The organism is Roseivirga seohaensis subsp. aquiponti (genome assembly GCF_001267955.1).
GTDB lineage: Bacteria > Bacteroidota > Bacteroidia > Cytophagales > Cyclobacteriaceae > Roseivirga > Roseivirga seohaensis.
In genome coordinates this window covers 1-57,671 of the sequence record NZ_JSVA01000013.1, presented here as the reverse complement: position 1 = coordinate 57,671, position 57,671 = coordinate 1, and the positions used below count along the sequence as shown (strand labels likewise).

Below are 57,671 nucleotides of genomic sequence, written 5' to 3'. Positions count from 1 at the left end.
CACCTGAGAACTCAAGCGAGTTCTTAAACTCGGGTTGAAGAAAATCAAACCGATTCTTTTGCCTTCGGCCAATTTGGTTTGAAAAGGATTTGCCTTTAACGACAAAGCCTTTTCAACCAGTGCATTTATATTTTGTACGTCTTTTACTGAAGTGAAATTTTTCATTCTTTTTTATTCGTTGCGGAAATGAATTCAATCATTCCTACATTTTGAGATCGTAATTCTGACCTCTTATTTGTTTAACTCTATACTTAATGCGGCTAAAAACTGATCCAGTTCGGCCTTGCTAATGTTCAGCGGTGGTAATAAACGAATCGTGTTTTTATTTGAAGCCGAACCAGTGAAAATGCCATGTTCAAAAATCAAGGCTTTACGCAAAGCGGCCACATCAAAATCAAATTCAGCACCGATCATTAAGCCCTTTCCTCGGACTTCCTTCACTTGTTCAATTTTCTTCAATTCGGTTTCAAGGTAAGTGCCCATTTCGGTAGCATTCTTGAGTAAGTGTTCTTCCTCTATCACTTCCAAAACTGCAAGCGAAGCAGCACAAGCCAAATGATTTCCTCCGAAAGTAGTACCCAACATGCCATGCCAAGGCTCAATTTCTGGTGAAATCAAAACACAACCCACTGGAAAGCCATTACCCATTCCTTTTGCCATGGTAATAATATCGGGGCGAACTACAGAATGCTGATGAGCGAAGAACTTACCTGTTCTTCCAGCCCCCGACTGTACTTCGTCCAGAATTAATACGGCTTCATACTTATCGCAGAGTTCGCGAGCTCTGGCTAAAAAGGCATCGTTTGGCGAATACAGCCCAGCAACTCCTTGAATGCCTTCAATAATTACACCTGCTACTTCATCATCAAAAGCTGAAGTTAAAGCCTCCAAATCATTCAAAGGCACAAAAACCACCTCGTGACCACTGTTGAATGGCGCTACGATTTTAGGATTGTCTGTTGCAGCAACTGCTCCAGAAGTTCTGCCATGAAAAGCATTTTCAACCGCAATAATTTTGCGTTTTCCAGTATGAAAAGAGGCCAGTTTTAATGCGTTTTCATTGGCTTCGGCACCAGAGCTACACATAAAAAACTGGTAATCGTAGTAGCCAGAAATTCGGCCCATCGCTTCGGCCAATTGATCTTGCAATGAATTTTGAACCGCATTGGAATAGAAACCAATTTTAGATAATTGATCTGTAATTCGTTTCACGTAATGCGGATGGGTATGCCCTATTGAAATAACCGCATGACCACCATATAAATCCAAATACTCTTTCCCTTCTTTATCCCAAAGTTTGGCTCCAAGCGCACGCACAGGCTCAATTGGGTAAAGCGGATAAACATCAAATAATTTCATAGTTATTAATTAAAAAGCACTTGGTTTCAGGTTCAAGCCTAGTTTTTCAGGCAAACCAAACATCAAATTCATGTTTTGTACGGCCTGACCGCTAGCACCTTTGAGTAGGTTATCAATGGCAGAATGGATCACCAAATAGCTGCCGTGTTTTTCAAGATGAAGCACACACTTATTAGTATTCACCACTTGTTTCACATCAATGGCCGCATCGCTTACCCAAGTAAAGGGATGGTCTTCATAATATTCCTTATACACCTGAATGGCTTCTTCCAAAGGCCACTCGCAATGCTGATAGGCCGTCACAAAAATGCCTCTAGTGAAGTTTCCTCTGTAAGGCACAAAGTTGATGGGCTTATCGAACCAAGGCTGAAGCTGTTGAAGGCTTTTCCCAGTCTCATCCATGTGTTGGTGGGTGAAAACTTTATAAGCCGAAACATTACTGTCGCGCCAGCTAAAATGGGTACTGGCCGAAGGTTGAACTCCAGCACCTGTTGAGCCCGTCATGCCAGAAAGGTGTACTTCTCTCAACATTCCGTTATAGGCCAAAGGCAGCAAAGCCAACTGAATGGCCGTGGCAAAACAACCAGGATTGGCCAAGAAACGGGCATTTTTAATTTCGTCACGATTGAGTTCTGGCAAGCCATAAACGGCTTCATTACTCATTCTGAAATCATGGCTTAAGTCAATAATCTTGACCGTATCTGGCACTTGATTCTCCTTCATAAATTCTGAAGAAGCACCATGTCCCATGCAAAGGAAAAGCAGATCAATATCGAAATGGATCTGATCCGTAAAGCAAAGTTCGCTATCTCCCAAAAGGTCGGTGTGCACATTATGAATAGGTAAACCTACCTGACTTCGGCTGTGGGCAAAACTGACCTCCACCTGAGGGTGATGAATCAGTAAACGCAGCAACTCACCTCCTGTATAGCCTGCTGCTCCAACTATTCCTGCTCTAATCATTTTCTTGATTTACTTGGTGATAAATGGCACTTTGGTTACCGAAAATCTTTGCAAATCCTTTTACGTCATCACCCGTCCAAGCATTGTTCATTTCTCCGTAGTTGCCAAATTTGGCCGACATCAAATCATGCTCAGATTCAATTCCAATCAGTTGATAACGGTAAGGCAAAAGTTTGAAAAATGCTTTCCCAGTTACAAATTTCTGACTGCTTTCCATCATGCTTTCTAAATCGCGCATTACAGGATCCATAAACTGTCCTTCGTGCAGCCAATTGCCATAAAATGCCGCCACTTGGTCTTTCCAGTAAATCTGCCATTTGGTGAGAATATGTTTTTCCAAAGCCTGATGTGCTTTGATGGTAAGGATGGCCGCTGAAGCCTCAAAACCCACCCTTCCTTTAATTCCAATAATGGTATCACCCACATGGATATCGCGACCAATGCCAAAAGGTGCTGCTATTTTCTCTAAAGCCTGAATGGCTTCAAATGGATGCTCAAACTCCTTCCCATTTATGGATTTCAACTCACCTTTTACAAAGCCCAATTCTAAATCCTCTTCCACTGTTTTGGTTACTTGAGTGGGCCAAGCTTCTTCAGGTAAATAACCTTTAGAAGTCAATGTTTCTTTTCCTCCAACCGATGTTCCCCAAAGGCCTTTGTTAATAGAATAAGCCGATTTCGAAAAGTCCATATCTACACCTTTCGATTTCAGGTAAGCGATTTCTTCTTCTCTCGAAAGTCGCATATCTCGAATGGGCGTGATGATTTCCGCATCGGGTAAATAGGTTTGGAAAATCATATCGAAACGGACTTGGTCGTTTCCAGCACCAGTGCTTCCGTGTGCTATATATTCTGGGTTAAGTGTTTTGGCATATTTGGCAATTGCCATGGCTTGACTCACCCTTTCGGCACTTACAGAAAGTGGATAAGTACTGTTTTTCAATATGTTACCAAAAATCAAATACTTGATTACACTTGAGTAATAGTTAGAAGTTTCTTCTATAGTTTTATGACTAGTCACACCCATTGCATAGGCGCGCTTTTCTACTTCGTCTAGTTCTTGCTGAGAAAAACCACCCGTATTTACCAATACCGAATGGATTTCTAAACCGCGTTCTTCGCTTAAATATTTCACACAATAAGAGGTGTCTAGTCCTCCGCTATAGGCTAAAACTACTTTTTTCTTATTCATCATTTTTCTTTCTTTTGGCTTCTGCCTTCAACAAAATATTTTTCTTAAAATTCACCCAGCGCTTGAACAAGTTAAAGTCTTTATCCAACTCGCGTTCTACCCATTGGGTTCTTTTAGGTTTTACGTTTTTCTCCCATTCCGGATTGTACAACATGGCTGTACAAATGCAGTTTGACCTGTTTTTGGCTTTTAATATCTCGTAATTGACACAGCTTTGACAGCCCTTCCAGAAATCCTCGTCTTGGGTCAATTCAGAATATACTACGGGTTTATAACCCAATTCTGAGTTGATTTTTAGCACCGCAGCACCTGTGGTGAGCCCGAAGATTTTTGCTGTTGGATACTTTTTCCTAGATAACCTGAACACGGCTGCCTTAATACGTTTTGACAAACCTAAGCCACGAAATTTATGAGATACAATGAGCCCAGAGTTGGCTACAAACTTTTCATGACTCCATACCTCAATGTAGCAGAAACCTGCCCACTCGCCTGCTTCGGTTACCGCCACTACGGCTTTGCCTTCACGCATTTTTAGCGATACGTATTCTGGGGTTCTTCGCGCAATTCCAGTGCCTCTAATTTTGGCAGAGTTGGCAATTTCTTCAATAATATCTTCTGTAAAGCGGGTGTCTTCTTCTGTGGCTACCCTTATTATGAATTTTGTTGATTCCATTCTCACTATAATTCTGGATTATGAAAACGACTCAATGTTTTCAGAAATCCTAAAAGGAAATATGATTAAAAATTTGAAAAAGAATATAGGTAATATTGGGGACTTGACTACCGCATAGGTAGTCTATGTATATGAGGCGACTAGCGCCTAAAAAACTTAGGTGTATATACAGCAAACTCAGACACAGGAAGTGTCAAGTTTACGGCTGATGATATGTTCGCTTCGTTCTTCATTCTGAAATGAGGGACAAAGGAAATGAAAAGTTTGGAATGGACAACGGTTTTATACAGGAATTTTAAAAACCCAATAAAAATGGTTCAAAACGCAGTATTTACGCACTCAATTTACGATAACCTGCTGGTGGCCTGCGATATGCATAATAACTCATCACCACTTCAATTGCTTGACGAATTGCCTGATTAATAGGCATCATCTTAGTACCTAGTTCGGTGTCAATACTTCGAAGTCTAAAGTAATAATCACTCATCATTGGTGCGGGAATACCTGCCTCCATATCTGCTTCAATCTTTGAAATAGTATCTGCTTGGCCTGCTTTCATGATTTTACAGGTAATGAATTTTGGCTTGCCGTTTTTATCGCGTGTAGCTGAATAACCAAAAAGCCGACAAATTAAACCTCGATATGCGTACTGAGAGCAACCTCCTTTGTCTAAGGAATCCTTCACTGGATTAAATAGCGTACACATGAAGCTTTCATTCGCCAGCAGGCCTTGATAAACTTCGTCAATTCGCTTGGTCAGGAAGAGGTGAAGGGCATAAGGAAGAAACTCTAAAGGAGTAGCCTCAATATTGGCCTTGAAGCAGCATTTTCCACAGCCCGAAACACAATGAAGACCACTTCTATCGCGAAGTGAATTCATTTCTTGGTCTAAAGCGGCAAAAATCTTTTCTACCGATTTTACTTTTCTGACGATTGACATAAGGGCTGCGAAGGTAGTGGAGAAAACCTTTGCTTTAACATTAGCTCAAATATTTACTTTTGGTAATTTAAACTCTTAAAACCAATGATTTAGAGTGTGTTCAACTGAAGGTCATTGTGTAAGAAACAGTGCAAAGATTAAGTAGATTTCAAATCCATCTTGATAATCATTAGTTTGTCTTTATAATTTCTTCATCTAGCTGTCCAGATATCAAGTATTTATTCGAATCCAGTTTTACTACATCTCTTATAGCATCCAATACATTCATGAATGATTCAAAAGGCCCAAACTCTATGCCGCTTAGGTTATCTGGTTCAACACTCGAATAATCATAAATACTCTCTAGGCCTTCCCCCGAATCATCAAACAACTCAAAAAGGAGCCCATAATAGCCAGTCTTATTCATTCCAAATGACACATATCTTAAGCATCTAAAATCTTCATGATAATACACACCAAGGTATTGTTCAATTATCTTTCCAGCATGTAAATATGGTAGTAATTCAGACTCTCCCAATTATCTCATAAATTTCTTTAATTGAGGTTATAACTTAGTGAAAACAACCTGTGACCTCACAGGTAGGGCACCTTCTTCTAGGCTTAAAAATGAAATACCTGTAAGCATATTCCCATTACTTTTTTCTACATAGATAATTCCAAAACCAGCGGTAAGTACTTCGGAAGAAAACTCGATGGCCATGTATTTTCCTAAAGTATGGGTGTAGAATTCTCGTTTTTCATGTTGGCCGTTTTCCCAAATAAAAAGCTCTCCTTTGGGTCTAAATTCAAAGGTTTTATTCTGAAAAAACCCCGAACTACCATTGGTACTCCATGAACTGTTTGTCAGCTCAAATGGAGCAACTTCTGGAGAAAAAGCAACAAAAAAATAGTCTGTTGGGCTTTCATCAATGGTTGATTTTAACACAAGCATACCTTCGGTATTAAATCCTCCGTAGAGTGTATCTTCTAACGATTCGAAGCGCACCTGTTTTCCATCTTGAATCACTTTCCACTCTTCTTTCACATCGGCATAGAAGCTTTCTGCCTTATTGCCCGGCAACACTGACAACAGCATAAGCCCAGGTTCTATGAAGCTCTGTTCATCGTCATAACCACCCTCATTATACTCCAACACTGCCCCGTCTTCTCCCATTACCATTTCGGGCGGAGAAGCCTTAATGTAAGCTAATAGCCAATTTCCATTAAGGCTTTGAGCACTAAGAGAGGTAGAAAAAACAATTAGAATTGATAATAATAAAACACGCATGTCCGAATATACGGTAAAAAGGCATTATCGATCGAGCCACTTTTTAAAATCTTGCACTTTGTCTCTGCTTACAATCGCATCGGTTTCGTCTGTATGAATTAAAATAAGTCGGAGACGAGAGTTTGAATAGGTGATAATATCCTTTACCGCCTCTAGCGAAACCAAGTATTTACGATTAATGCGGAAGAATTTTTGAGGATCTACCAACTGTTCCACTTGTTCCATGGTGTAGTCAATAATGTATCGGTTCTTCTCTTTAGTTTGAAGGTAAGTGGCCTTTTCTTGGCTAAAAAAGTATGCTGTTTCTGAAGTTGCAATGGTGTGAATATGCTCCCCAATTTTGACAACAAAGCGCTCCTTGTATTGCTTTGTCAGCATTTGCATGGCTTGCTGAATCAGCATCATATCCATACCTGAGTTTCGCTCAGGTGCGCTGGGCTTAAATCTGGCTTCATACTTTTCTAAAGCACTTTCTAAATCTGCTGGATCAATGGGTTTGAGCAAATAATCAATGCTATTTACCTTAAACGCCTGAATGGCATACTCATCAAAAGCAGTAGTGAATATGATGGGGGAAGAAACTTCTACCTGCTCCAAAATCTCGAAACTGAGTCCATCTGCCAACTGAATATCGAAGAACAGAAGATCGGGCTGAGGATTTTCTTTTAACCAATTCACCGTTCGTTTTACCGAATCGAGTTTGGCCAGTATTTCAATTTCTGGATTAATTTTTTCTAGTAAGCTAGCCAGCCTCTTGGCCGCCATCGACTCATCTTCAACAATCAGTACTTTCATTTCTCAAAGGCTAATAATGGAAGTTTCACAATAAATTCGCTCGGCCCATCAACCACCTCCACGGGTATTGGGCTTAAGAATTCATACCTAGATTTTATGTTTGAAAGCCCCATACCTGAACTTTCATCTACTGGAATATTCTTCTTCTGAAGGTTATTTCGAACCACCAGTTTTTCCCCATTTTCAATTTCAACATGAATAGTAAGTGGTTCTTCTTCAGCAATTACATTATGCTTAATGGCATTTTCTAAAAGCATTTGAATGGCCATAGGTGGAAGCATTTTTTGTTCAAAATCTTCAATATTTATTATCAACTGAAGCTTTTCGTCAAACCTTATTTTTTGTAGAAAGAGGTAAGAGTTAACAAATTCCATTTCGGTTTTCAGGCTTACTACCTCTTGGGCACGAGTATCTAAAACATACCGATACACTTTTGAAAGCTCACGAATAAACTTGGCCGCTTGGTCTTGATCTTCATACACCAAATTGGTTAGCGCATTCAAGCTATTAAATAGAAAATGTGGATTGACCTGATTTTTGAGTGTTTCATATTTGGCCTCCATCTGTTCTTTTTTTAGCCTTTCTGCATCCAAACTGGCTTTCTTCCAGTTCTTAAGAAACTCAACCGAATTCAAGAAAAAAGAAATAACGAAGGTAATTCCGACAGAGATTAATAAGGTCCATTTAATATCACCCAAATCAATGTCGAAGCCATATTTCAGCACTACATATAGTGAGTAAACAGCTGTAGGAGTATATGCAATTACGCCTATTACTCCCCAAATAAATCGCTTACTTGGGTTTTCTAACCAAGGGATTCTATAGGAAAGATAATTGGAAACATGTGCATTGCCTTGCCAGAGTAAAATCCACTGAATGGCAGAAATGGCCGTTGCTGCAAGGGCTACATTCCAAGCACTAAAGCAGGTACTACACCAGAAATAGGCAGAGGGGCCTCCAAACAATGCGATAAGCGCAGTTTCCTTAATCTCCTTTTTCCAGTTCAGTGTTTTGAGGTATCCCATTTAGGCTAAAGTACTGATTTTATACTTTCAATGTGTTGGCATATTTACCAACGCCAAATTGTTTTCTGTAACGGTTGGCATGATAAGCAATTAATGGCGAACCTATGGCAGCAGGCAAAACCCAAAGTAACCACCCCACATTTCCTAAGGCCTGAAAAAGGGCTCCATTTTGAACTAAAAAAGCTGTAACGCTAGCGATAAATGCACCTCCCATTAAATTCATATGGGCAAACCACCACCACATTTTATCGGGTTTGGTATTTCTAAACCCTTTGATGTTGAGCCACGCGGTATTGGCAGTGAAAAACCCGAAAATGATGGACAGATAACCAAAGCTTGATGAAAAATTGCTCAAGACTAAATACCTAATTCCCGCCCCAAAAAGAGTTAAGCCAAAAGCAATGGCAATAAAAGCCGCGATCCAATCGATAAGCAATGGTTGAAGCGTTTTTTTGAGCTTCAATACCCGTTGGCCTGCGAATGTCATATAGAAACTAAATACAGCTATGATGGTAAGAAAGAAGTTAAACCTAACGAAGCTTACAATTAAAATTGCGCTAATGAAGATCCAAACCATAGACCAAAAGAAAACCTTTCCGGCAGCGCGGTGAATCTTACCTCCTTTTCTACCAAAAAAAGCAGCCAAAATTCCTGAAAGCAAAGCAGTAACGCCTGCAGTTACGTGAGATAAGATGAGTACTTTTTCCATGATTGAATCTTTTAAGGAAGAAGAAAAATGAGGTGCTACCGACTTTCGATAGCACCATTGTTTTTACTTTCCGCAACTAGTCATTAACTGTTCAGCTACTTCAATTCCCCAAGTAGGATCAAAGCTTTTTCCTTTTTCTTCAGCATTAAAGAGAGGAATACTTTTCTGCGCCAAACCACAGGCGCCTGCTGTAGAAGAACCGAAGAACTGTGCTGTACCATATTGCATTTGAGCCATTAAAGCCATTGCTCTAGGATTTTCAGGGTTTAATTTCATGGCATAACCAAAAGTTTGTGTTGCCAAGCCCGATAATGACTGTCCTCTTGAGTTTGGATCGGCCGCCAATTGCGCCATGAAATAAAAGCCTTCTAAAGCCACTACTTCGCTGTTGTTAGGCACAAGCTCTTTCGCTTTTTCAACAAATGGCTTAGCCTTATCTAAAAGTTGGTCTTTGGCTTTTACACCCTCTGCCAATAATGAAGCATTAATATAACTAAGGGCAGCGTAATATTGAGGGTGCCACTGGTCGCTTGCATTGGAGGCTATACGTTCAAATTGACCGGCTGAAGCTTGTAGGTTTTCTAAATTTCGCTCAGCCCCCATCGACTGTAAGCCCTTTACCATGGCATTCATATAAGCCTCTTGGTTTTGAGCATTTAAGGTGAAACTTGTGATAAAAAGTGCGAGTAAAATTGTAAGCTTTTTCATGTTATGTTTTTTTTAAGTTTTGAGTTCGTTTTTTAATGATGACACTAAGGTGCAGCGAAATAATGCGGCTAGAAAAAAAGTGTTACCGAACCGTAGAATCTTCAGGATGAACCGTAATGAAGTAAAATTTCAAAGGGTCAAAACTCAAATTTCAAAAGGATTTCATCTAATGTCTAAATACTAACTACTACAAGTTATCCAGCTGATTCTCTTGCCCATCTTTTGTTAAGGTGATGAACAGGGCAAGAAAAATGAAACGCTTGGCGCCTTGCCCTATCTCCTGTCGTTCATAAATACCTTGAGCATTCGCTTGACCTGCATATTGGTAACCAAACACATTATCGCGCCCGAAGATGTTGGATGAAGACATGTACAGGATGATATTCGGTTTTATAAGGAAAGCAGCATTCAAACTCAAGTCGTGAAAAGTTGGTGTTTTATCATTCTGAAAACCAGACTTGTTCGGGTTGTGAAATGGCCTGCTCGAAGCAAAATTATATGTAGCTCCAAATTGAGTTCTTAACGGCACAACAAAATGTTTGGCCACAAAAGAGAAGTTGTGATTAGACACAAATGAAGGCGTAGCTAAACTCGAAAAATCTCGATAATCTCTTTTTGAATCCACGTAGGAGTAAGAAATCCAGTAGTCAGTATTTTCAAAGGTCTTACTATCTCTCCAAAACACATCCACCCCTTTGGCCTCACCAAAGCCAGCATTTGAGTAATTATTAGGGTTGAAATCATTCTCGTCAATGAACTTCACCAAGTCGTCATATTTTTTAAAATAGGTTTCTACCCTGAAAACACGATCATTATGAATGTATTGATAGTTCAGAATGTAATGCGCTGCCTTCTCTGGTTTTAAATTCTGATTTACCAAAGCATAGTCGTTTTGAGCAGATTGCAAATACTGCCCATAGGCCAGCGAAAACTGCCCTTTTTCTGTCAGCTTATACGACATCGCTAATCTCGGATTCACCCACGTTTGGCTCAATAATGAAGAGTGTTCTAAACGCAATCCCGTGCGCACTACAAACTTATTCGAAGCGAAATAATCCGTTTCAACAAAAGTGCTCGTAATGTTTTCTTTAAAATCGAAGGCATCATTTGGTCCATTTATTATGTTGAATTTATTGGTGTATTTCTTAGCGAAAAACTCGGCCCCCATATTTACGCTCACCTTTTCGGCTGCTTCCCAGTTAAAAGCGAGCTTAGCGTGAACGCCTTTTTCGTCCTCCTCAATCTCATCAGTATTGAAGTCAATTTCCTCTTGGTTCAAAGTGGTAGAAACCCCAGCCCGAACCGACCAACGATCAGCAATAATGTCTTTGTAGCTCGTATTCAAATAGAAGTAATCATTACCAATCGAAACGGTGTCTTTCGCTCCACCATTATTGATGTTGGGTTGGCGAATGCTCAGGTTCGAAATGTCCATATTGGTGTATACTTTCAATAAACCAGTTCCATTTATTTTTTGTCGGAAAACCAATTCGGCTACTTTCCCATTAGGCGCCTCTTTCCAGTCAAAATCCTGTTTGATCATATCTTGATAAGGGCGTAAATCGGTGTATTGAACCTTGCCTGAAATACTGGAGTTCTCCCATTTTTTGGTGTAGGCCAAATCGCCTCCAACCGTCATTACCGAAATATCAGCTTGGGTTTTCTCGGCAATATCGTTGGAGTTTAAAACCAAGGCCGAAGAAAGCGCTTGGCCATATTCAGCCGAATATCCTCCCGTACTAAATATGGTTCCTTTAAACAAAAAAGGACTAAATCGTCCTCTAGTGGGCACATTTGGAGCCGTAGCACCAAATGCATTTCTCACCTCAAGTCCATCAATAAAAACCTTGGTTTCGTAGCCTTCGCCTCCACGAACGAATAACCTTCCTGATTCGCCAACAGTGGCGGTACCAGGCAGAGTGTTTATTGCGCCCATAATATCACCAGCCGCACTGGCTGTTGTTACAATATCGAGAGGTTTGAGTACTGTTACTTTTTTGATGTCGCTGGCTTCAAATGCCCCAGCTGTAATCGTAACGCCATCAATTTTATTGATTTGCTCTTCTAAAATGGCATCGACCTGAATTGGTTGACCATTCAACTCAAGTGTTTTCTCGAAGGTTTTAAAGCCAATAAAGCTTACCATTAGGGTTCGCTGTCCTGTCTCGCTTGTTTGGAAACTGAAGGAACCGTCATTTTTAGAGTTTGCACCATCAAATGATCCTTTAATGTACACATTGGCAAAAGGGATTGCTGCTCCTTGATTGTCTGTTACTTTTCCTGAAATAACAGTTTGTGCCTTGGCATTGGAAGCAATGGCCAACACAAAAAGAATAATAAATTTGAAACACTGCATTGTTGTTGTTTTTTGAGTTTCAGCCCCAAGGGCTCGTTGTTGACTCAAATGTGCAATACACCGTTTCCGAATTGAAATTAGTCTTACCGAATCGTAGAATTGGACGGATGAGTTGTGAGTTCTAAAAGGAAGTGACTAAGGTCAGCACATCGTAATCCAAAATTATTATGTTTTTAGAATCACTTATTCAATGCTATCATAAGCATCATTAATGGTTTTTCAACACAAGCCATTATCTTAGCTAACAAATCAAAACCTTATGAAAACCAAGACCTTATTTTTCCTCTCGCTCTTACTTGTCTGTTTAATACAAAGCTGTGGATCAGGAACCACTCAAGAAACCACAAATGTTGAATATGGCAACCCTCCAGCTGAAGGCTTTAACCTAGAAGGTTCTGACCCAAAAGCCATTGAAGTAGCCGATCAAGTAATGGAAGCCATGGGGGGACGTAAAGCATGGGACAACACCCGACATATTGCATGGAATTTCTTTGGCGCTCGTGATTTAGTTTGGGACAAATGGACAGGTGATGTACGCATTGATATGCGCAATACTACTTTCCTAATCAACATTAATGATAATACTGGAAAAGCATTTATAGACGGAAGAGAAATCACCGATTCTGACACATTAAACAATCTAATTGGCAGAGGTAAAAGTGCTTGGATCAACGACTCCTATTGGTTGCTTATGCCTTTCAAATTAAAAGACTCGGGCGTTACATTAAAGTATTTGGGGGAAGAAAAAACCAATGAAGATGTATTGGCAGATAAGCTTGAATTGACATTCGATAAAGTAGGAAACACTCCAAATAACCGCTATTGGGTATGGGTAGATAAAACAGACCATTTGGTTAAGCAATGGGCTTATTATCGTAATGCGGCTGACACTACCCAAGGCTTCAATGTTCCTTTTAGAAATTACCAAAAGATGGGCAACATCTTAATTTCAGGAGACCGAGGCGAACGCCAACTCACCAATATTATGGTATTTGATGAATTACCTTCTTCTGTTTATAAATCGCAAGAAAAGCCAGATTTGGCTGCCTTGAAAAACCAGTAAAAACCCCATGAAGAAATTAATATACTTATTTCCAATCCTCTTCTTACTAGGCTGTGGAAGTTCAGAGAAAAAAGAAGAAGAAAGCAAAACACAAATCCCTTATTGGCAAGCACAAACGTCTGGTTCAAAAGCTAGTTTACGAGGTCTAAATGCCGTAACAGAAAATGTAGCCTGGGCCAGCGGCACCAAAGGAACTGTGCTCAGAACAATTGACGGAGGAGAAACTTGGGAAGACGTAAGTGTTCCAGCATCCGACACTATCGACTTTAGAGATATTCAAGGCTTTGATGAGAATACGGCCATTGTATTGAGTGCAGGCCTACCAGCGGTGATTTACAAAACCACTGATGGCGGTCAAAGTTGGCAACAGAAATACTTTTCTATGAAGGAAGGCACTTTCTACGATGCTATGGATTTTTGGGACGATCAAAACGGAATCATTTTTGGCGATGCGGTAGATAGCCGATTGCTAATTCTGAAAACCAAAGATGGTGGTGAAACCTGGCAAGAACTTCCTTTCGAACAAAGACCGATTGCTAAAGATGGACAGGGTGGTTTTGCGGCTAGTGGCACTTGCTTAATTACGAATGGAAATTCAGATGTTTATATAGGTTTAGGCGGAGAAGAAGCTAGTCTTTTTTATTCTTACGATAGAGGTGAAACTTGGGAGAAAACCATTACACCGCTTCAATCAGGTGAATCCACTGCTGGAATTTTTTCCATTGCCTTTAAAAATGAAAACGAAGGTCTTATGGTCGGGGGTGATTATCGTGGAGATTCGCTTACCCGAATCAATAGCGCTTACACCTTAGACCGTGGAAAATCGTGGTTTCCTGTAATGGCTGCTTTAAAACCACAAGGTTACAGGTCTGGAGTTGCTATTTTCAATGATTTGGTTTTGGCCGTAGGCAGAGAAAGTTGCGATTACTTTAGAGAAGGAATGGAAGGTTATGCTCCAATGGAAGGTAAATATTATGCTGTAAGCGTATCCAAAGACAAAAAGGCAGCCTATGCTTCGGGCCCTGGAGGCTCGGTGGCAAAATTAGCCTTCAAGGAATAAGATTGCTCACAGAATTTGTAATCAAATAAACGACTGAGGTTTATTTGATTACAATTTTTGTTTTTGGCTTTTTATTGAAGTCTTCTTTAATAAAGAGCCTATATTCCCAACTAGCCACTTTTTTGTCGTCCGAAATTACATATTCCTTATTTGAAACTGATTTAATCTTATTATCAAATTCAATAGTCTGCTTATAAGAAGCATCACCGAACAACATTGCAGCCATTTCTAAATCAAGTTCTTCTTCTCCATCTTCCTGAAGTCCTTTTTTAAAATTATCGACTATTCCATTGTTTTCAGTTCTTTCAAAAGTATTGCCCTTTTGGATAAAAAAGGTTGTCAGCTTAGTTGAGCCCACTTCTGTGGAGTCACGGTAAAACTCACTCATTCCCGCATTCAAGGCATCTACATTTGCAAAGTCAAAAAGCACCTCATACTTTAGGTTCTCTCGGTCAAACTCGTTCCGCCAATTAGATACTCCGTTGATTGCCTCCATTCGAGCCACCTTCTCCTCAAAACTCACCTCCATCTCATCCATGCTCTTAATGAACTCGTCATCTGCTCCGCCTAAAGACTTCATCATTTCAGCCATTTCACTCATATCAACGGCCATAGAATATGTACCACTACCATCATTTTTGAAAATGAATTTCTCTATGATCTTAACACATGAAGTAAGACATATTGAGAGACTGAGAATACAGATTATCGAAAGGAATTTTTTAGTGGTTTTCATAAGATGTAGGAATTTGAAATAAATATAAGCGATTAGCCTAAATCTGATTACAGATTAATAGAAATAAATTTTGATGATATTCTACTAAACCTCAAAAATGACTTCGCTATTTGGCACTCTAAATCGCTCTGAATAAACACCCCCTTCTGCTGCCGGACCGCAACCAATCACCATAGTTACTTCTGCTTTTCGCGGAAGCTTAAGAAACTTTTTAATCCGAAGTGAGTCCATACCTTCCATTGGGCAAGTATCGTAACCTTCAGATTTCATGCTCAGCATAAAGGTTTGGGCAGCCAATGCAGCACTTTTATGTACACTAATACGAACATCAGTAGCATTTCCGTGACGCACCATTGGCCTGTTTAGACCTACAAAAAAGTAGATGCACTTTTTAATAAAACCCCAAACGCCAAAAGGGTCGTTGTAGTAATATTTAGGAATTAGGCTTTCGTAATAGTTAAGTGCCCTCTTGGCTGCCTTGGTTTTAGGTTCGCCATAAACCCTTTTCATTTCTTTTACCAAAGCTTTTTGCCTTGTTCGCCAAAGATCTTTTCGAGCTACAAATACCACCAATTCTCTAGCAGTTTTCGCAGCCTTCTGATTCATACACATCCAGCTTACCTTTTCAAGGGCTTCTTCGGAACGAATTCTATAAAATTCCCAAAGTTGCATGTTGCTGCTATTGGGTGAAAGAATAGCCCTTTCCAAACTTCGCTTAACAGCATCTGGGTCAAAATCTGCTTTATCGTCATAAATCCGCACTGACCTTCTTTCTTCAACAATCTTATCAAATACTATTGCGCTTTCTTTCATGTTATCCATACACTAAGGGAATCAAGGTTTCTGATAAAACAGCTAAAAGAAGAATAGCTACAACATTAAGAATAAATCCAGCCCTAATCATTTGCTTCATGGGGATCATTCCAGAAGAAAACACTATTGCATTTGGCGGAGTAGAAATGGGCATCATAAAGGCATAGCTTGCCGCCAAAGTAACCGGCAACGAAAGGTACATTGGGTTAATATTTAGACTAATGGAAATTCCTAAAACTACCGGCACAAAGATAACGGCAAGGGCTACATTACTCATAATCTCGGTCATAAACAGCATAAATGCACTTAAACCTAAAACCAATAGTAACTTACTGACATTGCCTTGTTGGGCTATTGTTTCGCCTACAATCTGAACAATTTCAGTAGTTTCCATGGCCTTGGCCAACGTGAGACCACCTCCAAAAAGTAATAGAATTCCCCAAGGTAACTTTTTGGTATATTCCCAATCCAATAAAAATTCTCCTTTCTTCAAACTAACCGGAGTAGCAAACATAAAAATGGCACCTACCATGCCTATTAAGGTGTCGTTTAGCAAGTTGGTATTAAACCAAGTATTTAAGTTTCCTCTGAGAATCCAGGCAACTGCAGTAAGGACAAATATAATTGCTACCAACTTTTCTGCTCGGCTAATCTTTCCCAGCAATTTGATTTGGTCGTCAATAATTTGAGAGGAATCAGTCAGGTTCTTGATTCTACTAGGGAAAAGTACTTTAGTAAGCAAAAGGTAAGTAATGGTGAGCATGATAAAACATGTAGGTATACCCACTTTCAAATATTGAGAGAAACTCACCTCATAATTCATCATTTCACTCATAAAACCCACCCATGCCACGTTAGGCGGAGTTCCAATAATGGTGGCAGTACCTCCGATGTTAGCGGCATAAGCAATGCCTAACATGAGCACTAATGAAAACCTCTTTTTCCCTTTGTCTTCTGTCCGATCCAATTCTAGCAAACTGGTAATAGATAGTGCAATTGGCAGCATCATCACCGTTGTAGCTGTATTGCTAATCCACATAGAAAGAAAGGCAGTGGTAAGCATAAAACCCAAAATAATTCCATTTGGATTGGTGCCTGTTAGACGGATTAAGTTCAATGCGATTCGTTTGTGCAGATTGTGCTTTTCCATTCCTAAACCCAAAATAAAACCTGCCATAAACAGAAATATAATAGGGTTTGCATAAGGTGCAGTAGCTTCGTTTGCATCGAAAACACCCGTAAGTTGAAACAAGACAATGGGAAGTAAAGCAGTAACAGGAATGGGAGCAGCTTCGGTAATCCACCAAATAATCATCCAAGCAGCAATACCAACCACCTTCCATGCTTCAGGAGATATCCAGAAATCGGGAGAAAAGGTTAGGATGAGAAAAAATACTAGGGGTCCAGCAAATAGGCCAAAAATTTTTGCGCCTTTGAAATCAGGTGTGCTCATTTTATTTTTTGGATGACCTACTAAGATAGTATTTTAATAGAGTGTTGTTAAGCCTAGGCGATTCAAATTCCTATTTTTCTAACAGGCCTAAAAAAAGAAAAGAGCCCCAACCTCGAGCTCTTTTTCTTAATCAACCTTAAAATACTAAAAACTAACTATGTATAATCAACCTTAATCTATATTCTTACCTGATAAGTGTTGTTTATCAATTCTTCTTTCTAAACACTTATGGGTAGGTATACCGACAATCGATAAAAATTGTTTCAGTTTTCAGAATAAAATTTCGTTAAAAAAGGTTAACAGTTTTTTCGTTCACAAAAGCTTGGGTTGTAATTCAGCCAAACGGAACATCTCAAGCAATTAATCCTTTGGCTTAGCCATTTATTATTCTATTTTTGCCACAAATTTAAACCCGCTGTAATGAGTGTTTTAGTCAATAAAGATTCTAAAATTATAGTTCAAGGATTTACCGGTTCTGAAGGTACTTTCCATGCTGAACAAATGATTGAATATGGTACAAATGTAGTTGGTGGTGTTACTCCAAATAAAGGAGGTCAGCTACACCTAGGCAAACCTGTTTTTAATACTGTTGAAGACGCAGTGACTTCAACAGGTGCAGATGTTTCCATTATTTTTGTTCCACCTGCTTTTGCGGCTGATGCCATTATGGAAGCGGCTGATGCTGGAATATCTGTAATCATCGCTATTACCGAAGGAATTCCTGTAAAGGATATGGTAATGGCTAAAGAATATATCAAAAACAAAAATGTTACTTTGATTGGCCCTAACTGCCCAGGTGTAATTACTCCTGGCGAAGCTAAAGTTGGTATCATGCCTGGCTTTATTTTCAAAAAAGGTAGAATTGGTTTAGTATCTAAATCAGGTACATTAACTTACGAAGCTGCTGACCAGTTGGTGAAAGCCGGTTTGGGTATTTCTACTGCAATTGGTATTGGTGGCGACCCAATTATTGGAACTCCTACTAAAGAAGCCGTAGAGCTTTTAATGAACGATCCAGAAACGGACGCTATCGTTATGATCGGTGAAATTGGCGGTAACTACGAAGCCCTTGCTGCTGAGTACATTAAATCAACAGGAAACAAAAAACCTGTAGTTGGATTTATTGCTGGTCAAACAGCGCCTCCAGGCAGAAGAATGGGCCACGCTGGTGCAATCATTGGTGGAGCAGAAGATACTGCAGAAGCCAAAATGAAAATTATGTCAGAGTGCGGAATTACTGTAGTTAATTCTCCTGCAGATATCGGAGCTACAATGGCTGAACTATTGAAAGCTTAAGAAGAATAAATCTTAGAAAATATTAAAGCCTCATTTTGAGGCTTTTTTTATGTCCTATTGGGCGGAAGCAAGTTGGTTCAAGGCAATCCAAGCCATCAGACCAATCCCCAATTCAATGGCATCTTCGTCTATGTTGAATTTAGGTGTATGCACCCCCAAAGTAGTTCCTTTTACTGAATTACCTGTTCCCAAACGATAGAAGCAAGAAGGCACCTCATGCGAATAGTAGGCAAAATCTTCTGCCCCCATCCATAAATCTAAATCCACAATATTTTCTGCACCGAGATAAGCTGTTGCTGCCGCACGTGCTGATTGCGTAGTTGTCGGGTCATTGGTTAAGTAAGGGTAACCAACGTCAATCAACACATCACAACTCCCTCCCATTGCCTCAGCAAGTCCTTCAGCAATGCTTCTTATTTTTTTGTGTGCCTCAAAGCGCCACTCCTCGTCTAAAGCCCGAAAGGTTCCTCCGATTTTAACTTCATCCGGAATGATATTCTGCGCATGGCCACCTTCAATTTGCCCAAACGAAAGCACGGTTGGTTTTTTAGGGTCAGCATTTCTGCTCACTACTTGCTGTAACGCCACAATGATATGCGATGCAATCAGAATAGGGTCAATCACTTTATCAGGCAGTGCAGCATGACCACCTTTACCTTTTACGGTAAGGTAAATTTCATCAGCACTGGCCATGTATTGCCCTTCTCTAAAACCAACTTTCCCTGTCGGAATATACGGCATCACATGTTGCCCAAACATATTATTTGGTCTAGGGTTTTCCAAAGCTCCATCTTTAATCATTAAAGATGCGCCCCCTGGGTTTTTCTCTTCTCCCGGCTGAAAAACAAGCTTTATAGTTCCTTCAAACTGATCTTTAAGTTGCACTAAAATACGGGCGGCACCTAAAAGACATGACGTGTGGACATCGTGACCACAAGCGTGCATTACCCCTATATTCTTAGATTTATAAGAAACTTCATTTTGCTCCGTAATCGGCAAAGCGTCCATATCGGCACGCAAAGCCACGGTTTTGGAGGCTGGATTCCTTCCTTCAATTAAGGCGGTTAACCCTGTTCCAGCCACTCCTTCCTTTGGTTCGATTCCTAATTTACGCAATTCAGCCGCCACATATTTTGCGGTTTCAAACTCCTTGAAAGAAAGCTCGGGGTTTGCATGAATATGCCTACGAATATTGACAGTATCCTCTGCATACTGAGCAGCAAGCTTTTTTACGTCATTCAACAAACTCATTTTTCAAGCTTGAATTGCTCTGGAACTACAGTAGCGGTTGGGTAATATTTCTTTATTTTTTCATAAAGCGGTTGGGCTTCTATCTGCTGATAGAACTCTCCAATCTTCACGAAATAGGTCGGCAATTTGTACTGAATCTGCGCCTCCATTGCTGGAAGAATATCGAAAAGGCGATTTCTGATTCTACCTGCCTCAACTTCATTGGTACCAGAATAAACCATAATGGTATAGCCAGAAAGTGTTGCCAAGGTATCATTTCTCACGGCAATGGAATCCATCACGGCATCCATCTTATCTGATATTTCATAAGTTGAGCGGATGGCTTGATTATTCAATACTTTGATTGTATCGCCCTCCTTAGATTGTACCTTAACAGTTGGGCGATATTTCGATAAATCATCAGAATAACTCAAATCAACATCGTCTCGCTTTACATCCTTTTTAGGAATAGCCTGATTGGTACAACCAACCGACAACAGGACTACTGTCAGAGTCAATAAAGTATTTGAAACAGACTTAATCATTAATAACTACGCATTTATTGCTCAGAATATCTTCTTCCACTTGCTTAAACTTAACGTCATTTTTAATGGTTCCGTCTTGATACTGAACATTTACTCGATCGTTTCTTCCATAAATCTTTTCAGACTTAATAGGAGCTGTTTTTTCTACCGGAGGTCTGTTTCTAGTATCTTGTCTACTTGCCAAAGCAGATTTAGATTCTTCCTTACTCTCATTCAATTTCTGCTGACTTCCTCTACTTCTTGCCTCTTGCACCCTATCTGGCGCTTGTTGAGGGATATCGGCTTTGGTTAAGAAAGAAACGGTTTCTTCATTTACTTTAGAAAGGAAGGCTTTAAACAATTGGAAAGCTTCGAATTTATAAATCAAAAGTGGATCCTTCTGCTCATAAACCGCATTCTGTACCGACTGCTTCAAGTCATCCATGTCGCGAAGATGTTCTTTCCAAGTTTGGTCAATTACAGCTAGTGTAATAGATTTTTCCATGGCCTTGATCAGCTCAGCATTTTCTGTTTCAACAGTCTTATTCAGGTTAACAGCCACTCCAATCTGCCTTTTTCCATCAATAAATGGAAGGAGAATGTTCTCAACTGTAGCGCCTTTTTCTTGTTGAATATGCTTCATCAACGGCAGTGTTTTTTCCGCTATATTCTTGTTCTTCTTGTTATAATCTGCATAAACCTCTTCATACAAATCATTGATAAGCGTGTTTACATCAGATTGCGTGTATTGATCCAAATTAATTTTGGTATCCATACCTAAAGTACCAATGCAACTCAGTTTGAATCCATCGAAATCGTTTGTTGGTTTTGTATTGTTCACAATGTCTTCACAAGTGTCGTACATCATGTTCATAATATCCAACTGTAGACGCTCGCCCATCAGCGCATTTCTTCTTCGTTCGTAGATCACAGAACGCTGTTGGTTCATAATGTCATCATACTCCAAAAGTCGTTTTCTGGTACCGAAGTTATTTTCTTCCACCTTACGCTGTGCTCTTTCAATAGATTTGGAAATCATGGAATGCTGAATCATTTCACCTTCCTTCAATCCCATTCTATCCATTAATTTGGCCACTCTGTCTGAGCCAAAAAGCCTCATTAGGTTATCTTCTAACGAAACAAAGAATTGAGATGAACCTGCGTCTCCCTGACGGCCCGCTCTACCTCTTAACTGACGGTCAACTCGTCTTGACTCATGTCTTTCTGTACCAATAATGGCAAGACCGCCAGCAGCTTTAGATTCTGGCGATAGTTTAATATCTGTTCCACGACCCGCCATGTTGGTAGCAATGGTTACCGTACCTGGTCTACCAGCAGCGGCTACAACATCGGCTTCTCTAGCGTGTTGCTTCGCGTTCAATACTTGGTGCTCAATCTTTTTCAGATGAAGCATTCTACTCAATATCTCTGAGATTTCAACCGAAGTAGTACCCACAAGTACCGGTCTGCCTTCAGCAGTTAACTCAACGATTTCATCGACTACGGCATTAAACTTTTCTCTTACCGTTTTATATACTTTATCCTCTCTGTCTTCTCTTGCAATTGGTCTGTTGGTAGGAATTACCACTGTATCCAACTTATAGATTTCCCAGAACTCACCTGCTTCTGTTTCGGCAGTACCCGTCATACCTGCCAATTTGTGGTACATTCTGAAGTAATTCTGCAATGTGATTGTAGCATAGGTTTGAGTAGCATCTTCTACCTTCACGTTTTCCTTTGCTTCAATGGCTTGGTGTAGTCCGTCAGAATACCTACGACCGTCCATTACCCTACCGGTTTGCTCATCTACAATTTTCACCTTACCACCATCAAGGATGTATTCTGTATCCTTTTCAAACATGGTATAAGCTTTTAGCAGCTGGTTCACGGTATGTATTCGCTGGCCTTTTACGGAGTAATCTTGAATAGCTTCTTCCTTTTGTTTCAGCTTTTCCTCATCCGATAAAGTTTCATCTTTCTCTAGTCTGGCAACTACTTCTCCAATATCGGTCATGATAAAGAAGTTTGGATCTTCTCCTTCGCCAGTAATCAAGTCTGTTCCTTTTTCAGTAAGATTAACCGCGTTGGTCTTTTCATCAATAGTAAAGTAAAGCGGTTCATCTGCCTTAGGCATGTTTTTCTGATTGTCTTGCAGATAGAAGTTTTCTGTTTTCTGCATTACCATCTTCATTCCTGTTTCACTAAGGAATTTAATCAATGGCTTATATTTTGGAAGACCACGGAAGGCTCTAAACAAAGCTAATCCACCTTCTTCCTCGTTTCCTTCTTTGATTAATCTTTTGGCATCGTTCAAGTATTGAGAACATAGCTTCTTTTGTGCATCTACCAATTTGGTTACACGTGGCTTCAATTCATGAAACTCGTGTTCATCCCCTTTAGGAATCGGCCCCGAAATAATTAATGGAGTTCTAGCTTCATCGATCAATACTGAATCGACCTCATCGACCATAGCATAATGATGCTTGCGCTGCACAAGTTCTTTAGCTTCTCTGGCCATGTTGTCACGCAGATAATCAAAGCCAAACTCGTTATTAGTTCCGTAAGTAATATCAGCACGGTAGGCTTGTCTTCTTTCTTCAGAGTTAGGTTGGTGCTTATCAATACAGTCGATGGTAAGACCATGGAACTGGAATAATGGCGCCATCCATTCTGAATCTCGTTTTGCTAAGTAGTCGTTCACCGTAATTACGTGAACACCTCTTTCGGCCAAAGCATTTAGGTAAGCAGGCAAGGTAGCCACAAGCGTTTTACCTTCACCAGTAGCCATTTCGGCAATTTTGCCTTGATGCAAAACAATTCCACCGATAAGTTGAACATCGTAGTGAAGCATCTCCCAAGTCACCTCAGAGCCTGCAGCTAACCACTTATTCTTCCAAACCGCTGTATCACCAACAATTTCTACCTGAGGGCCAATAGACGCAATTTGCCTATCGTGCAAAGTGGCCTGAACTTCAAGTTTACCTACTTCTTTTAATCTTCTTGCGGTTTCCTTTACTACAGCAAAGGCATCGGGAAGCACATCCATAAGTACTTTCTCAAGTTCTTCATCGCGCTTCTCTTCCAATTTATCTATTTGATCAAAAATGCTCTCTTTTTGAGCAATCTCAAGACTAGTTTCGCTATCAATTCTTTTATGAAGTGCCTCTAGCTCTCCATCAATTTCTTTAAGGTAGTCTTTAATCCTTCCTTTAATTTCTTGGGTCTTCCCCCTTAAGGCCTCATCAGAGATGTTCCTCATTTCGGCAAACGCCTTATTGATCTTGTCAACGTAAGGTTTTACCTCTTTAATATCGCGATCTGACTTTGATCCGAAAACCTTTGCCAACCCCTTTGTTAAAAAACTCATACTGTATTTTTAATATGGTCTAAAGTTAATTTCTTGTATAGAAAAAGGAAACATAAGCTTGATTTATATTCACAGCTCTATTACTCCTTCGAATACTTTTTCTGCAGGACCTATCAAATAGATATCCTTAAAAATATCGCCCTCTTGGTTAAAAGAGACTTGAAGTTCTCCACCAACAGCATTAAGCCTAATGGGCGATTCTGCACCCTTAAGTGCAAAAGACAATGCCGCAGCAGTACATCCAGTACCGCAAGACAAAGTCTCGTTTTCAACCCCTCTCTCATACGTCCTAATTACAAGTGAGTTGTTTGGGCACTCTTCAATAAAATTCACATTTACTCCATCCTCTTTAAAGCGGTCAGAATAACGAATATCCCTACCTGTTTGCACAACATCAATATCGTGTGCATTCGGTACATATTTTATGTAGTGAGGAGAACCTGTATTTATTAGAAAGTCGTTACCGATCAATTCATGTTCGGCAACATCATTCATTAATAAGTGTACTTCATCTTCATCAATAAAAGCGGAGTGAACCCCATCAATGGCTAAAAACTCGGTTTCATTGTCGATAATCCCTAAACTTTTGGCAAACATAACCGCACAACGGCTTCCGTTACCACACAAACTCTGTGAGCCATCAGGGTTAAAGTAAATCATTTCGAAGTCGAGTTCGGGGTGATTCTCTATAAGAATAACACCATCTGCGCCTACTCCAAACCTTCGGTCGCACAATCTTCCGATGAGCAAAAGGTCCGATTTATCGAATTTCAAATCACGATTATCGATCATTACGAAATCGTTGCCTGTACCTTGATATTTATGAAATTGAATCACCACTGATAAATTCTTATTTGGTGGGCAAAGGAACAATAAATGAGCCTTATTTAAAAAGGTGACATATTGGCGTAGAAAAAGTATAAGGCATAAAAAAACCCCCAATATGGAGGTTTAAATTCTTTTTAAAGGAATGACTATTTAGTCAATTTCTCTTTAATTCTAGCAGCTTTACCATGTCTACCTCTTAAGTAGAATAATTTAGCTCTTCTTACTTTACCTTTTCTAAGCACTTCGATTTTATCGACATTTGGAGAAAGCAGTGGGAACACTCTTTCAACACCAACACCGTTAGAAATTTTTCTTACTGTGAAAGTCTCACCGTTTGTGCCTGGGTTTTTTCTCTGAATCACAGTTCCTTGAAACTGCTGAATTCTCTCTTTACCACCTTCTTTAATCTTCACGTGCACGTTGATAGTGTCACCTGGGTTGAACTGTGGCATCGAAGTTCTTACTTCGTTATTTTCTTGCTCTATAAATTTGATAAGATCACTCATGATTTCTATCTCTAACAGCCTCGTCTAAAATCGGACTGCAAATATATGGAAAATGTTTTTGTAACAAGCAGGCTATCAATAATTTTTTATTCATCTAGCAATCCAGGTCGCCTAGCCCTAGTTCGCGCTACAGATTGCTCATACCTCCATTCTTCAATCTTGGCCTGATGACCCGATAAAAGCACTTCTGGCACAACCATTCCTTTATACTCCGCTGGTCGTGTATAGACTGGTGGAGCTACCAAATCATCTTGGAAAGAGTCCGTCAGAGCCGAAGTTTCGTCAGACAATACTCCGGGCAGCAGTCTAATTATAGCATCGGCCACCACAGCGGCTGCCAATTCCCCTCCCGATAGTACATAATTTCCAATGCTAATTTCTCGGGTAATAAAATGCTCTCTTACTCTTTCGTCTACTCCTTTATAATGACCGCACAGTAAAATAAGATTCCCTTTTAAGGAAAGTTCATTCGCAATTCCTTGATTCAGCAATTCCCCATCAGGAGTCATATAAATAACTTCATCATAATCACGCTCAGCCTTTAATTTAGAAATACACAAATCAATCGGCTCAATCATCATCACCATGCCTGCCCCACCGCCATAAGCATAATCGTCAAGCTGACGCTGCTTGCTGGTTGAGAATTCACGCAAATCATGCACTACCACTTTTGCCAAACCTTTATCCTGCGCTCTTTTTAATATAGAGTGTGAAAAAGGACTATCAAGTAATCGAGGTAATAAGGTGATGATGTCAATTCTCATGATTAATCTTCTAAATAAACATCTACCAAGCCTTCAGGAACAAACATGTGAATTTGATTATTCTCTTTGTCTATTTCCTTTATCAGCTCATCCGTCAAGGGAATCAGTACTTCCTTAGAAGTTTTATGCTTTACCGACAGCAATGTTTGCGGGCCAGCCTCAAACACATTCTCAATCATGCCAACAGCGTCATCCGTATTGACATCGATTAACTTTAAGCCTACGAGTTCATGAAAATAAAAATCTCCTTCCTCTCGTTCTGGAAGAGTAGATAAAGGCAAGTAAAGCGCACAACCTTTAAGCGACTGCGCTAAGTCTAGAGAATCCGTATCCTCAAACCTAACAATGGCTTTATCTCCATTTAAGGAGATAGCGGTAATAAAAAAAGGAACCAGTTGTTGCCCTTGTTGGACAAAAACTGATTCCAATGTTTTATATTCATCAGGATAGTCCACGTCTAATAAGACCTGAACCTCACCTTTTAAGCCGTGCGGTTTAACGATATACCCTAAATGGTAACAATCTTCAACCGTCATGACCGAATAAATTAATCTTCTTTTTTCTCTTCAGCAGCTGGTGCTTCTTCTGCAACAGGAGCCTCTACTTCTTCAGTAGCTTCTTCCTCAGCAGCCGGTGCATTAGCAGCCTCTGCTTCTGCTTTTCTAGCAGCAATCGCCTCAGCTCTTGCAGCATTCACCTTAGCTTCCGCTTCCAATTTCGCTTTCTTAGCGTCATCTTTTGCTTTTGCTAATTGCTCTACTTTACCAGAAATCTGAGATTCTTTGCCTTCTAACCAAGCCTGATATTTTTTATCAGCTTCTTCTTGAGTAATTGCTCCTTTGATTACACCAATCTGAAGGTGTTTTCTTAAAAGAACTCCGCGGTAAGAAAGCATTGCCTTTACAGTATCTGTAGGCTGTGCTCCATTCATAACCCACTGAAACGCCTTCTCATTATCAATATTGATAGTAGCTGGGTTGGTGTTTGGGTTATAAATACCAATTTTTTCAATAAAGCGACCATCACGTGGTGCTCTTGCGTCTGCGATAACTACATCGTAAATCGCTTGTTTCTTGCGGCCTCTACGGGCCAATCTGATTTTTACTGCCATTTAACTTTTAAAGTTTAGCGAGGATCACGTCCTCTAATCTTTGAGATCACGTCTCAAAAATGGACTGCAAATGTACGGGTAATATTTTAATTATAAAACGATTATGAAAGACCACTCGATAAATCTTATTCCATCTGTTCCTCAAGCCACTGCCAATCAGAGCCGTCTTCTGCATTCATAAAAGTAACTTTTGCTTTTCCATCCTTACCAATTTCCAGCAATGAAGGATACATATGAGAAAGCTCATGGTCTAATGCGACCGACAACTCTATAAAACCTATTTCAGAAGTATCTTCTTCGCCTAGCACTTTAAGCCTAACCCTTATGCCTTTCTTCGATCCATAATTGGTGAAAACATATTTGATTAGAGGTGAATTATAGCGAGGCAGCATAAAGTCATAGGACTTCTTAACACAATTAGAACAGCCATTTTGAGGGATTACCAGCACAAATCTTTCACTATTCAATTTTATCGAAGCCTCCTCAAACAAAGGTTTGTAGTCGATTTCCAATTTACGCTCACAACTTTGTAAAGCGAACAGCATCACAAAACAACAGATAGCTACTCTCTTCATTTTTTCAATCCTATTATTGAAATACCCATTATATCCTCACCTTTAAGGCTGTGTTGTGGACCGCAAAGTCCATCTGGAGTGACGAAAATTCCTCTATCAAACAAAACCTCCCCTCCTGGAATTACTCCATCTGCAATTTTGCGGAATTCAGAATCATAAACAGTTACAGAGTACTGAACGGGGTCATAAATCTCCTCACCTGCCAAACGCCTCTTATAAGTATCCTTTCCTTGTTCAACCATGCCAATACGATAATATTGATCCAAATAAGGGTTATATATTACACCATAGTACCAAGCACTACTGGAACCGATTGATTGGACGTCAATATTGTTTGGATCGTACGTTTCACTTCTTTTTCTCCTTAGAAAATGGAAGTCACCAATAGCTTCACTTTTTCCATCTAGCTTCTCAGTATAATTTCCTCGAATTCTATATACATTATGGTCTAAAGGAAAACTAACAATCAAGTCTCCATTTTTAGTGTTTTCAGCAATCCTAGAGTTGTAGAAATAATAGTAGTTATTCCACACAGTGGTTTGAAGGTCTATATTTTGATAGGGCAATGGATCAGATAAATAGCTAAAAGTATCTGTATCCATATTCAGTTTTATAATTGGAGCCATGCTGTTTTGTGAGCCCTTATCAGATATCTCTAAACCAATGTAGACAAAGGGAGGCCTCACTACCAGGCTTCCAAAAAGGGTTGACGCCTTAGGGTAACGAATCTTAATATAATCATCACTTGAATAATGGAATGTATTGAGCTTTTTACCCTCTGAGTTCATAAGGAACATACTAAAGTTTGTCCCCCTGCTCAGTATAAAAATGGAATCCCTATTGTGGTAGTGAAAATAATAAGGGTCTGGCCCTATATCATCCGGCCCCTGTTTGGCAAACTGGGTTTGCCCTACTCCTTTACCCGATTTAGCATCAAAGTACTTAATAGCCTTGGTCAATCTATTAAAATAAGCGATCGCTTTTCTATCCTCACAGTACTGAAATGAGCTCCCCATTGAATTAGGGGGAGCTGTTTCGCTATCCAAAGCCAAGTCTAACTCACCTATCACTCCAACTTGAGCTTTCTGAGCCAACCCAGACAAGCACCACAGAAAAAACAATGTAACTAGGAAGGGCTTAATTACTTTTCGCATCCCCAACACCTATCTATAAACAGGTACCATTGCATTTCCCAAACAGTCGAATGTAACACCTGGAGCCCCATGTGGGACATCTAAGTCACACCACATTACAGTAGCCTTATTGCCTTCTGGGTCACCATCAATAACCTTAATCCCCATATTAGTACATACCCCTCCATTCAGTGTATCAGGAGTCTCCATGCACCACATTTCAATCGGCACGCGAAACATTGTGGCCATTGCCGTAACACTCACAAACGTGAGCACTAAAATCACTTTCATTCTTGTTTTCATAATTTCTGTATTAATAATCTAAATCTAAAAGTTCAAAAACCATTTCATCTTCATTATCGCCTAAAGGCTTCAAAACCCATAACCCCTCCGGACCAACAAACATGCCTGATCTGAACATATAATCCTTAACCATATAAGTCTTCTCTGAAAGCATGTTGAACTCTTTATCGAGCACCATAACCGAATGAAGCCTGGGAGGCAACTTTGATCTCACTCCACTTTTGTATTCCTTATACACCCGTTCATCATAGGGCAAACGAGCAACTCTATAATAAAGAGAACGATATGGATCATAGTGTAATTCAAGATACTGTCCTGATAGCCTTAAAACATTAAGTCCTTGCTCAGTCGCTTGATTTGGGTCTAGATCTTTGGATAGGCGATTCATCAACTTAAACTCATCAAAATACTTAGTCTTAGCATAAATTTTCTGCATTGAATTGAACCCATTATTAGAAACATATATCGAATGATCTAAAGGATAGCTTAACACAAGCAATCCTTCTTTATCATTATAAACAATATCTCCCTCCATGAGTTGAATGATCTTCAATATACGATCATATATTTCAGGACTATATTGCTTAGGTTCACTGAACGCCTTAACTTCCTTTGACTTAAGATCAATTTCTACTAAAGGTGAATAATCTAGCAAAGGCTGATTCATTAGAAGCATTTTAAGAGCGTAAATCTTCTTGTTCTGAACAACCATACTACTTGGACCTCCTGTCAATAGCCCATTCGTCATCTCTATCCCATTTCCGGAATTATCTTTTACTGCGGTTCCATATTTATTCAAAACCTTTCCCTCTCCGTTAATGAGAGATATCTGATAATTGAAAAAATTCGAATATATCAATATTGAATCCTTCGAAATGAGATGAAAAGTATAGGGCTCTGGACCAATAGCATTAGGCCCTTCCTTCCTTAACGGAATGGATCTTAGTGTTTCTCCTACCTTGTAGTCAAAAACCTTAATTTCTCTCGTAATAGAGTTCAGATAAAACAATTCATTATCATGATATTTATACACTCCTTCGCTTGCAAGCCCAGGCGTAGTAGTTACATTATCTAAAGACAACCTAAGCTCCTTTCTTTGAGCCATTCCATCATTAAACAACAATAGCTGAGTAAAAACAATTAGAATTACTAGGGAACCTCGCATTTTAATTACTTCTATACTCTCCTTGAGTATCAGCCCCTAACCCTCCGTTTCCTGCACAAGGACCTGAGTTTACACCGGCTGTTCCGCTAGGCATGCATCTTGATGTATAAACATCTCCTTGATGTTCAATATTTGTTTCTCCCATTATTACACAAACACCCGCTTGCGGCACATCACCCCCACCTGTATAAGTGCCGGAGTAAATACATGTTGTCCAAACATCAGGCACATAATTAAAACCAAAAACACTAACGGCCAACAACAAGCCCAATCCCATAATTAAAAATCTATTTTTCATAATCATTCTTGATAAAAGTAAAACTTGATTTAAACCTAAATAGAAAATTTCGTAAATCAAATTATTACATATTTTTTTTTTATTTTGCACTTTATACACTTCATACGCCTTCTATAAGGTATTACCATACGTATTCTATATTAATTAAATATTTTAAAACTAAGAAGACTATAGTTGTTTTCAATACTTCACTATGAAAGACAGAGTAGCTAATCACTCTTATGTAGAAGATATTCTCCCCCACAAACACAACCCTAAGCCACTAAATACGATTAAGAACAAAAACCTCATTCTGATATAGAAAAATAAACACATTTATATAACCGCATAAACGGTTTTTAATAACTAAACTAAAGGTCTACCTTTGGTACTCATAAGAGGCAAACACCTGTTCATGGATAATTATTCTTATTTAAGCAATGCAGATCCTAAGGCTTTAGAAGCCCTTTATCAGCAATTCAAAAATGACCCCAACAGTATTGATGAGGGTTGGAAAAAATTTTTCGAAGGTTTTGAGTTCGCTCAAACAGAGTATTCAATGTTACCAGATGGTCAGGCTTCGAGCACTGCTCAAACTACAACTGGTACTAATACCGTTTCTGACAAAGAGGTTCAGGTAAGAAACCTGATTCACGCTTATAGAACCAGAGCACACCTAAGATCTAAAACCAACCCCGTTAGGGAAAGAAAAGACAGAAAGCCAATTCTTGATTTGGCTGACTTCAACTTAAGTGAGTCAGACTTAGATACTCAATTCATCTCTGGTGAAGAGTTGGGAATTGGCAGAGCGCCTTTAAGAAAGATTATTGAAACGCTTAAATACATTTACGAAGGAACTGTCGGTTTCGAATACATGTATGTTCGTGATCCTGAAAAACTAAAGTGGCTTAGAGAAAAAATCGAAAAAGATGCGCTTTCCTTTAAGCCATCTCATGCCCAGCGCGAAAGAATTCTTAGCAAGCTTAACGAAGCCGTAGTTTTCGAAAACTTCCTTCACACCAAATATTTGGGCCAGAAGAGATTCTCTTTAGAAGGTGGTGAAACTACAATCGCTGCATTGGATGCTATTATTAATAAAGGTGCCGAACTTGGTGTTAAAGAAGTAATGATTGGAATGGCCCATCGTGGTCGTTTAAATGTTTTGGCCAATATCATGGGCAAAACCTACGAGCAAATCTTTAGCGAATTTGAAGGTAATTCTACACCAGACCTTACCATGGGTGATGGTGACGTTAAATATCACATGGGATTTTCGAGCCAGGTTACTGCGGTAAATGGCGAAAAAGTTGAGCTTAAACTAGCGCCTAACCCTTCCCACCTCGAAGCAGTAAACCCTGTGGTTGAAGGCTTTGTAAGGGCCAAAGGTGATGAAGAATACAATAGAGACCGCTCTAAAATACTACCAATCCTTATTCATGGTGATGCAGCCGTTGCCGCACAAGGCATAGTATATGAGGTTACTCAAATGGGTAATCTTGAAGGCTACAATACAGGCGGAACTATCCACTTTGTAATTAATAACCAAGTTGGTTTTACTACAGACTTTGATGATGCTCGTTCAAGTATCTATTGTACTGATGTAGCAAAAATTATTGACGCACCTGTACTTCATGTTAATGGTGATGATCCAGAAGCGGTAGTGTTCTGCGTTCAGTTTGCTACTGAGTACAGACAAAAATTTGGTGAAGATATTTTCGTGGACATGGTTTGCTACCGTAGACACGGCCACAACGAAAGCGATGAACCTAAGTTCACACAACCTTCACTATATAATGTGATTTCAAAACACCCTAACCCACGCGAGGTTTACAATAAACAACTCATTGAAAAGGGAGAAATTGAAGCCGCTCTAGCTAAGAAATTAGACAAAGAATTTAGAGCATTGCTTCAAGATAGACTCAATTTGGTGAAGCAAAAGCCACTTCCGTACATCTACCAACCTTTGGAAGAAGAATGGAGGAACTTGAGAAGATCTAAACCAGAGGATTTTGAACAGTCTCCAGAAACTGGAATTTCAAATGAAGCGCTCAAAAAAGTAGCGGACGCTCTAACTACTATTCCAAAAGGATTTAAGCCTTTAAAGCAAATAGAAAAGCAGCTAAAACAGCGTAAAGACATGTTCTTTAAAGAGAAGTCTTTGAACTGGGCCGCTGGTGAACTTCTGGCTTATGGATCGCTTCTATTGGATGGTAAAAAAGTGCGTTTAACAGGTCAGGATGTGCAAAGAGGAACTTTTTCACACAGACACGCTGTATTGCATGATGCCAACACCAACGAAGCCTACAATAGCTTAAACCATCTTGGAGCAGATAACAAATTCGAGATTTATAACTCACTACTTTCAGAGTTTGGTGTAATGGGCTTTGAATTTGGCTATGCCATGGCAAACCCAAATGCTCTTACATTGTGGGAAGGCCAATTCGGTGATTTTGCCAACGGTGCCCAAGTAATGGTAGATCAGTTCATTTCATGTTCTGAAACCAAATGGCAACGCATGAATGGAATGGTACTTCTTTTACCACATGGTTATGAAGGCCAAGGCCCAGAGCATTCAAATGCAAGACCTGAGCGTTACTTACAGTTGAGCGCTGAATACAACATGGTAGTGGCCAATATCACCACTCCAGCCAACTTCTTCCACGCATTGAGAAGACAGCTGACATGGGAATTCAGAAAACCATTGGTGGTGATGTCGCCTAAATCTTTATTGCGCCATCCTAAGGTAGTTTCACCAGTAGAAGATTTTACTTCGGGTCGTTTCCAAGAGGTAATTGGCGATGACTATTCAACTGCTAAATCTGTAAAACGTGTTCTTCTTTGTTCAGGAAAAATCTACTACGATTTGCTTGAGCGCCAAGAAGCAGACAAGCGTAAGGATGTGGCTATAGTGAGGGTTGAGCAAATTCAACCATTCCCAACTAACCAAGTGAACGAAATCCTAAGCCAATATAAAGGTGCGGAAGTTTTCTGGGTACAAGAAGAGCCTGAAAACATGGGTTACTGGTCGTTTATATTAAGAGCCTATAAAGACAAAGTCCTTACATTAATATCTCGTAAAGCGAGTGCTTCACCTGCAACAGGTTACGCTAAAGTACACGCTGCCGAACAAGAAAAATTAGTCGATCAAGCTTTCGCAAAAAATTAAGAAATCATGAGTCTTGAAATCAAAGTACCTACCGTTGGAGAGTCAATAACCGAGGTTACAATTGCCCAATGGTTCAAAAAAGAAGGAGAGTCTGTAGAAATGGACGAAGTTATTTGTGAGCTAGAATCAGACAAAGCCACATTTGAACTCAATGCCGAAGCTGCAGGTAAATTGCATATTATTGCCCAAGAAGGCGAAACGCTAGAAATTGGCGCGACCATCTGTGAAATTGACACAGATGCAGCTGGAAGTAGTGCCCCTGCTCCAGAAAAAGAAGCTCCAAAAGCTGAAGCCAAAGAAAGCACTGGCCCAAAATCTACTGGTGAAACTAAAGAAATGATTGTTCCTACTGTAGGCGAATCTATTACTGAAGTAACCATTTCTAGCTGGTTGAAAAACACTGGCGATTATGTAGAGCTTGACGAAATTATTGCTGAAGTAGATTCGGACAAAGCAACCTTTGAATTGCCTGCCGAAGCATCGGGTATACTTACCATTATTGCAGAAGAAGGCGACACTATCGAAATCGGTGCAACGATTTGTAAAATTGAGGTAACCGAAGGTGGTGCTCCTGCTAAATCTGAAGCAAAGGCGGCATCTGGTGCTGCTCCTGCTTCTCAATCTGCTTCACAAGATCAAACTTACGCTACAGGCCATGCCTCTCCGGCAGCGGCTAAAATTTTAGCTGAAAAGGGTATTGACCCTAAATCAGTTAAAGGAACAGGCGTTGATGGTAGAATTACCAAAGAAGATGCAGAAAGCGCTCAAAAATCGGCACCAGCACCGAAGGCAGCAGAAAGCAAAAAAGAAGATTCAGCTCCAGCCATTAGTGTTCCAGGCGAACGTAATGAAAGTAGAGAGCGCATGTCGGCTTTAAGAAAAACAGTAGCGAAGCGTTTGGTTTCAGTGAAAAACGAAACCGCAATGCTTACTACCTTCAACGAAGTGAACATGAAACCTATCATGGACATTCGTAAGAAGTACAAAGATTCGTTTAAAGAGAAACACGAGATTGGCTTAGGCTTTATGTCGTTCTTTACCAAAGCGGTAACTATGGCGGCCAAAGACTGGCCAGCTGTAAACGCTCAAATTGATGGTAACGAAATCGTTTACCATGATTTCGTAGACGTTTCAATTGCCGTTTCAGCCCCGAAAGGTTTGATGGTTCCTGTAATCAGAAATGCAGAAAGCATGAGCTTCGACCAAATTGAAAAAGAAGTGATGAGGTTGGCCATGAAAGCGAGAGATGGTAAACTTACGATTGAGGAAATGACTGGAGGAACCTTCACCATTACTAATGGAGGTATTTTCGGTTCTATGCTTTCAACACCAATTATCAATGCTCCGCAGTCGGCTATTTTGGGAATGCACAACATTGTAGAACGCCCAATGGCAGTAAATGGTCAGGTTGAAATTCTTCCTATTATGTACTTAGCCCTTTCTTACGATCACAGAATTGTGGACGGAAGAGAGTCGGTAAGCTTCTTGGTAAGAGTGAAAGAATTACTGGAAGATCCAACCAGATTATTATTAGGAGTATAAATCTAAAATCAAACATCCAAAATCGTAGATATGAAATATGATGTAACAGTGATTGGTTCGGGACCCGGTGGTTATGTAGCGGCAATTCGTTGCGCACAACTGGGAATGAAAACGGCCATCATCGAAAAATACGATACATTAGGTGGTACTTGCTTAAACGTAGGTTGTATTCCTTCAAAAGCATTACTCGATTCTTCAGAACATTACCATAACGCAGCGCACACCTTTAAAACGCACGGCATTGAATTAGATAACCTTCAGGTAAATCTAAAGCAAATGATCGATCGTAAAGCAGGTGTGGTAGCCGATAACGTGAATGGTATTGCCTTCTTAATGAAGAAGAACAAAATTGATGTTCACACGGGTGTTGGCTCGTTCATCGATAAAAACAACATCAAAGTAACTGACAAAGACGGCAAAGAAACGAAGCTTGAAACCGACAAAGTAATTATTGCTACGGGTTCAAAACCTTCTTCTCTTCCTTTCATCAAGATTGATAAAAAGCGAGTAATCACTTCTACCGAAGCCTTAGAACTTAAAGAAGTACCAAAACACATGATCGTAATTGGTGGCGGTGTAATTGGTATGGAATTAGGTTCGGTGTATGCCCGTTTAGGTGCCGAAGTTTCTGTGGTAGAATACATGGATTCACTTATCCCTACTATGGACAGCACTATGGGGCGTGAGTTGAAGAAATCATTGAAAAAACTCGGTTTCAATTTCTACTTAGGCCATAAAGTAACCGAAGTAAAAGGCACAGCGAAAAACGTAACTGTTAAAGCTGAAAACAGCAAAGGCGAAACTGTTGAATTGAACGCAGATTACTGCTTAGTTTCTATAGGTAGAAAACCTTATACTGAAGGTTTGGGCTTAGAGAACATTGGCATTACGCCAGACGATCGCGGCAGAATTGAGGTTGACGAGCATTTAAAAACCAAAGTGGATAACGTTTATGCCATTGGTGATGTAATCAAAGGCGCCATGTTAGCCCATAAGGCTGAAGAAGAAGGCGTTTTTGTTGCAGAAACTATTATGGGACAAAAGCCACACATCAATTACAACCTAATTCCTGGTGTGGTGTATACTTGGCCAGAAGTGGCTGCTGTAGGTTATACTGAAGAGCAGTTGAAAGAAAAAGGAGTTGAATACAAAACTGGTTCTTTCCCTTTCAAAGCCTCAGGTCGTGCTAGAGCATCAATGGACACTGACGGTTTAGTAAAAGTATTGGCTGATAAAAAGACCGATGAAATTCTTGGCGTACATATGATTGGACCAAGAACAGCAGACATGATTGCTGAGGCCGTTGTAGCCATGGAGTTCAGGGCAAGTGCCGAAGACATTGCAAGAATGTCGCATGCGCACCCAACTTATACCGAAGCTTTCAAAGAGGCTTGTTTAGCAGCAACTGACAATAGAGCGTTGCATATTTAGACAAAACTTACATAGCATAAAATAAGAGAAGGCCGTCAAATGATGGCCTTCTCTATTTTTAACCTAAAAACTCAACTCAACTTTTATTAAAACTCAATTCCTTATTGTTGCCCCTTTATTTCTGCGTTCAACTTTCTGTCTAAACTAAAAAAACTAACCTCCGATGAATTATTATTTTGAAGGGACTGTAAGCCCTCTAGCGTCTTCATTTCGTAAGTCTTGAATTGTGCGGCTACATAAACCGTATCATTATCACTGTTCAAGTATCCAAATGAAAAGCGAATATCTCCATCGCAACTGAAGTCGAATATTTCCTTCTCTTCATTATCAATTTTCATTTTTATTCCCTTTTCAATTTTCGAGAATTGAAAAAGAACCTTCTCTTCATCTAAAGCTTCCCATTCCCCCATCAAAGCCTCTTTTAGGTTTTCATTTCTTGAATCGAAAAATCCGTTTCCTGAAACCCTTGCTCCCTGACAGCCACTTATTAATATGGATAAATAAAAGACTAAAGCCATAGCCGATTTTGAGTACTTATTCATGTCTTAAGAGTTGGTCAGTTATCATTTACCAAACACTAAGCCATATATAAAATCAGCCAAAAGAGGAAGAGGTGAGAGGTTTTAAAAACTATTCCTACCCACTATGGGATAAAATTCCCAATTTTAGAATCGGACTCAACAAAGTGATGTTTACATAAAAAAACCTGCTGTTCAGCAGGTTTCTAATGATTAATAAAAATAGTTAGAGCTAGCCTATTTTGATTTACGTGTGGCTTGCACGGGGAAAGAGTCAGCCCCCATATTTACGTATCCAGCCATACTTTCGCCATCAAAAGTACCCTCAATACTTGCTGTAGTACCCATAACATCAATAGAGCCAGAAAAAGCATTACCCACCACTGTAAATCCAGTTACATTCAATGTCCCGAATTGATCAGTTTCCATCACTGCAGCATAAAGACCATTATCTCCTGTAATTCTCATTATTCCATAGCTATCGGTATCAGGGGTTTGCACGGTATAATTCCAAACTCCTCTTGGGTCATAAGCTTTTTCTTTGGCCTTCTTTTCCACCTTAGCAGTAGCCGATGCTTTTCCTGATGCACAGCCTACGATAGAAACCGCTAAAAGCAAGCTCAAAGTAAGTGTTAATAATGATTTTAAATTTTTCATAGTGTTGTTTGTTAGTATAAAATGTTCATCTGAATTTAAGCTTTTTTTCTTTCTGCCTTTCTGAAAACTTTTAGAATTTCAGCCTCAGATACCAAATCTAAGAATAAGCTTTCCATTGGTTTTGATTATAAGTTTTACGCTATAACTTTGTGCCAATTTACACCCTAGTAAAACCGCACGTACCCCTTACAAATGCCTAAAGACAATAGTATAAAATCTGTCCTCATCATCGGAAGTGGGCCAATCATCATCGGACAAGCTTGTGAATTTGATTATTCTGGTACTCAAGCCTCAAAATCATTAAGGGAAGAAGGAATCGAGGTAACCCTCATCAATTCCAATCCTGCCACAATCATGACCGATCCGGTAACGGCCGATAACGTTTATTTGAAGCCTTTAACAAAAAGGTCTATCATTGAAATTCTAGAAAAGCATAAAATTGACGCAGTCCTACCAACTATGGGAGGCCAAACTGCACTCAATTTGGCAATTGACTGCGACAAAGCAGGAATCTGGAAAAAGTATGATGTGAGAATTATTGGCGTAGACATTAATGCCATCGAAACTACTGAAGATCGTGAGAAGTTCAGGTTGAAGATGCAAGAAATAGATGTCAACGTTTGTAAAGGAGAAACCGCAACATCTTTCTTAAAAGGAAAAGAAATTGCACAAGAAATTGGTTTTCCGCTTGTAATTCGCCCTTCATATACCCTTGGAGGCTACGGTGGCGGATTCGTTAATACACAAGAAGAATTTGACCAAGCTTTAACCCACGGCTTAAATGCTTCACCAATTCACGAGGTATTGGTAGAGCAAAGCATTTTAGGCTGGAAAGAATACGAGCTTGAACTACTAAGAGATAATATTGGTAACGTCATCATCATCTGTTCTATCGAGAACTTTGATCCGATGGGGGTACATACTGGCGACTCGATTACAGTAGCGCCAGCCATGACCTTGCCAGATACCACTTACCAAGAAATGCGTGACTTGGCCATCAAAATGATGAACGCGATTGGGCAGTTTGCTGGAGGCTGTAACGTACAGTTCTCGGTAAACCCAGAAGACGACACCATTGTTGGTATCGAAATCAACCCTCGTGTTTCGAGGTCTTCGGCATTAGCATCTAAAGCTACGGGTTACCCAATTGCGAAAATTGCCGCTAAGTTGGCCATTGGTTACAACTTAGATGAATTGAAAAACCAGATTACTAAAACCACCTCAGCCTTCTTTGAGCCTGCACTGGATTATGTAATCGTTAAAATACCTCGTTGGAATTTTGACAAATTCAAAGGTTCTGACAGAAAGCTTGGTTTGCAAATGAAGTCGGTAGGTGAAGCCATGGGAATTGGCCGTAACTTCCAAGAAGCACTTCAAAAAGCATGTCAATCTTTAGAGATTAAACGTAACGGATTAGGGGCCGATGGCAAGGAATTAAAAGACCAAGCTGCTTTGCTTTACAGCTTAGAAAACCCAAGTTGGAACAGGCTCTTCCATATTTATGACGCTTTTAAGCTTGGCATTCCGTTAAAAACCATTCAGAAGAAAACGAAAATCGACAAGTGGTTCCTTCAGCAAATTGAAGAAATGATCCAGTTGGAAGATGAAATTGAAAAGCACAACCTACAAACCTTACCTGAAAGCCTTCTAAGAACGGCCAAGGAAAAAGGTTATGCCGACAGACAAATCGCGCATTTAATTAAATGCCTTGAAAGTGAGGTTTTCACTAAAAGACATGAAATGGGCATTAAGCGAGTGTACAAACTGGTTGATACTTGCGCAGCAGAATTTGAAGCCCAAACACCATATTATTACTCTTCTTTCGATGAAGAAAACGAATCGATTAGCAGCAATAAAAAGAAAGTAATTATTCTAGGTTCGGGACCAAACCGTATCGGCCAAGGAATTGAATTTGATTACTCTTGCGTTCACGGTTTATTGGCCGCCAAAGAATGCGGTTACGAAACCATCATGATCAACTGTAACCCTGAAACGGTTTCTACAGATTTTGATGTGGCAGATAAACTCTACTTCGAACCTGTTTTCTGGGAACACATTTACGACATCATTCTTCATGAAAAACCAGAAGGCGTAATTGTTCAGTTGGGCGGTCAAACTGCCTTGAAACTGGCTGAGAAGCTCGATCGTTACGGAATCAAAATTATTGGAACGAGCTACAATGCCCTTGATTTAGCGGAAGACAGAGGTCGTTTCTCTGATCTACTGGCTGAAAACGATATTCCTTACCCTAAGTTTGGAGTAATAGAAGATGCTGATGAAGCCCTGGAGCTTTCTAAAGAACTAGGCTTTCCATTATTGGTGCGTCCTTCTTACGTGTTAGGAGGCCAAAGCATGAAGATCGTGATCAACGAGCAAGAGCTTGAAGAGCATGTTATCAACATTCTGAAAGATATTCCTGGCAACCGTGTTTTACTAGATCACTTCTTAGAAAATGCGATTGAGGCCGAAGCCGATGCCATTTGCGATGGAGAAGATGTGTATATCATAGGAATTATGGAGCACATTGAGCCTGCTGGAATTCACTCTGGCGACTCTTATGCTGTGCTACCTCCTTACAGTCTCGGTGATTTCATCATCAGACAAATTGAGGCACATACCAAAAAAATTGCCCTTGCGCTAAACACTGTGGGGCTGATCAATATTCAGTTCGCCATAAAAAATGATAAAGTTTATATCATTGAAGCGAACCCAAGGGCATCGAGAACCGTTCCGTTTATAGGTAAAGCCTACCAAGAGCCATATGTAAAGTACGCTACAATGGTAATGTTGGGTGAGAAAAAGATCAAAGACTTTGATTTCAAGCCAGTTAAGAAAGGCTACGCCATTAAAGAACCGGTTTTCTCATTCCATAAATTCCCGAACGTAAACAAGGAACTTGGGCCAGAGATGAAATCTACTGGTGAGGCAATTTACTTTATAGATGACCTAATGGATGATTATTTCTTGGACATCTACTCTAAAAGGAATTTGTACCTAAGTAGGTAAAACGATATGTTTTTTAAATTTTTATTCTTCGTAATTCTAATTGGCTGGATTATCCGCAATGTGCTCCGCTTTTTTGTAGCAGGCCTAACCGGACAGCAAAGAACTGCGGGTGCTCGCCAACAGTATACGCAACAACATCGTCCCGAAGGGAAAATCAATGTTGACTACGCGCCTAAGAATACGAAAGAAAAATCCTCTGATAATTTCAGAGGAGGAGAATATGTAGATTACGAAGAGGTGGATTAATCCACCTCTTTTTTTGTGCTTACTTTTTTGGTCACAGCGAGACGCTATGACTAGTAAGTCTCAGTGAAAAGCTACTCTAGTCTTAGCGTCTCGCTAAGACTTTTCATCATTACACAATCATGATTGACCAAGTTTTACTTTCAAATAATACAATATTACGCCACACAAATTAATTGATTAGTACTATCTTGAGTTATGGGAAGAAAGTATGTCATTCGCAATCAAGAGCAGTTTTACTTCGTGACATTTACTGTGGTCTATTGGTTAGATGTTTTCATTAGGCAGGAGTATCGGAATATCTTGATTGATTCTATCAAATACTGCCAGAAAGAAAAGGGCCTTTTGGTAGGCGCGTGGTGCATTATGACAAGTCATGTTCATTTAATATTAGGCACAGACGAAACCTCTAAATTGGAAGACATCATCCGAGACTTGAAAAGTTACACTTCCAGACATATTAGAAAATATATGGAGAACAACCCACAAGAGAGCAGAAAGGAATGGATGCTATGGATGATGAAGCGGGCGGGCGAAAAGAAGTCAAACAACAAAGATTTTCAGTTTTGGCAACAGCACAATCACCCTATCGAACTTTCTACAAAAGAAATAATGCTTCAACGCCTTGACTACATTCATAATAATCCTGTTGATGCAGGTTTTGTAGACCAACCAGCCGATTGGGTTTTTAGCAGCGCTAGGGATTATGAAGACCAAAAAGGAATTATTGAAATAAGCTTTTTATACTAGTGTGGGGCGCAACGAGACGCTACAACTAGTTGTGTTAATCCCATTTCTTCTCATATCTCTAGTCTTAGCGTCTCGCTAAGACTTTAACATAGAGACTTTTTGGTCGCAGCGAGACGCTACGACCAGTGGGGGAAAACTATAATGCAACACCGTACCAGCGCTATGTTTTATACACATTGTTAGCGGCAGTACCATTTTGATAACTATTTATTAATTCTCTTATATCATCACTGTTCATCTCAATGTCCGATATGAAGAATTCATCTAGTTTGTCTTTTGTTGTTGTCCAAATTGATAACATTGTCCGCGACACGTCCTTACCCTCAATGTTTTTCTCTGTTACTACTTTAACTTTCTTTATGGTCGCCCAAGTATAAATATGTTCTGTGTCCTCGTCCTTTACCTTTATAAATTCTCTCGTAAGCGTAATTATCGGTCCCATTAGGATTCGCTTTATAAAATAACGATAAGAACAATAACACATGAAAGTCGAAAAAGATAGAGTGATTATGTCCTGCGCTACAATATTATTGAAGTCAATGAAGTACCTAGGAGAAAGCGCAAGCCCAATTAAAATAAGCGCGAAAAAACCTGTCTTTAACTTATTAACTCCTATCTCTAATTTATCTTTTGTCATGAGGTATTGCCGCTAACGGTCTCGGCTATGCGTAGTGCGGGATTTCAAGGCACTTCACTTTCCGTTTAGCAGTTAGTTTATTTAATGTAATTACTTTCATATCAGCACTTTCACCCGCATTACGTATAGCCAATGTTGTGCTTTCGTGCTTTTTTTCAGTCAATTGGAAACCCTTCATTTTTCAATTCCTGTTTTTCTTTATCTGTGAAGTTACTTACTATCATGTCCATTTTCCGTTTAGACTTTTTCTTATGGTAAACCCAATAATAGAGTAGACCTAAATGAGCCTGACCTTTGTACCATTTGCCTTCAGGATTTTTCTCCTTGTCATATCTCCACGCTCTCCATTCTTCTGTTCTATCGTTATCTAAAGTTCCTTTTTCCCATGGTCGAGGTTCGTCAAACTGCAATGTCCAAACTTCTTCTATTTCCTTTTTCATTTTTGGGTCGAGTATATCCTTTTTTGGTAAGATATAGTGGTTAAAGTTAGTTTGGTAGGCCATCTTGTTTGGGTTAGGGTCGTCAATCAGTTTGTCTACAAATCTTTTCGCTACGTGTTCAGGTTTACGACTCGTTTCTTTAAAGTCAAAGCCCAACTCTTCTATTTCCTTTCTAAGTTCAAGTTTCTTTTTCTTCTTGTTAGACTGTTTTACACCTACGAGCCAAGTTCCCAAACCTTCACCCTTGAATTTATAGCGGTGATTAACTCGGATATCTTCATTTGCGTCCATTGCTTCTTTCAGCAGAGCAAGCCAATTCTCTTCAATTAGTCTTTCTCTCTCTTTGTGTCCATCTTCAAAATGAAAGTCAATAGACATTAACTTTTCTAAATGCTCATCAGGCATTTTTAGAGTTGGGTGGTTGTATATATCCTTTTGCTTTCTATACCAACCGTAAAGAGTTCTATCAGGGTAATCTCGAGGAACAGTCGTTTTACCTTCTTTTTCTTTGAAGGCTTTCATTCTCTCGAACATACTGTCCCATTTTTCAAGATACTCTTCAGTTATTTTTAGTTCATACTTTTTGTTGGATTTAGAACCTTCTGTTATTTCAATTTGACCTAATTCTCCGATTTTGGGGTTTTTGAAACGTTCTTTTGTTTCATCATGCGTTTTCTTTACATAGTCTTCGTCTGATTCATATTTCTCTATAGAAATCAGGGAATTGTCAAGTAAGTACTGAATGTGTTCTGGAGTAACTCGGTCTAAATGTTCACTTGAAAAATCAAGAAGAGGTGCGAAATAATCTGTCAATTGGTTTAAGACTTTCATTCCGCTTTTGTCTTCACTGGTAAAGTCCAAAAGAACGGAAGATTCAACATTGAAGAAAAGTCCTGTTTTAGTCAGGTTGGAAGAGCCAACAATTATTCTGTTTCTTAATTGACCTTGAAAAAGGTAGACTTTTGGGTGAAAGATATATCTCTTTGAATTGTAAATATAGGCGTCAACATTTAGGTCTAAGAGCATTTCCAACGCTTCTTTAGAAGTGATTTTTTCATCGATCCCAACAAATACAGTCAATCTTCGACCTTCTCTATTTGCTTTCTTAATGAAGGGTTTCATTTCTCTCAGTCCTTTACTTCTCATAAAGGCGATAAAGAAATTCATGTCCGTAAAGACTTCATTGTTTATTGAAGAACAAATATGATTTCCGGCAGACTCGTCTGTCTCGTCATTTATTCCTTGTCCAATGAATTCTGTTATCATTTACGGTTTCTTTTTGCATGAAGCACAACGTTATGTATACGCCACGTTTGTGGCGCATATATCCCATGTAATTTATTAAAACTTCCTTATAGCGAACAATATACTGGTGCTATATGGAAGTTTTATGTGGCAGTTCTAAGAGAAATAGTGCGTATAGCAATTCCAATTATTCTTTAACCGCATACTTAACATACAACCAAGTAACCAAAGGCGGCACAAATACAGAAATCACCAGCCCCAAAATCATAATTGCTCCTTCTGGTTCAATTCCGCCAGTCGCCACTAAAGCTATTTCACCCAAAGGGCCTTTAGAAAACAGTCCGTTGTTGATCACATTCCAGCCAAGGTGAAGGCCAAAAGGAAGCATGATACTTTTTGTTTTAGCAAAGGCATATGCCCAAACCAAGCTCATTAAGCCTGTCAGTAGAAATACGTAAATCATGGGCACCACATTCCCAAATGCGCCAAACGAAAACCAATGGTAGATGCCAAAAGCAATGGCAGAAATCAATACCCCTGTCTTGCTGCCGAGTTTCTTGATCAGGAGGTAAAGTAGAGCGCCTCGGTAAATCAGTTCTTCCGTAAATACGGATTTGAGATCGTACCAAACTGAATCGAGTAACAGCGTAAAACTGAATTGACTATTCAAAAGCCAAGTTTCGGATCTTAAACCGGCCAAAGCAAGGGTAACCATGGTGCAAATAACCGCGGAAACTAAAAAACCCAATCCGAACTGTTTGAGCCTTTTGGTTACTGGTGTAAAGCATAAAGCCAACAGACTCTTCTTTTCAAAATGAAAAAGGATTAACCAGGATGCAAGAAGAATAATAAGAATGCCGAGCATAGCTGCTACAAGTCTAAAGCATTCCTCCATGAATAAAAAATGGATTCATTGCTGAACCCATTTAAGTGATTTCTTATGTCAATTGAAGTCTTAAGGCACTTTATACACCATCGCATTAATGTGCATTCCCGCGCCAACTGAGGCAAAAACCAGAATATCTCCAGAGTTGATTTTATGCCCTTCCAGTTCATTTCGTTGAATTAAATCCAACATGGTAGGAATCGTGGCTACAGAACTATTACCCAAATCTTGAATGGTCATAGGCATAAATTCGGCCATAGGTTTTTCTTGTCCGCAGATTTTAAAAAGCTTCTTTAAAATGGCTTCATCCATTTTTTCATTGGCTTGGTGAATCAAAATTTTATCTACGTCTTTCAGCTCCACTCCCGCTTTGTCCATGGCAGTTTTAATAGCTTCGGCTACATTCACTAGCGCATATTCGTAAATCTTACGGCCTTTCATTTTTATAAAGCGTTTGCCGTTTTGCTTTTCTGGGTGAAAGGAAGCACCCATTTCTAGGTAACTCATTTCAACCGTAGCATCGGTTCTAGAGCTTTGAGAAAGCACACCTCCATTGGTATCGGCTGATACTCCTTGAAAAATAGTAGCGCCTGCTCCATCTGCAAAAATCATTGAGTCACGGTCGTGCACATCCACCACACGACTAATGGTTTCGGTACCCACCACCAAAACGTTCTTAGCATCACCCATCATAATCATTTGGTAGGCCTGAATACTTGATTGCAACCAGCCTGGACAACCGAAAATCACATCGTAACAAGAAGTAGCTGGATTCTGAATATTTAGATTGTGCTTTACACGCGAGGCCAAGCTTGGCATCATGTCGGTGCGTTGCGTACCCACTTCCATATCTCCAAAATTGTGGGCTACAATTATATAGTCTAGTTCTTCAGCATCTATTGTACTATTGTCCAATGCATTTTTTGCAGCAATTGTAGCCAAGTCAGAGGCCTTTTGATCGTCATTGGCATAGCGCCTAGCTTTTATCCCAGTAATGGCTTCAAATTTTCGAATAATTTCAGCATTATCGGCTGTAAACTTCTCTCCGTTTTCCTGATAGAATTCAGCATTTAGGAAATCTTCATTTTTAACTATTCTTTCGGGAATACAACTTCCCACCCCGTTAATAATTACTTTGCAATCGCGCATAATTCACTTTTGTTAATTGTGTTTCACGGCATCCCAACAGGCCTCTGCAGCCTGATCTATCCTGTCGTCTGAAAGATTTTGATTGTTGTCAATATGTTGTTTGAGCAAAGACACGATTGGACCATATAGCAATGCTATGATGGTATACAATGGCAGGTCCTTCATGGCCTTGGCCCGCTTGGCCTCAATAAAAAACATCATCACAGGCGATAAAATCATAAAAGACTCTTCTCTTGTGAGGTTGCTCATATAAGGCGCGTAACGGTGCTGCTCAATAAAATTAAATTCCTTTGGGTGCTTCATAAAATAGTGAACCATGTTTTTCCATAGGTGCATAAAACGTGCTTTAAAATCACCCTCGTCACTATAATTATTGAGCATGGCCCGAATAATATCTCGCTTTATCTCTTTGAAAAGCTCATTGATCAGTTCCTCCTTATTTTGAAAATAACGGTATATAGTACCTGCACCAACTCCAGCTCGCTGAGCAATAATAGATATTGGCGTACCATGAAAGCCCTGCTCCGAAATTAAATTCAGAGTAGTACCTAAAATCAAGGAACGTTTATCAAGCTTATTTTCAAACATTTGTAATGCGGAATGAACGTTCATTCCGTGATACGAAGGAAAAGAGAAATGAATAGAAAACCAATCAGTTTTTAGCTTTTTGTTGGGTATATAGATGTTTTATGAGAGGTTCTCACGATTAGGCTTTGGGCTACCACAGTTTTGACCTATTTTTGTTCCCTATTTGTTTATAAAGTTCAAGCTTAATAAAGAACGCGTATGTCTTGGTTTGAGAGAAAAGTTAAAGGGATTACTACCCCTACAGAACAGAAGAAAGATGCACCAGACGGTTTATGGTTCAAAACCCCTAACGGGAAGATTGTTCATACCCGCGAGCTTAAAAACAATGCATATGTAAGCCCTGAAGATGGCTTTCATGTGCGCATCGGTTCTAAAGAATACTTCGAAATAATTTTCGATAATAATAAATTTACTGAAATGGACGCCAAATTGACTTCTGGTGATCCGCTTAAGTTTGTTGACAGCAAGCCTTACCCAAAAAGGATTGTAGAAACTCAATCAAAAACTCAATTGACAGATGCTGTTCGTTCGGCTCATGGCAAAATGAACGGGATTGACATTGTGGTTTCGTGCATGGACTTTGCCTTTATTGGTGGTTCTATGGGGTCTGTTGTGGGGGAAAAAATTGCAAGAGCAATCGACTTCGCTTTAGAGAACAAAATGCCTTTCTTGATGATTTCGAAATCAGGTGGTGCTCGAATGATGGAAGCAGGTTATTCATTGATGCAAATGGCCAAAACATCTGCCAAACTTGCACGACTTTCTGAGGCAGGTATTCCTTACATTTCGTTATTGACTGACCCTACTACGGGTGGAGTAAGTGCTTCTTACGCCATGTTGGGCGACTTCAATATTGCAGAACCAGGTTCATTAATTGGATTTGCTGGCCCACGAATTATCCGTGATACAGTAGGTAAAGATTTGCCAAAAGGTTTCCAAAGTGCTGAGTTTGTTCTTGACCATGGCTTCTTAGACTTTATTGTTGACCGCAGGGATTTGAAAAAACAATTGACTACATTGTTGAGTATGTTGAAGAATTAACAACCTCGCTATGAATCTGTCAATTTCTAAAACTGGAGTTCGAGTAGTATTGTCCGTCATACTGATGTTCACACTACTCGCCACCTCAATACTTTTAAAGATTGGCGCTCTATCTCTTGGCCTCGCCATTATGGTTTGGGCTACACTCAAAGTGGAAGGTTTTTACCCGAAGCCTAACAAGAAAGTACAGGCCGTTTGGCTGGGTATTTTGGGTGGATTAACGCTTATGGTGTTAGGCGTCTACGTTTTGGCTTAAATAACAGCAGAAACTACTTAGCTTAACAGTCTGAAGTACCTTATGAGACTTATTAAGCATCCCATACTTTGCAATTACTACGTTACTTATCGTTGCAACGCGACTTGTAGCTTTTGCGATATTTGGGAGAAGCCATCGCCTTACATTACGCTAGAAGATGCCGAACGCAATTTTAGCGACCTTAAAAAACTAGGCGTTAAGGTGGTGGATTTCACTGGAGGCGAACCGCTCCTCCACCGCGAATTGCCTGAGCTTCTAAAACTGGCAAAATCCTTTGGCCTCATTACTACCGTAACCACCAACGGCTTGCTCTACCCAAAGCGAGCAGAGTCGCTCAAAGGTTTGGTAGATATGCTCCACTTTTCCCTCGATTATGCCAGCAAAGAAAAGCATGATACCGCCCGTGGTGTTGCCTGTTTCGATACTGTAATAGAGTCAATTCAGCTGGCCAAAAGTTTGGGAGAAAGACCCGATATTCTGATGACGGTGTTTGAAGAAAACATTGATGAAATCGAAAAAGTCCATCAACAAATTACACTTCCGAACAACCTTGTACTTATTCTAAATCCAGTTTTTGAATATAACGAAGTGGAAACGGGTCCTTCACTTTCTTCTTCAACTTTAGACCTTCTAGAAAAGTGGGCTAAACGTAAAAACGTATACCTAAACGATGGCTTTATCCAATTAAGACGTGATGGCGGAAATCATATCGACAAGCCAGTTTGCAAAGCTGGAAGTACCACAATTGTGATTTCTCCGCAAAACGAGTTGGTCATGCCCTGCTATCATTTGGGAATAGAAACTATTCCGATTCAAAATGATTTGTTCAACCTTTATCAGTCAGAAAAAGTACAGGCTGCTATTGCTATGGAAGGCCGTTACGATGCTTGTGAAGGTTGCGCGATCAACTGTTATATGCAGCCTAGTTTTGCAGTTGAAATGAATAAGTATTGGTGGAAGGCGCTTCCCAGTACCCTTAAATACAACCGCATTAAAGGCACTTGGAAACAGCTTTTTTGAGGTGCTTTAATTTAAACTCCTTCTCTTTCCTGAGGCACAGAGTGTCTAAATTTCTCGATTCATGATTCCATTTCTAGCTCCTTCCTCCGAGGCTTCGGAGTCAGGATGAAAAGCAGTGTGCATACAACTAGATTCGAGGCTGTTTTTCGGCTTACCAGTTTAATAAATGGGCAAGCTCAAACTTACCGCCAAACCATTCCCTTCTATTAAGAGGGGTTAGGGGAGTGTGGTGCAAACCTATTTCACGGTGAAACACATTCAACTAACCGAATCACACTTTGCGCATCTTACCGATCTTTGCGGTTCACTCACTCTAACTCAGTAAAAAACCAAGATCAAAGCAGCTGAAGCTACGCCCACAAACACCCAAAGTGCAATGCCGTACACCAAAGGTTTATAGCCTACCACCTTGAATTCTTTGAGTGTTAAACTCGCCCCCATTAAAAACAATACCAAAGACATTAGCGATTTAGAAAAAGTAAACATGCTTAAGGTGAGTACTTTTGGAAGCGGAAAAGCGGCTGAAAAACCCATAGCTAGTATAAAGAAGAGCACGAACCACGGAAATTTGAATTGCTTTTTATCTTTAGTGAAAACGGCCACTCCGAGCATCAATGGAATAATCCATAATACTCTCACCAGCTTGGCAGTCGTAGCCAACTCCAAAGCTTCTTTACCATATACTGAAGCAGCTCCCACTACCGAACTGGTATCATGAATTGCTATAGCACACCATAAACCAAATTGATGTTGTGTCATGTGCAAAAAAGCCCCGAGGCTAGGGAAAATAAAAACAGCCAAGGCGTTTAGTAAAAAAACCACCGCCAAAGCAGAAGATATCTCTCTGGTAGAAGCATTAATTACAGGTGCCATTGAGGCGATGGCACTTCCTCCGCAAATTGCAGTTCCGGAAGAGATTAAGAAGGACATTTTCTTATCTAAATGAAATCGTTTTGTTAGGAACAAGCCTAAGCCTAATACTGAAAATACAGAAAGTGCCGTAAGCATAAACCCTTCCGAACCTGCCGATAGGGCTTTATCCACCGCAATGCAAAAACCCAATACCACCACCGCAATTTGCAGTAGCCATTTTGTGATTTTCGGCACTTGGCTAAAACCGACATTCCCTATTATGCTCCCGAAAATAAGCCCCATAATTAAGGCAATCGGGGCGTTGATTGCAGGCAAAAGGCATAACGCAGCTAGGCCTATAAACAGGCTTCTTTTGAAAATTAACATGATTTAGAGATTTAAATCGAAACGTTTAATTCAAGTTCTCTAAGTACTTATAGCCGCTTCCCGTATTGATCATCATAATTTTTTCAGAGCGAGAAATTTCTCCACTAGCAATAAGCTTCGGAATTGCTTTCCAAAGTGCTGCTCCTTCAGGCGCAACTAACACCCCTTCTTGCTTGGCCATTTTCTTCACTCCATCAATCATTTCTTGTTCAGAAACTGTCACCGAAGTACCACCCGACTCTTTCACCACACAGTGAATCATATCCTGACCAAAGGCCACCGGAACAGCCAAACCATTGGCCAAAGACTCTGTGTATTCAGAAATGTCTTTCGTAATTCCATTCAAAGAATCTACCACAGGAGAACAATTAGCCGCTTGCACTACAATCATTCGAGGCAACTTCACATCAGCTTTTAACCAGCCAAGGTTTATCATTTCATGAAAAGCTTTCCAGATTCCTAGTAGGCCCGTTCCTCCACCAGTAGGATACAGAATTACATCAGGCAACTGCCAATTCATCTGCTCAGCAATTTCATAACCCATGGTTTTCTTACCCTCTAGTCGGTAAGGTTCCTTTAAAGTGGAAATATTGAAAGCGCCTTGCTCTTTCTCAATTTTAGCAGCCAAAGCCCCACATTGATTGATCAAGCCCTTAACTAAAAGCAACTCTGCTCCGTAATACTGGCATTCGTCTTGAAATATTTTCGGGGTATGGCTCGGCATAATCACCGTAGCTTTAATGCCAGCCGAAGCGCAATAGGCAGCCATTGCCCCTCCTGCATTTCCCGCAGTGGGAACCACGCATTTTTCCACTCCTAATTCTTTGGCTTTTGAAACTGCCATACTCAAACCTCGCGCCTTGAAAGAACCCGTTGGGTTGAGTGATTCATCTTTCATTTGAAGGTCATTTAGCCTCAATTGAGCAGCCAATCGTTTGAGTGGCAGTATGGGAGTCATGCCCTCGCCAAGTGAAACAATATTGGCATCATCCAAAACAGGCAACATTTCTCGATAGCGCCACATAGTGGGTTTTCTACCCTGAAGATCAGAAATACCAAAGGGTTCGGTGGCATGATATTGTACTACCAATGGTTTGTTGCAGCAAGTGGCAAAAGTCTGCAATTCATGAAGGGAGTATGATTTTTTACATTTGGAGCATTCCAAATGACTGGCGAGTGATGTTTGTGTTTTGATGAAGTTCATGATGCAAAACTGCATCGCTAATCATAACCAATCAAATGAATAAAAGTAACCCATTATAACTAACGGTTATAACTAAATTTTGCCTGCTTAATAAAAGCCTTGGTCACATCGGTCATGGTTTCACCCGTTCTTGTTACAAAGTTGAAACTTCGTTCTACTGCCAAACCCGAAATATTTACTTCGGTAAGTAAACCCAAAGCCACTTCGCGCTTTACCGCCAAAGGCGAAAGAAAACCTACAGCGGTATCTTCCACCAAAAAATTCTTAAGTACTTCGGTACCGCCCAATCGTACTTTTATGTTTAGGTCGGAGGACTTAATATTCAACTGCGTCATTTTTCTAGACCAAGCAGACAAGGTTCCTGAACCCACTTCGCGCAGCGCCAAAGGAATTTCCTTCAGTTCTTTCATGGAAATTTCACGCCCTGCATAAGGGCTGTGTGTAGAACAGATCGGAATGATTTTATCCGCCATAAAAAAGTCATAATGAAGTCCGCTGGCCTCGTGCTTATCTTCTACTACAGCCAAGTCAATTTCTTCATTGGTCAGCGCCTTAAGAATGTTCTCTGTATTCCGATTGATCAAAGTTATTTTCACCAATGGCCATTTTTTTCGGAACGAAGAAAGCACTTTGGGCAAAACATACAGCGACAGGGTGGTACTAGCACCTATCCTCAGTTCGCCTTTGGCTGTCAACTGACTTTTGACAATGTCCATATCCGATTCCATGCGTTTCTGGATATGCTTGGCTTCACGCAAATAGCTAAGCATTTTTTCGCCTTGGGGCGTTAAAAACACAGCATTCCCTTTGCGCTGAAAAAGAGGCACTTCCATTTCTCCTTCCAATTTTTTTATCTGTTTGCTTACAGCAGGCTGTGATATACAAAGAATTTCCGCGGCTTTAGAAAAGCTTAAGTGACTGGCCACGGTATAGAATACTTCGTAAGAAATGGATAACATAGGCAGCAATATACGGGATTGATGGAAAGAAGACACGAAACATTTCGCTCCTTATTTCTGGTTTGAACAAGTCATTTTCAACTTCTGCTTCCTAGTGTAGGAGACTAGTTTACAACCATATTAAACCAAATTCAGTAAACTATACTTCATTCCATTTTTTATGAAGAAGTTATCATATCTATTTCTACTCCTGTTTGTCTTCGGCTGCCAGAATAAAGACTCAGAAACTCCTGTTCCTGAAATATCTATTGAGGTTCAAAAAAAAGTTAGTGAGTTTAACGATTCAACTTTTGTTGGTATAACAGAGGATATACAATACTCGAAAGGAAGCATTTTCCTTACTGAAATTGAAAATGGTAGAGTTTTAGAGTTAAATGAAGCCTATGAATTGAAGCAGATTTTCGGACGGAAAGGTGATGGCCCAACCGAATTACAAGATCCAAGAGCTTCTCAGGTTCACAATAATCAATTACTTATACTGGATGGCGGTCACCAGAAAATTAAGGTCTTCAATTTAGATGGAACGATTAGCCACCAATTTGGCAGAGATATCCCTAGCAGCGATGGATTTTTCATTAAAAACAACAAGCTGTATGGAAGTAAATATGATAAATCTACCCCACCGCTTTTCTCTTACAGCTTAACTGGTGAAGATTCAATCCACTATTTCGGTTCTCACAATAGAAGACTCACTGAGATCAATCATGATAGACCTAGAGTTTTTCGTTTGTTCCCATATAAAAATGAAATAATTGCAGTAAGTGAAAATGAGCCTGTAATAGAACGATTTGACTTCGCAGGAAATAAAACCGAAGAAATATACTATCCTGAGTACTTCGAGGAATTTATTGAGCACTCCATTAAAAGAGAAAAATCATCACCCCAGATGCGCGGCACAGCCGGCTTTGTTATAGATGCAAGCTTGCATGGCAGTGAGCTTTATATACTCCTAGTAGGGTTTGATTCGACCAAAAATAAAGTTACATCAAGGCAAATTTTCAATTTTACGATAAGCGATTCTAAAATTGAACTATCAAGAATTATTGAACTCAATAATGGCAAGGATGACACTTGGTATATGTCGTTTACCATCGTAAGGAACAAAATATTGGCCTTTGATGGAGTGACCTACGAGCTTCATGAGTTCGACTTACCTAAAAAGGACTAACCTGATAAATCATACCTAGTTACTTTTTTGCTAAATCGACCAATTCATAAACCATCTTCAAAGAGATATTTTCTATCTAGGAATTGTACTTTCAGATTATTTTTTTCATTATCTATTTTGAAATTCATAAAACGGCTTGTACGTTTGCAGTCACAAGTCGAGATTTTTTGATTTGGCATCAGCCAAATTTCAAGAATCGATTTATACAGAAGCGTGGAGAGATAGGCTCTATGATGCGCTAGCAACCATCCGCAGAGGAAAGGTGCTAATTCCTAATCCCAAAGAAGGCCAAGTGGCATTCGGGAGAATATAAATTTGACAGTTATGCAAACCTATTTATCCTTTGTGGACAAACGTCCGCTCCATACCACACCCTCAAAGTCAGGGTCAGTTCTTCATGTCTCAATTTGTTGTTTGATTACAGCCTAATTCTGAATTTCTCAGAATCCTTTCCTGCTGTTCTACATTCAAAATTCTTGTGTCATGACTACATCATTTCCATTTACTCAAAATCTTAAAAAAGTGAACGATTCGTTACACTACTATCGCCATTCTGGTGAATTCCGCCTAGAATCTGGTGAGATTCTCAATGAGCTTCAGATTGCCTACCAAACCTTTGGTGAGCTTAATTCAGACAAAAGCAATGTAATTTGGGTTTGCCATGCCCTAACGGCAAATGCAGACCCTATACAGTGGTGGCCAGGCTTGATTGGGTATAATTACCTGATTAATCCTGATGAATATTTTATTGTTTGCGCTAATATTCTGGGCTCTTGTTATGGCACTACTGGCCCCAAGGATTTCGACCCAAATACTGGCGAAAGGTATTTATCAAACTTCCCAAATATCACCATTCGTGACCAGGTAAAAGCACATATTTTGCTCAGGAAGCACTTAGAAATTGAACGCATCCATTTGGGTATGGGGGGATCTACTGGAGGTCAACAAATTCTAGAGTGGGTAATTGAAGAACCTATTTTTGATAAACTATTCGTAATCGCCACTTCGGCACAAAGCAGCCCTTGGGGCAAAGCCATTCGCGCTGCGCAACGCATGGCCATCGAAGCAGATCCTTCATTTTATTCCAGCTCGGTTAACGGAGGAAAGAAAGGAATGGAAGCGGCTAGGGCCATGGCCTTACTTTCATATCGTACACCCAGCACATTCAACCAAAGCCAGAAAGACGACAACGAAGCGCTCGATAATTATAGGGCCGAGAGTTACCAGCGTTATCAAGGGTTAAAGCTAAGTCATCGTTTTGATGCACGCAGCTATTATGTTTTGGGGAAGGCCATGGACACGCACAATGTGGGGCGCGGAAGAGGAAATGTTCAAAAAGCATTAGCCACAATAAAGGCAGAAACCTTAATCATTGGCATTGAAGGTGATATTCTTTTCCCAATAGAAGACCAGCAAATTATAGCGGAGCATCTGCCGAATTCAACATTCAAAATCATTCAATCCGATTATGGCCATGACGGCTTTTTAATCGAAACTCAAAAAATATCTGAAATACTAAAACCATTCTTAAATAATGAGAGCAATTAAAATAGGCCTTTTCGGCTTTGGCTGTGTAGGACAAGGCCTTTATCAAACCATCAACAATTCGAAAAACTTTGAAGGTGAGATCGTAAGGATTTGTGTGAAAGATCGCCATAAAGTAAGAAGTCTTCCCGAGTCCGTTTTTACTTATACTAAAGAAGACATTTTGAACGACCCTTCTATTGACGTAATTGTAGAGCTGATTGATAATGCGGAAGCTGCGCTTGAAATTGTAACTACGGCTTTGAAAAACGGCAAGTCGGTGGTAACTGCCAACAAAAAGATGGTAGCCGAAAACCTTGAATACCTGATTGATCTTCAGGAAAAAACTGGAAAGGGAATTTTGTATGAAGGTGCAGTTTGCGGCAGTATTCCTATCATCAGAACTTTGGAAGAGTACTTTGGACACGAACCACTGAACGAAATCAAAGGAATTTTCAATGGCTCAACCAATTACATTCTCACCAAAATTTTTGATGAGCATTTAGATTACGCTCAAGCTTTGGAAGAAGCCAAAGAAAAGGGTTTTGCTGAAAGCGATCCCACTTTAGATGTAAAAGGCTTCGACCCGAAATTTAAGTTGAGCATATTACTGACGCATGCTTTCGGCATTAACGTATCGCCAGAGAAAATCGCCAATTTAGGCATTGACCATTTGCAGCCAAGCGATTTGGAGTTTGCAAGAAAACACGGTTATAGAATTAAGCTGATTGCTCAAGCTTCGCGAAAAAACGATGAGGTATTTGCCTGCGTTTTACCACAGTTTATAAAGGAGAACCACAACCTCAGAAATGTAAATAACGAGTTCAACGCAGTTACACTGAACGGTGAATTCTGTGACGATCAGTTATTTATAGGAAAAGGGGCTGGAAGTTTACCTACTGGTGCGGCCGTGCTTTCAGATATTTCGGCATTGAGCTATGATTACAAATACGAATATAAAAAGCACTACAATCAGGGTAAGGTACATTTCAGTAGCGAAAACGCTGTAACAGTGTATGTAAGTTTTGAAAAACCAGAGCATATTGACCTCAACGAGTTCGAAGCAGTTTCCGAAAAATTCTTCTGCTTTGATAGAAGTTATGTGATCGGTAAAATCAAACTCTCAAAACTACTTCAATCTAAATGGGTTTATAACTCTAAAATCTCTGTAGTTCAGTTCGACAATGACACCGAAATTTCGGAAGAATTAGACCTTAGCGCACTGGAAACCGAGATTTTAGAATTGAGAAAGGGTCAAAAGTTGAGAGAAAAAATCAGCGTTTAAAGAGTATCTTCTAAATGCGTGGTTTTTTTACTGAATCCTTCTCCATTTTAATCTTTAGTGGATATATTTGTAGCCCTTATGGGAGGTCGATTTACGGCCTAACCAATTGTTGATTTAAAAGAGATTGTTAAATGTCTTCAGTAATTATCACTTCAGTAGTCGCGTTTTCGGCTGTAATCTTATTGCTCGTACTGATTTTGCTTTATGCTCAGTCCAAGTTAGTTCAGTCGGGAGACGTTAAAATCATCGTAAACGGTGACGAGGCGAACCCTATTATTACTTCCGCAGGAAGTACACTATTAAATACCCTTTCTAGTCAGAAAATTTTCCTTCCGTCTGCTTGCGGTGGCGGTGGTACTTGTGCCATGTGTAAATGTACCGTAAACGAAGGTGGAGGAGATGTACTTCCAACCGAAGTGGGTCACCTTAACCGTGCCGAGCAAAAAGAAGGCGTTCGTCTTTCTTGCCAAGTAAAGGTTAAAAACGACATGCGTATTCAAATACCTGAAGAAATCTTCGGTATTAAGAAATGGGAATGCGAAGTGGTTTCAAACTACAACGTGGCCTCATTTATTAAAGAATTCGTAGTGAAATTACCTGAAGGCGAGCACTTAGAGTTTGAAGCGGGTGGTTATATTCAAGTAGACGTTCCACCGGTAGTTTGTGATTTCAAAACGATCAACATTGAGCCGCATCCAAACGATCCGGCTGGTCCAGACAAGTTCAAAGGAGATTGGGACAAATTCCAGCTTTGGGATTTAAAAATGGTAAACGAAGAAGAAATCTTCCGTGCCTATTCAATGGCTAACCACCCTGCCGAAGGAAACATTATCATGTTGAACATCCGTATTGCTACTCCACCTTGGGACAGAGCAAATAATAAATGGATGGATGTTAACCCAGGTATTTGTTCTTCTTATGTATTTACTAGAAAGCCTGGCGATAAAGTAACTATTTCTGGACCTTACGGTGAATTCTTCATTAAACCTACCGATGCAGAAATGCTTTATGTTGGTGGTGGTGCAGGTATGGCGCCAATGAGATCTCATTTATTCCACCTTTTCCACACATTGAAAACAGGAAGAAAGGTATCTTACTGGTACGGTGGACGTTCAAAAAGAGAGCTTTTCTACCTAGAAGATTTCCAGAAAATCGAAAAGGAATTCCCGAACTTTCGTTTCTATCTTGTGCTTTCTGAGCCAATGCCAGAAGACAATTGGGTAGAGAAGAAAGATGTAAATGATAAAGAAGGTGATGGTTTCTTAGGTTTTGTTCACCAAGCGGTGATTGACCAATACTTGAGCAAACATGATTCTCCTGAAGATATTGAGTTTTACTTCTGTGGGCCTCCAATGATGAACGCAGCGGTAATTAAAATGTGTGACGACTGGGGTGTTCCACCTGAAAACGTAGCATTTGATGACTTCGGAGGTTAATTAACCCCAAGCAATAAAATATACAATGGCCATTCTTTTAGGATGGTCATTTTTTTTTATTGAAAAGATGTCCCGTCCTGAAATAGCGTT

The 57,671-nt window shown here is 39.9% G+C and carries 54 protein-coding genes and 1 riboswitch (1 of these 55 running past the window's edge); of the genes, 16 read left to right on the top strand and 38 right to left on the bottom strand.

From position 1 onward, the window contains the following. From OB69_RS12410 to OB69_RS12350, 13 genes are all read right to left on the bottom strand, one after another. Nucleotides 1–165: the beginning of an N-acetylornithine carbamoyltransferase gene (locus tag OB69_RS12410; protein ID WP_053224062.1), read on the bottom strand. Its footprint begins 777 nt before the window's first position; only the first 165 of its 942 coding nucleotides appear in the window; its start codon is at nt 163–165; the stop codon falls past the left edge of the window. A 66-nt stretch (nt 166–231) separates the two neighbouring features. After that, nucleotides 232–1,359, bottom strand: coding sequence for an aspartate aminotransferase family protein (locus OB69_RS12405; protein ID WP_053224061.1), 1,128 nt, complete (start codon nt 1,357–1,359; stop codon nt 232–234). A gap of 9 nt (nt 1,360–1,368) precedes the next feature. Then, entirely contained in the window at nt 1,369–2,322 is a 954-nt protein-coding gene (gene argC, locus OB69_RS12400) for an N-acetyl-gamma-glutamyl-phosphate reductase (protein WP_053224060.1), read from the bottom strand. After that, nucleotides 2,315–3,517: an argininosuccinate synthase gene (locus OB69_RS12395; protein ID WP_245620815.1), complete on the bottom strand. Its 1,203-nt coding sequence runs from the start codon at nt 3,515–3,517 to the stop codon at nt 2,315–2,317. The genes argC and OB69_RS12395 overlap by 8 nt, the downstream gene beginning before the upstream one ends. Next, the gene (locus OB69_RS12390) at nt 3,507–4,187 is read right to left on the bottom strand and encodes a GNAT family N-acetyltransferase (RefSeq protein WP_053224059.1); all 681 of its coding nucleotides are present in this window, start codon (nt 4,185–4,187) and stop codon (nt 3,507–3,509) included. The genes OB69_RS12395 and OB69_RS12390 overlap by 11 nt, the downstream gene beginning before the upstream one ends. A 331-nt stretch (nt 4,188–4,518) precedes the next feature. After that, entirely contained in the window at nt 4,519–5,127 is a 609-nt protein-coding gene (locus OB69_RS12385; RefSeq protein ID WP_053224058.1) for a YkgJ family cysteine cluster protein, read from the bottom strand. Nucleotides 5,128–5,296: 169 nt separating this feature from the next. Beyond that, nucleotides 5,297–5,533, bottom strand: a complete 237-nt coding sequence (locus tag OB69_RS12380) for a hypothetical protein (protein ID WP_053224057.1) — start codon at nt 5,531–5,533, stop codon at nt 5,297–5,299. A gap of 138 nt (nt 5,534–5,671) precedes the next feature. Further along, complete coding sequence (locus OB69_RS12375; protein ID WP_053224056.1) at nt 5,672–6,394, bottom strand: hypothetical protein; 723 nt, start codon at nt 6,392–6,394, stop codon at nt 5,672–5,674. Between the two features lie 24 nt (nt 6,395–6,418). Further along, the gene (locus OB69_RS12370; RefSeq protein WP_053224055.1) at nt 6,419–7,189 is read right to left on the bottom strand and encodes a LytR/AlgR family response regulator transcription factor; all 771 of its coding nucleotides are present in this window, start codon (nt 7,187–7,189) and stop codon (nt 6,419–6,421) included. Then, nucleotides 7,186–8,214 carry a sensor histidine kinase gene (locus tag OB69_RS12365; RefSeq protein WP_053224054.1) on the bottom strand — a complete coding sequence of 343 codons (1,029 nt, stop codon included), beginning with the start codon at nt 8,212–8,214 and terminating at the stop codon, nt 7,186–7,188. Before OB69_RS12365 ends, OB69_RS12370 begins: the two co-directional genes overlap by 4 nt. Nucleotides 8,215–8,233: 19 nt before the next feature. Further along, complete coding sequence (locus tag OB69_RS12360; RefSeq protein ID WP_053224053.1) at nt 8,234–8,923, bottom strand: DUF2306 domain-containing protein; 690 nt, start codon at nt 8,921–8,923, stop codon at nt 8,234–8,236. Nucleotides 8,924–8,986: 63 nt separating this feature from the next. Further along, complete coding sequence (locus OB69_RS12355; RefSeq protein WP_053224052.1) at nt 8,987–9,631, bottom strand: hypothetical protein; 645 nt, start codon at nt 9,629–9,631, stop codon at nt 8,987–8,989. Between the two features lie 187 nt (nt 9,632–9,818). Next, nucleotides 9,819–11,987: a TonB-dependent receptor gene (locus OB69_RS12350; RefSeq protein ID WP_053224051.1), complete on the bottom strand. Its 2,169-nt coding sequence runs from the start codon at nt 11,985–11,987 to the stop codon at nt 9,819–9,821. A gap of 259 nt (nt 11,988–12,246) precedes the next feature. Here OB69_RS12350 and OB69_RS12345 point away from each other — a divergent pair, with 259 nt between their 5' ends. Together OB69_RS12345 and OB69_RS12340 are read left to right on the top strand one after the other, a co-directional pair. Then, complete coding sequence (locus tag OB69_RS12345; RefSeq protein ID WP_053224050.1) at nt 12,247–13,050, top strand: hypothetical protein; 804 nt, start codon at nt 12,247–12,249, stop codon at nt 13,048–13,050. 7 nt (nt 13,051–13,057) lie between these two features. Beyond that, nucleotides 13,058–14,110 carry a WD40/YVTN/BNR-like repeat-containing protein gene (locus OB69_RS12340; RefSeq protein WP_053224049.1) on the top strand — a complete coding sequence of 351 codons (1,053 nt, stop codon included), beginning with the start codon at nt 13,058–13,060 and terminating at the stop codon, nt 14,108–14,110. A gap of 40 nt (nt 14,111–14,150) precedes the next feature. Here the strand turns inward: OB69_RS12340 and OB69_RS12335 are convergent, their stop codons facing one another. The 3 genes from OB69_RS12335 to OB69_RS12325 form a co-directional block, all read right to left on the bottom strand. Then, complete coding sequence (locus OB69_RS12335; protein ID WP_157608567.1) at nt 14,151–14,846, bottom strand: hypothetical protein; 696 nt, start codon at nt 14,844–14,846, stop codon at nt 14,151–14,153. Nucleotides 14,847–14,930: 84 nt separating this feature from the next. Further along, complete coding sequence (locus OB69_RS12330; protein WP_245620814.1) at nt 14,931–15,668, bottom strand: nitroreductase family protein; 738 nt, start codon at nt 15,666–15,668, stop codon at nt 14,931–14,933. After that, complete coding sequence (locus OB69_RS12325; RefSeq protein WP_053224047.1) at nt 15,661–17,112, bottom strand: SLC13 family permease; 1,452 nt, start codon at nt 17,110–17,112, stop codon at nt 15,661–15,663. Before OB69_RS12325 ends, OB69_RS12330 begins: the two co-directional genes overlap by 8 nt. 420 nt (nt 17,113–17,532) lie before the next feature. On the opposite strand from OB69_RS12325, the gene sucD reads away from it, so the two are divergent. Further along, nucleotides 17,533–18,408 (top strand): succinate--CoA ligase subunit alpha, encoded by an 876-nt coding sequence (gene sucD, locus OB69_RS12320; protein WP_053224046.1) that lies wholly within the window; start codon nt 17,533–17,535, stop codon nt 18,406–18,408. 54 nt (nt 18,409–18,462) lie between these two features. Here sucD and OB69_RS12315 read toward each other — a convergent pair whose 3' ends face one another. The 13 genes from OB69_RS12315 to OB69_RS12255 all read right to left on the bottom strand — a co-directional run bounded on the left by OB69_RS12315 (nt 18,463) and on the right by OB69_RS12255 (nt 30,212). Beyond that, the gene (locus OB69_RS12315) at nt 18,463–19,659 is read right to left on the bottom strand and encodes a M20 metallopeptidase family protein (protein WP_053224045.1); all 1,197 of its coding nucleotides are present in this window, start codon (nt 19,657–19,659) and stop codon (nt 18,463–18,465) included. Then, nucleotides 19,656–20,183, bottom strand: a complete 528-nt coding sequence (locus OB69_RS12310) for a hypothetical protein (RefSeq protein WP_053224044.1) — start codon at nt 20,181–20,183, stop codon at nt 19,656–19,658. Before OB69_RS12310 ends, OB69_RS12315 begins: the two co-directional genes overlap by 4 nt. Further along, a complete protein-coding gene (secA, locus tag OB69_RS12305) occupies nt 20,176–23,529 on the bottom strand; it encodes a preprotein translocase subunit SecA (RefSeq protein WP_053224043.1) in 3,354 nt (1,117 codons plus the stop codon). The genes OB69_RS12310 and secA overlap by 8 nt, the downstream gene beginning before the upstream one ends. A gap of 69 nt (nt 23,530–23,598) precedes the next feature. Further along, nucleotides 23,599–24,369 carry a diaminopimelate epimerase gene (gene dapF, locus OB69_RS12300; RefSeq protein WP_053224042.1) on the bottom strand — a complete coding sequence of 257 codons (771 nt, stop codon included), beginning with the start codon at nt 24,367–24,369 and terminating at the stop codon, nt 23,599–23,601. A gap of 134 nt (nt 24,370–24,503) precedes the next feature. Next, the gene (gene rplS / locus OB69_RS12295) at nt 24,504–24,863 is read right to left on the bottom strand and encodes a 50S ribosomal protein L19 (RefSeq protein ID WP_053224041.1); all 360 of its coding nucleotides are present in this window, start codon (nt 24,861–24,863) and stop codon (nt 24,504–24,506) included. Nucleotides 24,864–24,949: 86 nt separating this feature from the next. Next, nucleotides 24,950–25,627 (bottom strand): tRNA (guanosine(37)-N1)-methyltransferase TrmD, encoded by a 678-nt coding sequence (gene trmD / locus OB69_RS12290; RefSeq protein WP_053224040.1) that lies wholly within the window; start codon nt 25,625–25,627, stop codon nt 24,950–24,952. A 2-nt stretch (nt 25,628–25,629) separates the two neighbouring features. After that, on the bottom strand, nt 25,630–26,163 hold the full coding sequence (rimM, locus tag OB69_RS12285) for a ribosome maturation factor RimM (protein WP_053224039.1): 534 nt from the start codon (nt 26,161–26,163) through the stop codon (nt 25,630–25,632). A gap of 11 nt (nt 26,164–26,174) precedes the next feature. Further along, nucleotides 26,175–26,738, bottom strand: coding sequence for a 30S ribosomal protein S16 (locus OB69_RS12280; protein WP_053224038.1), 564 nt, complete (start codon nt 26,736–26,738; stop codon nt 26,175–26,177). A 125-nt stretch (nt 26,739–26,863) separates the two neighbouring features. Continuing rightward, nucleotides 26,864–27,313, bottom strand: a complete 450-nt coding sequence (locus tag OB69_RS12275; RefSeq protein WP_053224037.1) for a hypothetical protein — start codon at nt 27,311–27,313, stop codon at nt 26,864–26,866. After that, nucleotides 27,310–28,467 carry a DUF4221 family protein gene (locus OB69_RS12270; RefSeq protein WP_157608566.1) on the bottom strand — a complete coding sequence of 386 codons (1,158 nt, stop codon included), beginning with the start codon at nt 28,465–28,467 and terminating at the stop codon, nt 27,310–27,312. Before OB69_RS12270 ends, OB69_RS12275 begins: the two co-directional genes overlap by 4 nt. A gap of 9 nt (nt 28,468–28,476) precedes the next feature. Further along, complete coding sequence (locus OB69_RS12265) at nt 28,477–28,749, bottom strand: hypothetical protein (protein ID WP_053224035.1); 273 nt, start codon at nt 28,747–28,749, stop codon at nt 28,477–28,479. 10 nt (nt 28,750–28,759) lie between these two features. Next, nucleotides 28,760–29,914, bottom strand: coding sequence for a DUF4221 family protein (locus OB69_RS12260; RefSeq protein WP_053224034.1), 1,155 nt, complete (start codon nt 29,912–29,914; stop codon nt 28,760–28,762). A 1-nt stretch (nt 29,915) separates the two neighbouring features. Next, nucleotides 29,916–30,212, bottom strand: a complete 297-nt coding sequence (locus tag OB69_RS12255) for a hypothetical protein (protein WP_157608565.1) — start codon at nt 30,210–30,212, stop codon at nt 29,916–29,918. A 394-nt stretch (nt 30,213–30,606) separates the two neighbouring features. Between OB69_RS12255 and OB69_RS12250 the strand changes: the two genes are divergently transcribed. The 3 genes from OB69_RS12250 to lpdA are packed head-to-tail and all read left to right on the top strand — an operon-like array spanning nt 30,607 to nt 36,330. After that, on the top strand, nt 30,607–33,357 hold the full coding sequence (locus OB69_RS12250; RefSeq protein ID WP_053224032.1) for a 2-oxoglutarate dehydrogenase E1 component: 2,751 nt from the start codon (nt 30,607–30,609) through the stop codon (nt 33,355–33,357). Between the two features lie 6 nt (nt 33,358–33,363). After that, nucleotides 33,364–34,899, top strand: a complete 1,536-nt coding sequence (gene odhB, locus OB69_RS12245; RefSeq protein ID WP_053224031.1) for a 2-oxoglutarate dehydrogenase complex dihydrolipoyllysine-residue succinyltransferase — start codon at nt 33,364–33,366, stop codon at nt 34,897–34,899. Nucleotides 34,900–34,929: 30 nt separating this feature from the next. Continuing rightward, the gene (lpdA, locus tag OB69_RS12240) at nt 34,930–36,330 is read left to right on the top strand and encodes a dihydrolipoyl dehydrogenase (RefSeq protein ID WP_053224030.1); all 1,401 of its coding nucleotides are present in this window, start codon (nt 34,930–34,932) and stop codon (nt 36,328–36,330) included. 101 nt (nt 36,331–36,431) lie between these two features. Here lpdA and OB69_RS12235 read toward each other — a convergent pair whose 3' ends face one another. Next, nucleotides 36,432–36,872, bottom strand: a complete 441-nt coding sequence (locus tag OB69_RS12235) for a hypothetical protein (protein WP_053224029.1) — start codon at nt 36,870–36,872, stop codon at nt 36,432–36,434. A 213-nt stretch (nt 36,873–37,085) separates the two neighbouring features. After that, entirely contained in the window at nt 37,086–37,505 is a 420-nt protein-coding gene (locus tag OB69_RS12230) for a hypothetical protein (RefSeq protein ID WP_053224028.1), read from the bottom strand. 192 nt (nt 37,506–37,697) lie between these two features. Between OB69_RS12230 and carB the strand changes: the two genes are divergently transcribed. The 3 genes from carB (at nt 37,698) to OB69_RS12215 (ending at nt 41,504) form a co-directional block, all read left to right on the top strand. Next, nucleotides 37,698–40,511, top strand: coding sequence for a carbamoyl-phosphate synthase large subunit (gene carB / locus OB69_RS12225; protein ID WP_053224027.1), 2,814 nt, complete (start codon nt 37,698–37,700; stop codon nt 40,509–40,511). A 6-nt stretch (nt 40,512–40,517) separates the two neighbouring features. Continuing rightward, entirely contained in the window at nt 40,518–40,757 is a 240-nt protein-coding gene (locus OB69_RS12220; RefSeq protein WP_053224026.1) for a hypothetical protein, read from the top strand. Nucleotides 40,758–40,952: 195 nt separating this feature from the next. Further along, nucleotides 40,953–41,504 carry an REP-associated tyrosine transposase gene (locus tag OB69_RS12215; RefSeq protein ID WP_053224025.1) on the top strand — a complete coding sequence of 184 codons (552 nt, stop codon included), beginning with the start codon at nt 40,953–40,955 and terminating at the stop codon, nt 41,502–41,504. A gap of 792 nt (nt 41,505–42,296) precedes the next feature. On the opposite strand, the gene OB69_RS12205 is transcribed toward OB69_RS12215, so the two are convergent. From OB69_RS12205 to OB69_RS12190, 4 genes are all read right to left on the bottom strand, one after another. Continuing rightward, complete coding sequence (locus OB69_RS12205) at nt 42,297–43,847, bottom strand: helicase associated domain-containing protein (RefSeq protein ID WP_053224023.1); 1,551 nt, start codon at nt 43,845–43,847, stop codon at nt 42,297–42,299. A gap of 166 nt (nt 43,848–44,013) precedes the next feature. After that, nucleotides 44,014–44,496 (bottom strand): CPBP family intramembrane glutamic endopeptidase, encoded by a 483-nt coding sequence (locus OB69_RS12200; RefSeq protein WP_245620813.1) that lies wholly within the window; start codon nt 44,494–44,496, stop codon nt 44,014–44,016. 285 nt (nt 44,497–44,781) lie between these two features. After that, complete coding sequence (locus OB69_RS12195) at nt 44,782–45,861, bottom strand: 3-oxoacyl-ACP synthase III family protein (RefSeq protein WP_053224022.1); 1,080 nt, start codon at nt 45,859–45,861, stop codon at nt 44,782–44,784. 12 nt (nt 45,862–45,873) lie between these two features. Then, on the bottom strand, nt 45,874–46,449 hold the full coding sequence (locus OB69_RS12190) for a TetR/AcrR family transcriptional regulator (protein ID WP_062299916.1): 576 nt from the start codon (nt 46,447–46,449) through the stop codon (nt 45,874–45,876). Between the two features lie 198 nt (nt 46,450–46,647). Between OB69_RS12190 and accD the strand changes: the two genes are divergently transcribed. Genes accD through OB69_RS12175 form a run of 3 tightly spaced genes read left to right on the top strand, consistent with a single transcriptional unit; the run spans nt 46,648 to nt 48,766 of the window. Then, nucleotides 46,648–47,490, top strand: a complete 843-nt coding sequence (gene accD / locus OB69_RS12185) for an acetyl-CoA carboxylase, carboxyltransferase subunit beta (protein WP_053224020.1) — start codon at nt 46,648–46,650, stop codon at nt 47,488–47,490. 10 nt (nt 47,491–47,500) lie between these two features. Beyond that, complete coding sequence (locus OB69_RS12180) at nt 47,501–47,746, top strand: hypothetical protein (protein WP_157608564.1); 246 nt, start codon at nt 47,501–47,503, stop codon at nt 47,744–47,746. Between the two features lie 42 nt (nt 47,747–47,788). Further along, nucleotides 47,789–48,766: a radical SAM protein gene (locus tag OB69_RS12175; protein ID WP_053224018.1), complete on the top strand. Its 978-nt coding sequence runs from the start codon at nt 47,789–47,791 to the stop codon at nt 48,764–48,766. A gap of 318 nt (nt 48,767–49,084) precedes the next feature. Here the strand turns inward: OB69_RS12175 and OB69_RS12170 are convergent, their stop codons facing one another. The 3 genes from OB69_RS12170 to OB69_RS12160 are packed head-to-tail and all read right to left on the bottom strand — an operon-like array spanning nt 49,085 to nt 52,168. Beyond that, complete coding sequence (locus tag OB69_RS12170) at nt 49,085–50,005, bottom strand: YeiH family protein (protein WP_053224017.1); 921 nt, start codon at nt 50,003–50,005, stop codon at nt 49,085–49,087. 25 nt (nt 50,006–50,030) lie between these two features. Further along, the gene (locus OB69_RS12165; protein ID WP_053224016.1) at nt 50,031–51,209 is read right to left on the bottom strand and encodes a threonine synthase; all 1,179 of its coding nucleotides are present in this window, start codon (nt 51,207–51,209) and stop codon (nt 50,031–50,033) included. 59 nt (nt 51,210–51,268) lie between these two features. Further along, nucleotides 51,269–52,168 carry a LysR substrate-binding domain-containing protein gene (locus tag OB69_RS12160; protein ID WP_053224015.1) on the bottom strand — a complete coding sequence of 300 codons (900 nt, stop codon included), beginning with the start codon at nt 52,166–52,168 and terminating at the stop codon, nt 51,269–51,271. A 160-nt stretch (nt 52,169–52,328) separates the two neighbouring features. Here OB69_RS12160 and OB69_RS12155 point away from each other — a divergent pair, with 160 nt between their 5' ends. The 4 genes from OB69_RS12155 (at nt 52,329) to nqrF (ending at nt 57,581) form a co-directional block, all read left to right on the top strand. After that, nucleotides 52,329–53,336 (top strand): NHL repeat-containing protein, encoded by a 1,008-nt coding sequence (locus OB69_RS12155; protein WP_053224014.1) that lies wholly within the window; start codon nt 52,329–52,331, stop codon nt 53,334–53,336. Nucleotides 53,337–53,534: 198 nt separating this feature from the next. Next, nucleotides 53,535–53,652: riboswitch (SAM riboswitch) on the top strand. 167 nt (nt 53,653–53,819) lie between these two features. Further along, nucleotides 53,820–54,884: a homoserine O-acetyltransferase family protein gene (locus OB69_RS12150; RefSeq protein ID WP_053224013.1), complete on the top strand. Its 1,065-nt coding sequence runs from the start codon at nt 53,820–53,822 to the stop codon at nt 54,882–54,884. Beyond that, nucleotides 54,871–56,145: a homoserine dehydrogenase gene (locus tag OB69_RS12145; protein ID WP_071426778.1), complete on the top strand. Its 1,275-nt coding sequence runs from the start codon at nt 54,871–54,873 to the stop codon at nt 56,143–56,145. The genes OB69_RS12150 and OB69_RS12145 overlap by 14 nt, the downstream gene beginning before the upstream one ends. A 131-nt stretch (nt 56,146–56,276) precedes the next feature. Further along, nucleotides 56,277–57,581, top strand: coding sequence for an NADH:ubiquinone reductase (Na(+)-transporting) subunit F (gene nqrF, locus OB69_RS12140; protein ID WP_053224012.1), 1,305 nt, complete (start codon nt 56,277–56,279; stop codon nt 57,579–57,581). Nucleotides 57,582–57,671: the final 90 nt, after the last annotated feature.

What these genes read in the sequence shown, in the direction of transcription:
- OB69_RS12405 (WP_053224061.1), bottom strand. Translation starts at nt 1,359, where the DNA reads ATGAAATTATTTGATGTTTATCCGCTTTACCCAATTGAGCCTGTGCGT.
- argC (WP_053224060.1), bottom strand. Translation starts at nt 2,322, where the DNA reads ATGATTAGAGCAGGAATAGTTGGAGCAGCAGGCTATACAGGAGGTGAG.
- OB69_RS12395 (WP_245620815.1), bottom strand. Translation starts at nt 3,517, where the DNA reads ATGATGAATAAGAAAAAAGTAGTTTTAGCCTATAGCGGAGGACTAGAC.
- OB69_RS12390 (WP_053224059.1), bottom strand. Translation starts at nt 4,187, where the DNA reads ATGGAATCAACAAAATTCATAATAAGGGTAGCCACAGAAGAAGACACC.
- OB69_RS12385 (WP_053224058.1), bottom strand. Translation starts at nt 5,127, where the DNA reads ATGTCAATCGTCAGAAAAGTAAAATCGGTAGAAAAGATTTTTGCCGCT.
- OB69_RS12380 (WP_053224057.1), bottom strand. Translation starts at nt 5,533, where the DNA reads ATGAATAAGACTGGCTATTATGGGCTCCTTTTTGAGTTGTTTGATGAT.
- OB69_RS12375 (WP_053224056.1), bottom strand. Translation starts at nt 6,394, where the DNA reads ATGCGTGTTTTATTATTATCAATTCTAATTGTTTTTTCTACCTCTCTT.
- OB69_RS12370 (WP_053224055.1), bottom strand. Translation starts at nt 7,189, where the DNA reads ATGAAAGTACTGATTGTTGAAGATGAGTCGATGGCGGCCAAGAGGCTG.
- OB69_RS12365 (WP_053224054.1), bottom strand. Translation starts at nt 8,214, where the DNA reads ATGGGATACCTCAAAACACTGAACTGGAAAAAGGAGATTAAGGAAACT.
- OB69_RS12360 (WP_053224053.1), bottom strand. Translation starts at nt 8,923, where the DNA reads ATGGAAAAAGTACTCATCTTATCTCACGTAACTGCAGGCGTTACTGCT.
- OB69_RS12355 (WP_053224052.1), bottom strand. Translation starts at nt 9,631, where the DNA reads ATGAAAAAGCTTACAATTTTACTCGCACTTTTTATCACAAGTTTCACC.
- OB69_RS12350 (WP_053224051.1), bottom strand. Translation starts at nt 11,987, where the DNA reads ATGCAGTGTTTCAAATTTATTATTCTTTTTGTGTTGGCCATTGCTTCC.
- OB69_RS12345 (WP_053224050.1), top strand. Translation starts at nt 12,247, where the DNA reads ATGAAAACCAAGACCTTATTTTTCCTCTCGCTCTTACTTGTCTGTTTA.
- OB69_RS12340 (WP_053224049.1), top strand. Translation starts at nt 13,058, where the DNA reads ATGAAGAAATTAATATACTTATTTCCAATCCTCTTCTTACTAGGCTGT.
- OB69_RS12335 (WP_157608567.1), bottom strand. Translation starts at nt 14,846, where the DNA reads ATGAAAACCACTAAAAAATTCCTTTCGATAATCTGTATTCTCAGTCTC.
- OB69_RS12330 (WP_245620814.1), bottom strand. Translation starts at nt 15,668, where the DNA reads ATGGATAACATGAAAGAAAGCGCAATAGTATTTGATAAGATTGTTGAA.
- OB69_RS12325 (WP_053224047.1), bottom strand. Translation starts at nt 17,112, where the DNA reads ATGAGCACACCTGATTTCAAAGGCGCAAAAATTTTTGGCCTATTTGCT.
- sucD (WP_053224046.1), top strand. Translation starts at nt 17,533, where the DNA reads ATGAGTGTTTTAGTCAATAAAGATTCTAAAATTATAGTTCAAGGATTT.
- OB69_RS12315 (WP_053224045.1), bottom strand. Translation starts at nt 19,659, where the DNA reads ATGAGTTTGTTGAATGACGTAAAAAAGCTTGCTGCTCAGTATGCAGAG.
- OB69_RS12310 (WP_053224044.1), bottom strand. Translation starts at nt 20,183, where the DNA reads ATGATTAAGTCTGTTTCAAATACTTTATTGACTCTGACAGTAGTCCTG.
- secA (WP_053224043.1), bottom strand. Translation starts at nt 23,529, where the DNA reads ATGAGTTTTTTAACAAAGGGGTTGGCAAAGGTTTTCGGATCAAAGTCA.
- rplS (WP_053224041.1), bottom strand. Translation starts at nt 24,863, where the DNA reads ATGAGTGATCTTATCAAATTTATAGAGCAAGAAAATAACGAAGTAAGA.
- trmD (WP_053224040.1), bottom strand. Translation starts at nt 25,627, where the DNA reads ATGAGAATTGACATCATCACCTTATTACCTCGATTACTTGATAGTCCT.
- rimM (WP_053224039.1), bottom strand. Translation starts at nt 26,163, where the DNA reads ATGACGGTTGAAGATTGTTACCATTTAGGGTATATCGTTAAACCGCAC.
- OB69_RS12280 (WP_053224038.1), bottom strand. Translation starts at nt 26,738, where the DNA reads ATGGCAGTAAAAATCAGATTGGCCCGTAGAGGCCGCAAGAAACAAGCG.
- OB69_RS12275 (WP_053224037.1), bottom strand. Translation starts at nt 27,313, where the DNA reads ATGAAGAGAGTAGCTATCTGTTGTTTTGTGATGCTGTTCGCTTTACAA.
- OB69_RS12270 (WP_157608566.1), bottom strand. Translation starts at nt 28,467, where the DNA reads ATGCGAAAAGTAATTAAGCCCTTCCTAGTTACATTGTTTTTTCTGTGG.
- OB69_RS12265 (WP_053224035.1), bottom strand. Translation starts at nt 28,749, where the DNA reads ATGAAAACAAGAATGAAAGTGATTTTAGTGCTCACGTTTGTGAGTGTT.
- OB69_RS12260 (WP_053224034.1), bottom strand. Translation starts at nt 29,914, where the DNA reads ATGCGAGGTTCCCTAGTAATTCTAATTGTTTTTACTCAGCTATTGTTG.
- OB69_RS12255 (WP_157608565.1), bottom strand. Translation starts at nt 30,212, where the DNA reads ATGAAAAATAGATTTTTAATTATGGGATTGGGCTTGTTGTTGGCCGTT.
- OB69_RS12250 (WP_053224032.1), top strand. Translation starts at nt 30,607, where the DNA reads ATGGATAATTATTCTTATTTAAGCAATGCAGATCCTAAGGCTTTAGAA.
- odhB (WP_053224031.1), top strand. Translation starts at nt 33,364, where the DNA reads ATGAGTCTTGAAATCAAAGTACCTACCGTTGGAGAGTCAATAACCGAG.
- lpdA (WP_053224030.1), top strand. Translation starts at nt 34,930, where the DNA reads ATGAAATATGATGTAACAGTGATTGGTTCGGGACCCGGTGGTTATGTA.
- OB69_RS12235 (WP_053224029.1), bottom strand. Translation starts at nt 36,872, where the DNA reads ATGAATAAGTACTCAAAATCGGCTATGGCTTTAGTCTTTTATTTATCC.
- OB69_RS12230 (WP_053224028.1), bottom strand. Translation starts at nt 37,505, where the DNA reads ATGAAAAATTTAAAATCATTATTAACACTTACTTTGAGCTTGCTTTTA.
- carB (WP_053224027.1), top strand. Translation starts at nt 37,698, where the DNA reads ATGCCTAAAGACAATAGTATAAAATCTGTCCTCATCATCGGAAGTGGG.
- OB69_RS12220 (WP_053224026.1), top strand. Translation starts at nt 40,518, where the DNA reads ATGTTTTTTAAATTTTTATTCTTCGTAATTCTAATTGGCTGGATTATC.
- OB69_RS12215 (WP_053224025.1), top strand. Translation starts at nt 40,953, where the DNA reads ATGGGAAGAAAGTATGTCATTCGCAATCAAGAGCAGTTTTACTTCGTG.
- OB69_RS12205 (WP_053224023.1), bottom strand. Translation starts at nt 43,847, where the DNA reads ATGATAACAGAATTCATTGGACAAGGAATAAATGACGAGACAGACGAG.
- OB69_RS12195 (WP_053224022.1), bottom strand. Translation starts at nt 45,861, where the DNA reads ATGCGCGATTGCAAAGTAATTATTAACGGGGTGGGAAGTTGTATTCCC.
- OB69_RS12190 (WP_062299916.1), bottom strand. Translation starts at nt 46,449, where the DNA reads ATGTTTGAAAATAAGCTTGATAAACGTTCCTTGATTTTAGGTACTACT.
- accD (WP_053224020.1), top strand. Translation starts at nt 46,648, where the DNA reads ATGTCTTGGTTTGAGAGAAAAGTTAAAGGGATTACTACCCCTACAGAA.
- OB69_RS12180 (WP_157608564.1), top strand. Translation starts at nt 47,501, where the DNA reads ATGAATCTGTCAATTTCTAAAACTGGAGTTCGAGTAGTATTGTCCGTC.
- OB69_RS12175 (WP_053224018.1), top strand. Translation starts at nt 47,789, where the DNA reads ATGAGACTTATTAAGCATCCCATACTTTGCAATTACTACGTTACTTAT.
- OB69_RS12170 (WP_053224017.1), bottom strand. Translation starts at nt 50,005, where the DNA reads ATGTTAATTTTCAAAAGAAGCCTGTTTATAGGCCTAGCTGCGTTATGC.
- OB69_RS12165 (WP_053224016.1), bottom strand. Translation starts at nt 51,209, where the DNA reads ATGAACTTCATCAAAACACAAACATCACTCGCCAGTCATTTGGAATGC.
- OB69_RS12160 (WP_053224015.1), bottom strand. Translation starts at nt 52,168, where the DNA reads ATGTTATCCATTTCTTACGAAGTATTCTATACCGTGGCCAGTCACTTA.
- OB69_RS12155 (WP_053224014.1), top strand. Translation starts at nt 52,329, where the DNA reads ATGAAGAAGTTATCATATCTATTTCTACTCCTGTTTGTCTTCGGCTGC.
- OB69_RS12150 (WP_053224013.1), top strand. Translation starts at nt 53,820, where the DNA reads ATGACTACATCATTTCCATTTACTCAAAATCTTAAAAAAGTGAACGAT.
- OB69_RS12145 (WP_071426778.1), top strand. Translation starts at nt 54,871, where the DNA reads ATGAGAGCAATTAAAATAGGCCTTTTCGGCTTTGGCTGTGTAGGACAA.
- nqrF (WP_053224012.1), top strand. Translation starts at nt 56,277, where the DNA reads ATGTCTTCAGTAATTATCACTTCAGTAGTCGCGTTTTCGGCTGTAATC.